This is a genomic window from Pseudomonas turukhanskensis, assembly GCF_027922365.1.
Classification (GTDB): Bacteria; Pseudomonadota; Gammaproteobacteria; order Pseudomonadales; family Pseudomonadaceae; genus Aquipseudomonas; species Aquipseudomonas turukhanskensis.
Map to the genome: position 1 here is coordinate 1 of NZ_BSFN01000013.1, position 57,671 is coordinate 57,671.

General features: G+C 59.8%; 48 protein-coding genes, 3 tRNA genes and 1 pseudogene (1 of these 52 running past the window's edge). 26 read left to right on the forward strand and 26 right to left on the reverse strand.

The genetic code is table 11. The annotated features are described in order from the left end of the window. Window positions 1–344: 344 nt before the first annotated feature. The 3 genes from PKE98_RS18805 to PKE98_RS18815 all read right to left on the reverse strand — a co-directional run bounded on the left by PKE98_RS18805 (window position 345) and on the right by PKE98_RS18815 (window position 4,081). A complete protein-coding gene (locus PKE98_RS18805) occupies window positions 345–2,063 on the reverse strand; it encodes an ABC transporter ATP-binding protein/permease (RefSeq protein WP_271196861.1) in 1,719 nt (572 codons plus the stop codon). Between the two features lie 184 nt (window positions 2,064–2,247). Further along, the gene (locus tag PKE98_RS18810) at window positions 2,248–2,808 is read right to left on the reverse strand and encodes a response regulator transcription factor (protein WP_271196862.1); all 561 of its coding nucleotides are present in this window, start codon (window positions 2,806–2,808) and stop codon (window positions 2,248–2,250) included. Between the two features lie 13 nt (window positions 2,809–2,821). Continuing rightward, window positions 2,822–4,081: an ATP-binding protein gene (locus tag PKE98_RS18815; RefSeq protein WP_271196863.1), complete on the reverse strand. Its 1,260-nt coding sequence runs from the start codon at window positions 4,079–4,081 to the stop codon at window positions 2,822–2,824. Window positions 4,082–4,262: 181 nt separating this feature from the next. Between PKE98_RS18815 and PKE98_RS18820 the strand changes: the two genes are divergently transcribed. The 7 genes from PKE98_RS18820 to PKE98_RS18850 all read left to right on the forward strand — a co-directional run bounded on the left by PKE98_RS18820 (window position 4,263) and on the right by PKE98_RS18850 (window position 13,030). Then, the gene (locus tag PKE98_RS18820) at window positions 4,263–4,970 is read left to right on the forward strand and encodes an SIMPL domain-containing protein (RefSeq protein WP_271196864.1); all 708 of its coding nucleotides are present in this window, start codon (window positions 4,263–4,265) and stop codon (window positions 4,968–4,970) included. A 391-nt stretch (window positions 4,971–5,361) separates the two neighbouring features. Beyond that, window positions 5,362–6,963 carry an ABC transporter substrate-binding protein gene (locus PKE98_RS18825; protein WP_271196865.1) on the forward strand — a complete coding sequence of 534 codons (1,602 nt, stop codon included), beginning with the start codon at window positions 5,362–5,364 and terminating at the stop codon, window positions 6,961–6,963. A gap of 65 nt (window positions 6,964–7,028) precedes the next feature. Continuing rightward, window positions 7,029–8,645, forward strand: a complete 1,617-nt coding sequence (locus tag PKE98_RS18830; RefSeq protein WP_271196866.1) for an ABC transporter substrate-binding protein — start codon at window positions 7,029–7,031, stop codon at window positions 8,643–8,645. A gap of 472 nt (window positions 8,646–9,117) precedes the next feature. Further along, window positions 9,118–10,128 carry an ABC transporter permease subunit gene (locus PKE98_RS18835; RefSeq protein WP_271196867.1) on the forward strand — a complete coding sequence of 337 codons (1,011 nt, stop codon included), beginning with the start codon at window positions 9,118–9,120 and terminating at the stop codon, window positions 10,126–10,128. A gap of 13 nt (window positions 10,129–10,141) precedes the next feature. Further along, the gene (locus PKE98_RS18840) at window positions 10,142–11,059 is read left to right on the forward strand and encodes an ABC transporter permease subunit (protein ID WP_271196868.1); all 918 of its coding nucleotides are present in this window, start codon (window positions 10,142–10,144) and stop codon (window positions 11,057–11,059) included. 10 nt (window positions 11,060–11,069) lie between these two features. After that, a complete protein-coding gene (locus PKE98_RS18845; protein ID WP_271196869.1) occupies window positions 11,070–12,059 on the forward strand; it encodes an ABC transporter ATP-binding protein in 990 nt (329 codons plus the stop codon). Then, on the forward strand, window positions 12,056–13,030 hold the full coding sequence (locus PKE98_RS18850) for a peptide ABC transporter ATP-binding protein (RefSeq protein WP_271196870.1): 975 nt from the start codon (window positions 12,056–12,058) through the stop codon (window positions 13,028–13,030). Before PKE98_RS18845 ends, PKE98_RS18850 begins: the two co-directional genes overlap by 4 nt. Here the strand turns inward: PKE98_RS18850 and PKE98_RS18855 are convergent. The 3 genes from PKE98_RS18855 to PKE98_RS18865 all read right to left on the reverse strand — a co-directional run bounded on the left by PKE98_RS18855 (window position 13,017) and on the right by PKE98_RS18865 (window position 18,855). Next, window positions 13,017–13,352 (reverse strand): hypothetical protein, encoded by a 336-nt coding sequence (locus PKE98_RS18855; RefSeq protein WP_271196871.1) that lies wholly within the window; start codon window positions 13,350–13,352, stop codon window positions 13,017–13,019. The genes PKE98_RS18850 and PKE98_RS18855 overlap by 14 nt on opposite strands. Window positions 13,353–13,736: 384 nt before the next feature. After that, window positions 13,737–16,307, reverse strand: a complete 2,571-nt coding sequence (locus PKE98_RS18860; RefSeq protein WP_271196872.1) for a PepSY domain-containing protein — start codon at window positions 16,305–16,307, stop codon at window positions 13,737–13,739. 298 nt (window positions 16,308–16,605) lie between these two features. Then, window positions 16,606–18,855 (reverse strand): TonB-dependent receptor, encoded by a 2,250-nt coding sequence (locus PKE98_RS18865; protein WP_271196873.1) that lies wholly within the window; start codon window positions 18,853–18,855, stop codon window positions 16,606–16,608. Between the two features lie 218 nt (window positions 18,856–19,073). Here PKE98_RS18865 and PKE98_RS18870 point away from each other — a divergent pair, with 218 nt between their 5' ends. Together PKE98_RS18870 and PKE98_RS18875 are read left to right on the forward strand one after the other, a co-directional pair. Beyond that, complete coding sequence (locus PKE98_RS18870) at window positions 19,074–19,754, forward strand: Fe2+-dependent dioxygenase (RefSeq protein WP_271196874.1); 681 nt, start codon at window positions 19,074–19,076, stop codon at window positions 19,752–19,754. 1 nt (window position 19,755) lies between these two features. After that, window positions 19,756–20,544 carry a tetratricopeptide repeat protein gene (locus PKE98_RS18875; RefSeq protein ID WP_271196875.1) on the forward strand — a complete coding sequence of 263 codons (789 nt, stop codon included), beginning with the start codon at window positions 19,756–19,758 and terminating at the stop codon, window positions 20,542–20,544. Between the two features lie 278 nt (window positions 20,545–20,822). On the opposite strand, the gene PKE98_RS18880 is transcribed toward PKE98_RS18875, so the two are convergent. Continuing rightward, the gene (locus PKE98_RS18880) at window positions 20,823–21,986 is read right to left on the reverse strand and encodes a type III PLP-dependent enzyme (RefSeq protein ID WP_271196876.1); all 1,164 of its coding nucleotides are present in this window, start codon (window positions 21,984–21,986) and stop codon (window positions 20,823–20,825) included. 619 nt (window positions 21,987–22,605) lie between these two features. On the opposite strand from PKE98_RS18880, the gene PKE98_RS18885 reads away from it, so the two are divergent. Beyond that, window positions 22,606–24,189 (forward strand): peptide chain release factor 3, encoded by a 1,584-nt coding sequence (locus PKE98_RS18885; RefSeq protein ID WP_271196877.1) that lies wholly within the window; start codon window positions 22,606–22,608, stop codon window positions 24,187–24,189. 78 nt (window positions 24,190–24,267) lie between these two features. On the opposite strand, the gene PKE98_RS18890 is transcribed toward PKE98_RS18885, so the two are convergent. Further along, the gene (locus tag PKE98_RS18890) at window positions 24,268–24,657 is read right to left on the reverse strand and encodes an endonuclease domain-containing protein (protein ID WP_271196878.1); all 390 of its coding nucleotides are present in this window, start codon (window positions 24,655–24,657) and stop codon (window positions 24,268–24,270) included. Window positions 24,658–24,671: 14 nt separating this feature from the next. Between PKE98_RS18890 and PKE98_RS18895 the strand changes: the two genes are divergently transcribed. Beyond that, complete coding sequence (locus PKE98_RS18895; RefSeq protein WP_271196879.1) at window positions 24,672–25,448, forward strand: TatD family hydrolase; 777 nt, start codon at window positions 24,672–24,674, stop codon at window positions 25,446–25,448. 178 nt (window positions 25,449–25,626) lie between these two features. Here the strand turns inward: PKE98_RS18895 and PKE98_RS27205 are convergent, their stop codons facing one another. The 5 genes and pseudogenes from PKE98_RS27205 to PKE98_RS18915 form a co-directional block, all read right to left on the reverse strand. Next, window positions 25,627–26,340, reverse strand: coding sequence for a methyl-accepting chemotaxis protein (locus PKE98_RS27205; protein ID WP_373877885.1), 714 nt, complete (start codon window positions 26,338–26,340; stop codon window positions 25,627–25,629). 144 nt (window positions 26,341–26,484) lie between these two features. Continuing rightward, window positions 26,485–27,624, reverse strand: a pseudogene (locus PKE98_RS27210) (HAMP domain-containing protein); the annotation flags it as partial. A 356-nt stretch (window positions 27,625–27,980) separates the two neighbouring features. Then, the gene (gene ampE, locus PKE98_RS18905) at window positions 27,981–28,817 is read right to left on the reverse strand and encodes a regulatory signaling modulator protein AmpE (protein WP_271196881.1); all 837 of its coding nucleotides are present in this window, start codon (window positions 28,815–28,817) and stop codon (window positions 27,981–27,983) included. Further along, window positions 28,814–29,407: a 1,6-anhydro-N-acetylmuramyl-L-alanine amidase AmpD gene (ampD, locus tag PKE98_RS18910; RefSeq protein WP_271196882.1), complete on the reverse strand. Its 594-nt coding sequence runs from the start codon at window positions 29,405–29,407 to the stop codon at window positions 28,814–28,816. Before ampD ends, ampE begins: the two co-directional genes overlap by 4 nt. A 97-nt stretch (window positions 29,408–29,504) precedes the next feature. After that, window positions 29,505–31,817: a DUF1631 domain-containing protein gene (locus PKE98_RS18915; protein WP_271196883.1), complete on the reverse strand. Its 2,313-nt coding sequence runs from the start codon at window positions 31,815–31,817 to the stop codon at window positions 29,505–29,507. Window positions 31,818–32,124: 307 nt separating this feature from the next. On the opposite strand from PKE98_RS18915, the gene nadC reads away from it, so the two are divergent. Next, the gene (nadC, locus tag PKE98_RS18920; protein ID WP_271196884.1) at window positions 32,125–32,973 is read left to right on the forward strand and encodes a carboxylating nicotinate-nucleotide diphosphorylase; all 849 of its coding nucleotides are present in this window, start codon (window positions 32,125–32,127) and stop codon (window positions 32,971–32,973) included. Between the two features lie 18 nt (window positions 32,974–32,991). Here the strand turns inward: nadC and PKE98_RS18925 are convergent, their stop codons facing one another. The 3 genes from PKE98_RS18925 to PKE98_RS18935 all read right to left on the reverse strand — a co-directional run bounded on the left by PKE98_RS18925 (window position 32,992) and on the right by PKE98_RS18935 (window position 35,506). Beyond that, window positions 32,992–33,429, reverse strand: coding sequence for a pilin (locus PKE98_RS18925; RefSeq protein ID WP_271196885.1), 438 nt, complete (start codon window positions 33,427–33,429; stop codon window positions 32,992–32,994). A gap of 65 nt (window positions 33,430–33,494) precedes the next feature. Further along, the gene (locus PKE98_RS18930; protein ID WP_271196886.1) at window positions 33,495–34,895 is read right to left on the reverse strand and encodes a sulfatase-like hydrolase/transferase; all 1,401 of its coding nucleotides are present in this window, start codon (window positions 34,893–34,895) and stop codon (window positions 33,495–33,497) included. A gap of 116 nt (window positions 34,896–35,011) precedes the next feature. Next, window positions 35,012–35,506, reverse strand: coding sequence for a pilin (locus PKE98_RS18935; RefSeq protein WP_271196887.1), 495 nt, complete (start codon window positions 35,504–35,506; stop codon window positions 35,012–35,014). Window positions 35,507–35,736: 230 nt separating this feature from the next. On the opposite strand from PKE98_RS18935, the gene pilB reads away from it, so the two are divergent. The 5 genes from pilB to yacG are packed head-to-tail and all read left to right on the forward strand — an operon-like array spanning window position 35,737 to window position 40,341. After that, a complete protein-coding gene (pilB, locus tag PKE98_RS18940) occupies window positions 35,737–37,431 on the forward strand; it encodes a type IV-A pilus assembly ATPase PilB (RefSeq protein WP_271196888.1) in 1,695 nt (564 codons plus the stop codon). A 3-nt stretch (window positions 37,432–37,434) separates the two neighbouring features. Further along, entirely contained in the window at window positions 37,435–38,655 is a 1,221-nt protein-coding gene (locus tag PKE98_RS18945) for a type II secretion system F family protein (RefSeq protein ID WP_271196889.1), read from the forward strand. Between the two features lie 2 nt (window positions 38,656–38,657). Then, window positions 38,658–39,530: a prepilin peptidase gene (locus PKE98_RS18950; RefSeq protein WP_271196890.1), complete on the forward strand. Its 873-nt coding sequence runs from the start codon at window positions 38,658–38,660 to the stop codon at window positions 39,528–39,530. After that, a complete protein-coding gene (coaE, locus tag PKE98_RS18955) occupies window positions 39,527–40,138 on the forward strand; it encodes a dephospho-CoA kinase (RefSeq protein WP_271196891.1) in 612 nt (203 codons plus the stop codon). The genes PKE98_RS18950 and coaE overlap by 4 nt, the downstream gene beginning before the upstream one ends. Next, a complete protein-coding gene (gene yacG, locus PKE98_RS18960; protein WP_110617448.1) occupies window positions 40,135–40,341 on the forward strand; it encodes a DNA gyrase inhibitor YacG in 207 nt (68 codons plus the stop codon). Before coaE ends, yacG begins: the two co-directional genes overlap by 4 nt. A gap of 3 nt (window positions 40,342–40,344) precedes the next feature. Here yacG and PKE98_RS18965 read toward each other — a convergent pair whose 3' ends face one another. From PKE98_RS18965 to PKE98_RS18975, 3 genes are all read right to left on the reverse strand, one after another. Continuing rightward, a complete protein-coding gene (locus PKE98_RS18965) occupies window positions 40,345–40,560 on the reverse strand; it encodes a hypothetical protein (RefSeq protein ID WP_271196892.1) in 216 nt (71 codons plus the stop codon). 109 nt (window positions 40,561–40,669) lie between these two features. Beyond that, complete coding sequence (locus PKE98_RS18970; protein WP_271196962.1) at window positions 40,670–41,350, reverse strand: energy-coupling factor ABC transporter permease; 681 nt, start codon at window positions 41,348–41,350, stop codon at window positions 40,670–40,672. Then, a complete protein-coding gene (locus tag PKE98_RS18975) occupies window positions 41,347–41,781 on the reverse strand; it encodes a GNAT family N-acetyltransferase (RefSeq protein ID WP_271196893.1) in 435 nt (144 codons plus the stop codon). Before PKE98_RS18975 ends, PKE98_RS18970 begins: the two co-directional genes overlap by 4 nt. 66 nt (window positions 41,782–41,847) lie before the next feature. Between PKE98_RS18975 and PKE98_RS18980 the strand changes: the two genes are divergently transcribed. From PKE98_RS18980 to PKE98_RS18990, 3 genes are all read left to right on the forward strand, one after another. Further along, on the forward strand, window positions 41,848–42,477 hold the full coding sequence (locus PKE98_RS18980; RefSeq protein WP_271196894.1) for a DUF1780 domain-containing protein: 630 nt from the start codon (window positions 41,848–41,850) through the stop codon (window positions 42,475–42,477). An 85-nt stretch (window positions 42,478–42,562) separates the two neighbouring features. Beyond that, complete coding sequence (locus PKE98_RS18985; protein ID WP_271196895.1) at window positions 42,563–42,736, forward strand: DUF3094 family protein; 174 nt, start codon at window positions 42,563–42,565, stop codon at window positions 42,734–42,736. A 63-nt stretch (window positions 42,737–42,799) separates the two neighbouring features. Further along, the gene (locus PKE98_RS18990; RefSeq protein ID WP_271196896.1) at window positions 42,800–44,101 is read left to right on the forward strand and encodes an NAD(P)/FAD-dependent oxidoreductase; all 1,302 of its coding nucleotides are present in this window, start codon (window positions 42,800–42,802) and stop codon (window positions 44,099–44,101) included. Between the two features lie 300 nt (window positions 44,102–44,401). On the opposite strand, the gene PKE98_RS18995 is transcribed toward PKE98_RS18990, so the two are convergent. From PKE98_RS18995 to PKE98_RS19005, 3 genes are all read right to left on the reverse strand, one after another. Further along, window positions 44,402–44,477, reverse strand: a tRNA-Lys gene (locus PKE98_RS18995). A 5-nt stretch (window positions 44,478–44,482) separates the two neighbouring features. Next, window positions 44,483–44,559, reverse strand: a tRNA-Pro gene (locus tag PKE98_RS19000). Window positions 44,560–44,569: 10 nt separating this feature from the next. Further along, window positions 44,570–44,645 (reverse strand) — tRNA-Asn (locus tag PKE98_RS19005). Window positions 44,646–44,850: 205 nt separating this feature from the next. On the opposite strand from PKE98_RS19005, the gene PKE98_RS19010 reads away from it, so the two are divergent. Both PKE98_RS19010 and PKE98_RS19015 read left to right on the forward strand, forming a co-directional pair. Continuing rightward, window positions 44,851–47,211 (forward strand): DUF1631 domain-containing protein, encoded by a 2,361-nt coding sequence (locus tag PKE98_RS19010; RefSeq protein WP_271196897.1) that lies wholly within the window; start codon window positions 44,851–44,853, stop codon window positions 47,209–47,211. 15 nt (window positions 47,212–47,226) lie between these two features. Continuing rightward, window positions 47,227–47,559 carry a PilZ domain-containing protein gene (locus tag PKE98_RS19015; RefSeq protein WP_271196898.1) on the forward strand — a complete coding sequence of 111 codons (333 nt, stop codon included), beginning with the start codon at window positions 47,227–47,229 and terminating at the stop codon, window positions 47,557–47,559. 122 nt (window positions 47,560–47,681) lie between these two features. Here PKE98_RS19015 and clpB read toward each other — a convergent pair whose 3' ends face one another. From clpB to rluD, 3 genes are all read right to left on the reverse strand, one after another. Then, the gene (gene clpB / locus PKE98_RS19020; RefSeq protein WP_271196899.1) at window positions 47,682–50,246 is read right to left on the reverse strand and encodes an ATP-dependent chaperone ClpB; all 2,565 of its coding nucleotides are present in this window, start codon (window positions 50,244–50,246) and stop codon (window positions 47,682–47,684) included. 255 nt (window positions 50,247–50,501) lie between these two features. Then, a complete protein-coding gene (gene pgeF, locus PKE98_RS19025) occupies window positions 50,502–51,227 on the reverse strand; it encodes a peptidoglycan editing factor PgeF (protein ID WP_271196963.1) in 726 nt (241 codons plus the stop codon). A gap of 4 nt (window positions 51,228–51,231) precedes the next feature. After that, on the reverse strand, window positions 51,232–52,176 hold the full coding sequence (gene rluD / locus PKE98_RS19030; RefSeq protein WP_271196900.1) for a 23S rRNA pseudouridine(1911/1915/1917) synthase RluD: 945 nt from the start codon (window positions 52,174–52,176) through the stop codon (window positions 51,232–51,234). Between the two features lie 176 nt (window positions 52,177–52,352). Between rluD and PKE98_RS19035 the strand changes: the two genes are divergently transcribed. The 4 genes from PKE98_RS19035 (at window position 52,353) to PKE98_RS19050 (ending at window position 56,860) form a co-directional block, all read left to right on the forward strand. Next, window positions 52,353–53,369, forward strand: coding sequence for an outer membrane protein assembly factor BamD (locus tag PKE98_RS19035; protein WP_271196901.1), 1,017 nt, complete (start codon window positions 52,353–52,355; stop codon window positions 53,367–53,369). A 338-nt stretch (window positions 53,370–53,707) separates the two neighbouring features. Continuing rightward, a complete protein-coding gene (locus PKE98_RS19040) occupies window positions 53,708–53,935 on the forward strand; it encodes a PP0621 family protein (RefSeq protein ID WP_271196902.1) in 228 nt (75 codons plus the stop codon). Next, window positions 53,925–55,517 (forward strand): sensor histidine kinase, encoded by a 1,593-nt coding sequence (locus PKE98_RS19045; protein WP_271196903.1) that lies wholly within the window; start codon window positions 53,925–53,927, stop codon window positions 55,515–55,517. Before PKE98_RS19040 ends, PKE98_RS19045 begins: the two co-directional genes overlap by 11 nt. Window positions 55,518–55,519: 2 nt before the next feature. Beyond that, a complete protein-coding gene (locus PKE98_RS19050) occupies window positions 55,520–56,860 on the forward strand; it encodes a sigma-54-dependent transcriptional regulator (protein WP_271196904.1) in 1,341 nt (446 codons plus the stop codon). Here the strand turns inward: PKE98_RS19050 and PKE98_RS19055 are convergent, their stop codons facing one another. Further along, a protein-coding gene (locus tag PKE98_RS19055) for an NAD(P)/FAD-dependent oxidoreductase (RefSeq protein WP_271196905.1) crosses the window boundary here: on the reverse strand, window positions 56,861–57,671 show its 3' portion. Its footprint extends 290 nt past the window's final position; the window shows 811 of its 1,101 coding nt (coding positions 291–1,101); its start codon lies off the right edge, out of view; its stop codon occupies window positions 56,861–56,863. It abuts the gene before it with no gap.

The following is a 57,671-nucleotide window of genomic DNA, read 5'->3' on the forward strand; positions in this document are numbered from 1 at the left end:
GGAGGGGGTTGAGCGGCATGGATGCCGCGAGAGGCACGATGGGCCAGGGACGGCCCGTCGTGGCGTGCCCCCGGAGCGGCGATGTAACGAGGGAAGTTTTCACGCAGTGAAAACCCAAGGTGGGGGCTAGACCTTTTGCTTACTTTTGGGTGGTCCGGCAATCCGGCGATGCTAAAAGTAAGTCGCGCGTAAGGCGCGAAACAGACCGTTCAGCACACGCGGTAAAACAGAAAAAACAGTCGTCTGATAAACCGAAAAGGTGCGCAAAGCACACCCTACAAAAGCATCACCCGCACACGCGGTGATGAAGACCATCACCGCTCCCGAGAAACAAGCTAAAGCTATCAGGCTTCTACCAACCCCTGATCCACCAACCGCAATTGCCGCGAATGAAACTGCTGCAAACTCGACCGATGCCCAATACTGACGAGACTGCTCCCCGGCAACTTCTCCGTCAGCAACCGATAAACCGCCGTCTCATTCACCTCATCCATCGCGGAGGTGGCCTCATCCAGGAACAACCACCGCGGCTCCACCAACAACGCGCGAGCAATCGCCACCCGCTGCTGCTCACCCGGCGACAACACCCGCTCCCAGTGATCCTCTTCATCCAGCCGCGCCGACAGGTGCGCCAAGTTGCACGCCTGCAACACCTCCTCCAAACGCTCCGAGGAGTACGCATTCTCCGGCTGTGGATAACTCAACGCCGCCCGCAAACTGCCAATCGGCAAATACGGCTTCTGCGGCAAAAACAGACTGCTGTCCGGCAAATTCAACGCCCCGCAGCCAAACGGCCACAACCCACTCAACGCCCGCAACAACGTGCTCTTGCCACTGCCCGAGGCACCGCTGAGCAATACATGCTCACCAGGCGCGATAGTCAGGTCGGAAGGGTTCAACAGCACACGCCCATCGGCCAGGCTCAACTGCACCTGGCTCAGGTTCACCTGCCCGGCCTCACGGGTACGGTGGATGGCGGGGTTGGCGTCCAGACTGTCACCTTCGGCCAAGGCCTGACGGAAACTCAGAATCCGGTCGCAGGTAGCACGCCATGCCGCCAGGCTGGCGTACGCATCGATAAACCAGCTCATGCTCTCCTGCACATTGCCGAAGGCCGAGTTGATTTGCATAAGGTCGCCCAACTGGATCTTGCCGGCGAAGTAACGTGGGGCGGCCACGATCATGGGGAAAATAATGGCGATCTGACCGTAACCGGAGCTGAAGAAGGTCAGGCGCTTTTGCACCTTCATCAGTTCCCAGAAGTTGCCCCACACCTTGTTGAAGCGCCCCATCAGGCGTTGCTGTTCGTTGTTCTCACCGTTGTACAGCGCGATGCTCTCGGCGTTTTCACGAATGCGCACCAGACCAAAACGCAGGTCGGCTTCGTAACGCTGTTGGTTGTTGTTGAGCACGATCAAACGCCGCGCCACCAGATGCACCAGCCAGCTGCCGACCAGCGCGTAGAGCAGCGCGGCCCAGAACATATAGCCCGGCACGTCGATGCCGAAAATTTCCATGCTGCCGGACACGCCCCAGAGAATCACAGAGAACGACACCAGGCTGACCACGTTGCGAATCAGCCCCAGCCCAAGGCTCAGGGTGCTGTCGGTAAAGCTGTTGAGGTCTTCGGCCAGACGTTGGTCAGGGTTATCGGTGTAGCCGGCTTGCTCGAGGCGGTAGTAGTTTTTGTGCGCGAGCCAGGCGGCAAAGTGCTGCTCGGTGAGCCAGCGCCGCCAGCGGATGGTGAGCATCTGCGTGAGGTAGAGCTTGTACACGGCAATGGCAATTGCCACCGCCGCAATCCCGCAGAAGTACAGAATCAGCTGGGTAAACGCTGCGAGGTCTTTGTTTTGCAGCGCGTTGTAAAAGTCGCGATACCAGCTGTTGAACCACACCGAAATCGCCACCCCCACCAGCGACATGGCAATCACCACAATCAGCAGCAACCAGGCCATGCCCTTCTCTTCGCTGCGCCAATAGGCGCTGGCGAGCTGCCACACGCGGGAAAAGAAGTGACTGGGCAGCGCATCATTGACCGCTGAATATTCGGCGTTCTTGCTCATGAGGGGCACTCGCAATGGTTATAAAAAAACGCCTCTGAGGGCGCTCTTGTAGGGGGTGCGAAGTTCGGTGTAACGGCGGATATCGACGGCGTCGATATTCGCCCTACGGTATTCGTCCACGTAGGGCGGATACACCGATTAAGACAGCTTCCAGCGCTCTTGGATAGCCCGCCGAACGGGGAGTTCAGCGCCGTACCGGGCGTTTTTGCAGTTTGCGCTGCAAGGTGCGCCGGTGCATGCCCAAGGCCCGTGCGGTGGCGGAAATATTGCCGTCGTGCTCACCGAGCACGCGCTGGATGTGTTCCCACTGCAGGCGGTCCACCGACATCGGGTTTTCCGGCACCAGGGTGGACAAGTCGGCGTGCTCGGATACCAGCGCCGTCAGCACGTCGTCAGCGTCCGCCGGTTTGCACAGGTAGTTGCAGGCACCCCGTTTGATCGCTTCAACGGCGGTAGCAATGCTGGAGTAGCCGGTAAGAATCACCACACGCATTTCGGCATCGAGTGCCAGCAACTTGGGCAGCAGCACCAGGCCCGAGTCGCCTTCCATTTTCAGGTCGAGCACGGCGTAGTCGGGGATGTCCTGCTCGGCCAGGGTCAGGCCTTCTTCGGCCGAACCGGCGATGGACACACGCAGGCCACGGCGGCTCATGGCGCGCGCCATTACGCGGGTGAAGGTTTCGTCGTCATCCACCAGCAACAGGTGCGGTTGCTCTTCGCCTTCGATGGGGGTTTCTTCGCTCATTGGCTTCTCCGGTTCAGCTTGGCTGACGAGGCAGGCGCAGCTCGGTAAGCGTGCCGCCCTCTTCATGATTGTAGAGTTTCACCGAACCGCCAGCGCGGGTAACGCTGGCCTGGCTCAGAAACAGGCCCAGGCCGAAGCCTTTGCCTTTGGTGGTGATAAAGGGTTTGCCCAGTTGCTCGGCAATGGCCAGCGGCACACCGGCGCCGTGGTCGCGGATGCTGATGCACATTTCCAGCACGTTCCAGTCCACGCGAATATCGAGCTTATCGGCGCAGGCGTCGGCGGCGTTGTTCAGCAGGTTGAGCAGCGCCTGGGTGAGGTCCGGCGGCGGGGCCAGACGCGGAATCGAGCCGATGCCGAGGATCTGATAGCGGTAGGTGGCTTCCGGACGCATCAGGTGCCAGCGGTTGAGGGTGGTTTCCAGCCAGCCGGCCACCGATTGTTCTTCCACCGTCAGGCGCCGGTCGGCTTCGGCGGCGCGCACCAGTTGCTGCAGGGTGTCTTTGCACAGGCGCACCTGTTCTTGCAGCACGGCCAGGTCTTCTTGCAGCAGCGGGTCGGGGTGCTCGCGGCGCAGTTCCTTGATCAGTACGCTCATGGTGGCCAGCGGCGTGCCCAGTTCGTGGGCCGCACCGGCGGCCTGGGTGGCGACGGCGAGCAGTTGCTGGTCACGCATGCTTTCTTCGCGACGCTCGGCCTGCAGTTGCACCTGGCGGCGCACGGCACCGGCCATTTTCACCACGAAGAAGGTAATGAAGGCGGCTGACAGGGCGAAGTTCAGCCACATGCCGAACAGGTGCAGGCTGATCAGCATGGCTTCGTGCTGCACGCCATGCAGGTGCAGCGGGTGGTACCAGATGAGCAGCGCGGTGTAGCCGGTCAGTGCCAGGCCGCTGAGCACCATGGAGTACAGCCAGGGCAAGGTGGCGGCGGCGATGGTCAACGGCACCAGGTAGTAAGACACAAACGGGTTGGTGGAGCCGCCAGAGTAATAGAGCAGCACGCTGTGGATAAGCAGATCGCAGGCCAGCTGCGCGGCGTATTCCAGCTCGGTGACCGGCCAGGGCCCGCGCAGGCGCAAGGCGGTAAGGGCGCAGAGCACGGCGGAGCAGACAAGGGTCAGGCACAGCGGCAGCCAGGGCAGCGGCAGCAGGTCGAGCAGGTAGGCCACGCCCACGGAACTGGCCTGGGCGGCCAGCACCAGCACGCGAATCAGGCTCAGGCGCCACAGGTTTTGGCGACTGGCGGACAGCAGTAACACGGGGGCAAGCATGAGCGCTCCTGATGAGAGCTTCGAAGACGGGCGAGTATAACCACCGGTGCGACAAACAGTGCCAAGTGCGGCAACCAGCCGCAGCGTTTGGCCCGGCAGACGTGTTTGCCCGTGACGGAACCCACCCCCGCCGCTACAGTCTGATGCGCGTAATCCTGCCTCGCGCCAACAAGGAGTTTGCATGTCTTCGCTCAGCCGTCTTACCGCTGCCATCGCCCTCAGTGCTGCCACCCTGGCCGCCCTGCCCAGCCATGCCGATGAGGCTCGCTACAACCAGGTGGCGCTGCGCGCCGAAGTCAGCCAGGACGTGGCCCACGACCTGATGAATGTCACCCTCTATACCGAGGCGCAAAACGACGACCCGGCCAAGCTCGCCGCCGACACCACCGAAACCCTGAACATCGCGGTGGAGCGCGCCCGCCAGGCCAAGGGCGTTACCGTAAAACTCGGCAGCCGTAACAGCTACCCGATCTACGACAACGACGGCCAGCAGATCACTGGCTGGCGCGAGCGCGGGGAAATCCGCCTGGAAAGCGCCGACTTCGCCACCCTGTCCAAGCTCACCGCCGACCTGTTGAAAAACTTGAAGATGGGCGGCATGGACTTCGCCATCGCCAACCCCACGCGCAAAAAAGCGGAAGACGAGCTGCTCAAGGACGCCGTTGCCGCGTTCAAGGCGCGCGCCGATATCGCCACTGCGGCCGTGGGTGGCAAGAGCTACAAGCTGGTGAGCCTGAACCTGAACAGCGCCGGCTTCCAGCCGATTCGCCCAATGCGCATGGACGCCATGGCGTCGATGAGCAAGTCCGCGGCGCCGCAAGAGATTGAAGCCGGCACCAGCGAGGTGACGGTGGCCGCTGATGGTGTGATTGAAGTGCAGATGCCGTAACCCACCTGCTAACGCGGATACCGTAGGGCGAATACCCGAAGGGTATCCGCCGCGGCCTCCACGATCGCAACGGCGGATATCGCCAAGGCGATATTCGCCCTACGCCTGCACCAGGGTTACCGCGCAACGCCCTTCGCGAGCAAGCTCGCTCCTACAGTGCTCCGATCCGAAGCACTTTCCCCGCACACATCTCCCCGTCTTTTCCCCGACTCAGCAGTCAGCCCACCAACAGTTACAAAAACGCGACATCCTCGGACGATCCCGCCACAGCTTCTACACTCTTTGACTTATGTACCTTGTAGTGGGCACACGCCCTGCATAGTTTCTCGCTATTCGGCCGCTCATGACCTGAGGGCCGAACTCGAAAAAATGACAACAACTTGAGGCCACCATGCATAAGAAAGTTGCCCTTCCCTTTGTATTAGCAAGCGGATTGCTCGTCAGCGCTCCATTCGCCCAGGCCGCCAGCACCCTGGTGTTTTGTTCTGAAGGCAGCCCCGCCGGCTTCGATGCCGCGCAATACACCACCGGCACCGAGTTCGATGCCGCCGCCGAAACCATGTTCAACCGCCTCTCGCAGTTCGAGCGTGGCGGCACCGCCGTGGTACCGGGCCTGGCCACCAGCTGGGATGTATCGCCAGACGGCCTCACCTACACCTTCCACTTGCGCGAAGGGGTGAAGTTCCACACCACCGAGTACTTCAAGCCCACGCGTAATTTCAACGCCGACGACGTGCTGTTCACCTTCGAGCGCATGCTCAACAAGGACCACCCGTTCCGTAAGGCCTACCCCACCGAGTTCCCGTATTTCACCGATATGGGCATGGACACCAACATCACCAAGGTGGAAAAGGTCGACGACAAGACCGTCAAGTTCACCCTGGCCGCCGTCGATGCCGCGTTTATCCAGAACCTGGCCATGAGCTTTGCCGACATTCACTCCGCCGAGTACGCCGACAAGCTGTTGAAGGAAGGCAAGGCCTCCGACATCAACCAGAAGCCCATCGGTACCGGCCCGTTCGTGTTCAAGCGTTATCAGAAAGACGCGCAGATCCGCTACATCGGCAACAAGGATTACTGGAAGCCTGAGGACGTGAAGATCGACAACCTGATCTTCTCCATCGTGACCGACGCCTCGGTACGCATGCAGAAGCTCAAGGCCAACGAATGCCAGATCACCCTCAACCCACGCCCGGCCGACCTCGAGTCGCTGAAAAAAGACCCCAACCTGCTGCTGCCTGAGCAGGCCGGTTTCAACGATGGCTACATCGCCTACAACGTGACGCACAAACCGCTGGAACAGCTGAAAGTGCGTCAGGCGCTGGACATGGCGGTGAACAAGAAAGCCATTATCGACGCCGTGTACCAGAGCGCTGGTCAGTTGGCCGTAAACGGCATGCCGCCAACCCAGTGGTCTTATGACGACACCATCAAAGACCCGGCCTTCGACCCGGAGAAAGCCAAGGCGCTGCTCAAGGAAGCCGGTGTAGCCGAAGGCACCGAGTTCACCCTGTGGGCCATGCCCGTGCAGCGTCCGTACAATCCCAATGCCAAGCTGATGGCCGAGATGCTGCAAGCGGACTGGGCCAAGATCGGTATCAAAGCCAAGATCGTCAGCTACGAATGGGGCGAGTACATGAAGCGCGCCAAGGGTGGCGAGCACGACATCATGCTGATTGGCTGGAGCGGTGATAACGGTGACCCGGACAACTGGCTGGGCACCCTGTACGGCTGCGACGCGGTAGACGGAAACAACTTCTCCAAGTGGTGCGACAAGGACTACGACAAGTTGATTCAGGCTGCCAAGCGCACCACCGACCAGGCCAAGCGCACCGAGCTGTACAAGCAGGCACAGCAGATTCTCAAGGCCCAGGTGCCGATCACCCCGATTGCTCACTCGACTGTTTATCAGCCGATGCGCAAATCGGTTAAAGACTTCAAGATCAGCCCGTTTGCCCTGAACTCCTTCTACGGCGTAAGCGTAGAGAAGTAAGCCACCGACAACCGCCTGGTTCGCGCCAGGCGGTTTTTCTTTTTTGTTGAGCGCCGAGGGCATCCATGACAATTCGGGCACTGCGTTTATTGCCTTGCACCTTGTTGCTCGCCCTCAATTTTTCTTACGCCGCTGCCCCCGAACAATCCCTGGTGGTGTGCACCGAAGCCAGCCCCGAGGGCTTCGATATTGTGCAGTACACCGCTGCAACCACCGCCGACGCGTCATCGGAAACGGTGTTTGATCGCCTGGTAAATTTCGCTCCCGGCAGCACCGAGTTGATTCCGGGGTTGGCTGAACGCTGGGACATTTCCGAAGACGGGCTTACCTACACCTTTCACCTGCGCAAAGGGGTGAAGTTTCACCACAGCAAGGCGTTTACGCCGAGCCGCGAATTCAATGCCGAGGATGTGCTCTGGAGTTTCCAGCGCCAGCTCGACCCCAAACACCCCTGGCACGCCCTGGCCAAAAGCGGTTTTCCCTATGCCGAGTCGATGGGCATGGCCGCGTTGATCGCCCGTATCGAAGCGCCGGATGCCCACACCGTGGTGTTTACCCTGACGCATCCGGAGGCACCGTTTCTGGCCGACCTGGCCATGGGCTTTACCTCGATCTACAGCGCCGAATACGCCAGCCACTTGCTAGCCAGCGGCAAACCCGAACAGCTCAATCAACAACCCATTGGCACCGGGCCTTTTGTATTCGAGCGCTACAGCAAGGACGCGCAGGTGCGCTTTCGCGGCAACCCGGATTACTGGGACGGCGCGCCGCCACTCAAGCAACTGATTTTTGCCATCACCCCCGACCCCAACGTGCGCCTACAACGCCTGAAGGCCAACGACTGCCAGGTGGCGGTGTACCCGCGCCCCACCGATGTTCCGGCCCTGCGTAAGGAGCCGAACCTTAAGGTGCTGGAACTCGACTCGCTGCTGATCGCCTACCTAGGCATCAATACCCGCCACCCGCCGCTGGACGATGTGCGCGTGCGGCAGGCCATCAATATGGCGTTCGACAAGGCCGTGTATGTGCGCGCGCAGTTTGGTGAGGGCGGCGCCAGCCCGGCCGTGGCGCCCTACCCGCCGACGTTGTGGGGCAGCGACTCAAGCATTGCCGACTGGCCCCATGACCTGGACCGCGCCCGGCAATTACTCAAGGAGGCCGGCCAGGACAAGGGCTTTGAGCTGACCATCTGGACCCGCCCCGGCGGCGGCCCGACCAACCCCAACCCCGGCATCGGCGCGCAGCTCTTGCAGGACGACCTGGGCAAGCTGGGCATCAAGGCCACCATTCGCGTGTACGAATGGGGCGAGCTGCTCAAGCGCGCCAAGAATGGCGAGCACGATCTGATTTTCATGGGCTGGGCCGGCGACAACGGCGACCCGGATAACTTTCTGACGCCCAACCTTTCCTGCGCCGCCGCGCGCTCCGGCGAGAACCAGGCCGGCTGGTGCAACAGCGAATTCGATGGGTTGATCACCCAGGCGCGCGGCATCAGCGACCAGCGCCAGCGGGCCGAGCTGTACCGCCGCGCCTTGGCGATATTTCATCAACAGGCGCCGTGGATTCCGCTGGCGCACCCCAAGCAATTCAGCGTTATCCGCCGCGATGTGCAGGGCTTTGAGCTGAGCCCCATGGGTTCGAACAATTTCGCCAAGGTGCGGCGCATTGCGCCGTCAGAATGAAGCTACAAAGCCCGCAGGTGCCGTTGGGCCGGCCGTCAGGCAACGCCTATGCTGTGTTGCAGGACCCGGCGAATGGGCGAAAAATACGCGCCCTTTTGGCCAGGCCAACCGGCCAGAGCAACGGGGTGAACCGTTGCGGTTGGCGGGCTTCAAACGTGAGTACCGGGCAGGGGTCGAAATTCCCCCCTCACCCTAGCCCTCTCCCCTGGGAGAGGGGATTGATCGAGTAAGGCGCAACACCACTGCTTTGCCCCTCGCCCCAGCGGGGAGAGGGCTGGAGTGAAGGGGCTGGATTCAGGCCCCTGCACTGAACACGAAAAAACAGCACCACCGTCACGGGCACCACCATTGTCCCGCTGACCCATAACAAGGCGCGCGAACACCCACGCGCAGCCATAAAAAACGCCCGGCGCCGCTGACTCAGTGCAGCGCCAGGTATGCCTAACCGGCTGATGAGGAGCTATACCCCGCGATGTTCACTTTTATTGCCCGACGATTGGGACTACTGATCCCAACGTTCTTTGGCATCACCTTGTTGACCTTTTCGCTCATTCGCCTGATCCCCGGTGACCCGGTGGAAGTGATGATGGGCGAGCGCCGCGTCGACCCGCAGATGCACGCCGAAGCCCTGGAGCGCCTGGGCCTGAACAAGCCGCTCTATGAGCAATACCTGAACTACATCGGCGACCTGGCTCAGGGCAACCTCGGCGAATCGCTGCGCACCCGTGAAAGCGTGTGGCATGAGTTCCTCACCCTGTTCCCGGCCACGCTGGAACTCTCGCTGGCGGCCCTGCTGTTCGCCGGCACCCTGGGCCTGTTGGCCGGGGTGATTGCGGCGCTCAAGCGCGGCTCGCTATTCGACCATGGGGTGATGGGCATTTCGCTGGCCGGTTATTCCATGCCGATTTTCTGGTGGGGCCTGCTGCTGATCATGTTCTTCTCCGTGGGCCTGGGCTGGACGCCGGTGTCCGGGCGCATCGACCTGCTCTACGACATTGAGCCCAAGACCGGTTTCATGTTGATCGACACCCTGCTGAGCGACGAGGAAGGCGCGTTTGTCGACGCCCTGCGCCACCTCATTCTGCCGGCCATTGTGCTGGGCACCATTCCGCTGGCGGTGATTGCCCGCATGACCCGCTCGGCCATGCTCGAAGTGCTGCGCGAAGACTATGTGCGCACGGCGCGGGCCAAGGGCTTGTCGCCGGCACGGGTGATTTTTGTGCATGGCCTGCGCAACGCCATGATTCCCGTGCTCACCGTATTCGGCCTGCAAATCGGCGCGCTGCTGGCCGGTGCTGTGCTGACCGAAACCATTTTTTCCTGGCCGGGTATCGGCAAGTGGCTGATCGAGTCGATTGGTGCGCGTGACTACCCGGTGGTGCAGAACGGCATTCTGTTGATTGCCTGCCTGGTGATTCTGGTCAACTTCGTGGTGGATATCCTCTACGGCCTGGCCAACCCACGCATTCGCCATCAACGTTAAGGGAGGCCTGACCATGACAACTTCTACTTCCAGTCCGGCGCCCGTAGCCGACCCGAGTACGCTCTACCCCTCGCCACTCAAAGAATTCTGGCAGCACTTCGCCCGCAACAAAGGCGCCGTCGCCGGCCTGCTATTCATGCTGGTCATCGTGTTCTGCGCGCTGTTCGCCCCCTGGGTGGCGCCGCATCACCCGAGCGAGCAGTTCCGCGATTTCCTCCTCACCCCGCCGGCCTGGCTGGAGGGTGGCCAGAGCCAGTTTCTGCTGGGCACCGACGAACTGGGCCGTGACTTGCTGTCACGCCTGATCCACGGCGCGCGCCTGTCACTGCTGATTGGCTTGGCTTCGGTGGTGATGTCGCTGATTCCTGGCATCTTCCTCGGCCTGTTGGGCGGTTTTTTCCCGCGTTTGCTCGGCCCGACCATCATGCGTGTGATGGACGTGATGCTGGCCCTGCCCTCGTTGCTGCTGGCGGTGGCGATTGTCGCCATCCTCGGCCCTGGCCTGATCAATACCGTAATCGCCATTGCCGTGGTGTCGTTGCCATCCTATGTGCGCCTGACCCGCGCGGCGGTGATGGGCGAGCTTAACCGTGACTACGTAACAGCCGCCCGCCTGGCCGGCGCCGGGCTGTTCCGCCTGATGTTCGTCACCGTGCTGCCCAACTGCATGGCGCCACTGATTGTGCAGGCGACCTTGAGTTTTTCCTCGGCCATTCTCGATGCGGCGGCCCTGGGTTTCCTGGGCCTGGGCGTACAACCGCCGACGCCGGAGTGGGGCACCATGCTGGCCTCGGCGCGCGATTACATCGAGCGCGCCTGGTGGGTGGTGAGCTTGCCTGGCTTGACCATTCTGCTCAGCGTGCTGGCAATCAACCTGATGGGCGATGGGTTGCGCGATGCGCTCGACCCGAAACTCAAGAATGCCGTCTGAGGAGCCCGCCATGAGCCTGTTGAATATCAAGAACCTGAGCGTGCGCTTCGGCGACGCCAATGCAGTACCCGTGGTCGATGGCCTCGACCTGAACGTGAACAAGGGCGAAGTGCTGGCGATTGTCGGCGAATCCGGTTCCGGCAAGTCGGTGACCATGATGGCGCTGATGGGCCTGATCGACGCCCCCGGCATCATCAAGGCCGACGCCCTCACGTTCGATGGCAGCGACATGCTGACCCTCAAAGGCCGGGCGCGGCGCAAGATCATCGGCAAAGACCTGGCCATGGTTTTCCAGGACCCGATGACTGCGCTGAACCCCAGCTACACCGTGGGTTTTCAGATTGAAGAAGTGATTCGCCAGCACCTTGGCCTGTCCGGCAAAGCCGCCCGCCAACGCGCGCTGGAACTGCTGGAACGGGTGGAAATTCCCGGTGCTGCCAGCCGCTTGAATGCCTACCCGCACCAGTTGTCCGGCGGCATGAGCCAACGGGTGGCGATTGCCATGGCTATTGCGGGCGAGCCAAAGCTGCTGATTGCCGACGAGCCGACCACCGCGCTGGATGTGACCATTCAGGCACAGATCATGGACCTGCTGCTGGACCTGCAACGCGACCGCGACATGGCCCTGGTGCTGATTACCCACGACCTGGCCGTGGTGGCCGAAACCGCCAACCGCGTGTGCGTGATGTATGCCGGCCAAGCGGTGGAAGTGGGCCAGGTGCCGGCGTTGTTCGACGCCCCGGCGCACCCCTACACCGAAGCGCTGCTGGCGGCGATTCCCGAGCACAGCCAGGGCGCCAGACGCCTGGCCACCTTGCCCGGCATCGTGCCCGGTCGTTACGACCGCCCACAGGGTTGCCTGCTGTCGCCGCGTTGCCCGTACGTGCAACAGAAATGCCGCGATGTGCGCCCCACGCTAGACCCCAGCGCCCTGGGTGAAGTGCGCTGCTTCTTCCCGCTTAACCAGCCTAGCCACGCCAACCAGGAGCCCGCACGATGAGCGTAGTACTGACGGCTCGCGACCTTACGCGCCACTACGAGGTCTCCCGTGGCCTGTTCAAACCCCACGCCACCGTGCGGGCGTTGAACGGCGTTTCGTTTGATCTGGAAGCGGGAAAAACCCTGGCGGTGGTGGGTGAATCGGGTTGCGGTAAATCGACCCTGGCCCGCGCCCTGACCTTGATTGAAGAACCCTCCTCCGGCTCGCTGCAAATTGGCGGCCAGGAAGTGAACGGCGCCAGCAAGGCCGAGCGCAAGCAACTGCGCCGCGACGTGCAGATGGTGTTCCAGAGCCCGTATGCCTCGTTGAACCCGCGGCAGAAAATCGGCGATCAACTCGCCGAGCCACTGTTGATCAACACCCATCTGTCACGCAGCGAACGCCGCGAAAAAGTGCAGGCGATGATGCAGCAAGTGGGCCTGCGCCCTGAGCATTACCAGCGCTACCCGCACATGTTTTCCGGCGGCCAACGCCAGCGTATTGCCCTGGCCCGCGCCATGATGCTCAACCCCAAAGTGCTGGTGGCGGACGAACCGACCTCGGCGCTGGACGTGTCGATTCAGGCGCAGGTGCTTAACCTGTTTATGGACCTGCAGGCCGAGTTCAATACCGCCTACGTGTTTATCAGCCACAACCTGGCGGTGGTGCAGCATGTGGCCGATGACGTGCTGGTAATGTACCTGGGACGGCCGGCGGAGATGGGGCCCAAGGAGAAGATCTACGCCAAGCCGCTGCACCCCTACACCCAGGCGCTGCTGTCGGCGACCCCGACCATTCACCCAGACCCGGCCAAGCCGAAAATCAAGATTGTCGGTGAACTGCCCAACCCGCTGAACCCGCCAAGCGGCTGCGCCTTCCACAAGCGCTGCCCCCATGCGACCGAGCGGTGCGCAAGCGAAGAGCCGCAGCTGCGCTTGCTCGATGCGCGGCAGGTGGCGTGTCACCACGCCGAGGTGATTAACGGGTTGTGATACCTGATAGATTCTGGATCCCCGCCTGCGCGGGGATGACGGTGTGGTGTGGAATATCCCCGTCATTCCCGCGCAGGCGGGAATCCAGAATCGCAGCCGAGCGCATCACCCACTCAATACACATCCCGCCGATACCGCCGCTGCTCGGACAACTGCACCAACACTGCTTTTTGGGTGTGCTCCGCGCACCATCGCGCTCGCCGATGTAACCCGGGATACCCGCCTGCGCGGGGATGACGGTGTAGTGTGGAATATCTCCGTCATTCCCACGCAGGCGGGAATCCAGAATCGCAGCCGAACGGATCAGCCACTCAATATACATCCCGCCGATACCGCCCCTGCTTGATCAACTGCACCACCACTGCTTTTTGGGTGTGCTCCGCGCACCATCGCGCTCCCCGATGTAACCTGGGATACCCGCCTGCGCGGGGATGACGGTGTAGTGTGGAATATCTCCGTCATTCCCGCGCAGGCGGGAATCCAGATCGCAGCCGAACGCATCACCCACTCAATACACATCCCGCCGATACCGCCCTGCTCGGTCAACTGCACCACCACTACTTTTCGGGTGTGCTCCGCGCACCATCGCGCTCGCCGATGTAACACGGGATCCCCGCCTGCGCGGGGATGACGGTGTAATGTGGAGTATCTCCGTCATTCCCGCGCAGGCGGGAATCCAGAATCGCAGCCCGAGCGCATCACCCACTCAATACACATCCCGCCGATACCGCCCCTGCTCGGTCATCTGCACCACTACCTCATCTCCCAACACCTGGCGCAACGCCTGGTCCACCCCTTCGGCCATGCCCTTCAAGCTGCCGCAGACGTAAATCGCCGCGCCATCATCCACCCACGCCTTGAGCTCATTTGCCGCCGCCAAAAAGCGATGCTGCACGTAGACTTTCTCCGCTTGATCGCGGGAGAACGCCAAGTCCAACCGCGCCAACTGCCCGCTATCCAACCAGCCCAACAGCTCATTGCGGCAGAAGAAGTCGTGGGCCGCATTACGTTCGCCGAACACCAGCCAATTGCGGTTCAAGCCCTGGTTGACGCGTGCTTTGAGCAAGCTGCGCAGCCCCGCCAAGCCAGTGCCGTTACCCAGCAAAATCAGCGGCCGCGGTTCGCTCGGCAGATGGAAACCACTGTTGCGCCGCAGACGCAGACTGATGCCCTCGCCCACCGAGGCATGCACACACAGCCAACCAGAACCCAGGCCCACGCTGCCGTCCGCATGGGTTTCAACCCGCACCAGCAGTTGTAGCACGCCGTCTTCCATTACCGACGCGATGGAGTATTCACGGGCGTTGATTGGCACCAGCGCATCCACCAGGGCTTGCGCATGCAGGCCGACCAGATGCTCGCGGCTGCCCGGCAGCTGACGGTAGGCCAGGGCCTGAGCAAGCGTCTCCTGCAAACCGGCGATCTGCACCTGGGTGCTCGCAGCGATACCCAGCCCGGCAAGAAAGTTATCCACAGCAGCACTGCTGTTGCGCGGCATCACCTCCACCAGGTCACCGGCTTGCCAGCTGTGGTCGCCTTCGGGCGGCGTCAGGTTGAGCAGGTAAGTCGGCGAGCCGGCGCTGCCGGGGTTGAGCAGCTCGCGGGCGCTGAGCGTCCAGTTGCCGTAGGTGGGCGCCTGCCAGGTGGCCGGTACCGCGCTGCCGGAAATCTGCGCAAGTTGCTGTTGCCAGTGCTGCAGGGCGGCGCTGTCGCCGTTGTCGACTTCCACGGTAGCGAACAGCGGGTTACCGCCCTCCTGGCTGAGCCAGCCTTGCAGGCGATGAGCAAAGCCGCAGAAGTGCTGATACTGCCGGTCGCCCAGGGCCAGCACGGCGTATTTCAGTTCGCTGAGGCCCAGGTTCTGACCCAATAGCTTGCGCTCGAAACCACGGGCGCTGTCCGGTGCTTCGCCGTCGCCAAAGGTGCTGACTACAAACAGCGCATTACGCGCTTCACGCAGTTGCTGCGGGCTAAGGCTGGCCAGCTGCTGCACCTTTACGGCGAAGCCCTCGGCCTGCAATTGGCCGGCGCTTTGCCAAGCTAATTGCTCGGCAAACCCGCTTTGGCTGGCGAAGCCGATCAACCAGCTTTCGCCATCGGCCGACACGGCGTTAACGCCACCACGGGCTGCCCGCACCTGGCGCTTTTTACGGCGACGGTCGAGGTACAGCAGCCAGCCAGTAATAAAAAACAGCGGCATGGTCAGGCTGGCGGCGGTGACCAGAATGCGTCCGGGCAGGCCGAAGTAGCTGCCTACGTGCAGGGCGTAGATGCTGGTCAGCAATTGCTGGCCAAAGGGCTGTTCGGTGTACAGCGTGTGTCGCCGCACCTTGCCGGTTAAAGCATCAAGTTGAATTTCGTTCATCGCCCGTTCGTGGGCAGCGTCTTGCAGCAGATAAACCACTTGTACCGGCTGTTTGGCGTCCTGCGGAAGGCGGATGTTGTACATCGCCAACTGCGGGCCGGCCGTCTGGGTAACGCTGGCCCACAGTGCGTCGTAGTTGATTGGCACCGGCTCCGCAGCCTGTGGCGGCGGGCCTTTGCGTTCACCACGGCCGCCTTCACCGCGACCACCACCGGGCTTGCCACCTCGTTCACCTGCCGGGGCACTACCCAGCAGCGCATAGGCGCCCTGGTTAAACCATTGGTAAGACCAGGTCAGGCCGGTGACCGAGGCCAACAGGTAAAAGACCAGGCACCAGGTACCGGCCACGGCGTGCAAATCCCAATTGAAGGCGCGGCCCTTCTTGGCCCAGTCGAAGGTTAGCCAGGTGCGCCAGCTCAGCGCGTTGCGCGGCCACCGCAGGTACAGGCCGGAGAGGCAGAAAAACAGCAGCATCAAGGTACAGGCACCGGTGATGTTTTTGCCGAACTCGCCCATGGCCAGAAAACGATGCAGCTGGAACATCAGGTCAAAAAAGGCTTTGCCGGTCGGCTCGCCCAGCAGTTCGCCGGTGTAAGGGTCCAGGTAACGCATCGGCCCACGGCGCTCGCCCGGCTTGGGCATAAAGAACACCTGCGAAGCTTTGTTCTCCAGGGTGAACACCCGTAAGCCGGCGACCCCCATGCCGGCGGCGGCCTGCGCTTTTTCAACCAATCGTGCTGGCGGCAATACGCCGGTTTCAAGCACCTGCACTTGCAGGACGTCGGGGTTCAGGGCGGTGGAAATTTCATCCTGAAATGAATACAACGCCCCCGTGATGCCCATAAGGGACAGCACCAGCCCGCCCGTGATACCGAAGAACCAATGCAGTTGAAATACCACGTTCTTGAACACAACAACCTCACCTGAACCGGCGCCCTAGAGCGCTGCAAACCGTTAGTAGCGGCGAATTCTATTTGAGAATACCTAGCAACCACGCAACCTTTACGAATCGTTTACTAACACGAGCTTCCCGCCCATCTGCCTCGCCAATAAAAAGCCCCGAGCGACACATCGCTCAGGGCTTGCGCAGCGGCGGATGCAACACCGCTGGTTCTGCTCAGGTGGTTACATCCTTGGCTGTTGCTGTTCTGACACAGAGTTTCTGGGCCGGTGCTTCTGGAAAAAGCGCCAGAAGACCAGCTGTCAAACCCTAGAAGTGGAAGTTGGTGCTGAGCAATGCCGTACGGCCCGCTGCCACGTGGGCCATGTGGGTCGAGTAAACCTGATCGTAGTAACGCTCATCAGTCAGGTTCTGCACGTTCAATTGCAGGTCCAGGTTTTTGCTCACCACGTACTTGGCCATGGCGTCGTAGCGCCAGTAGTCCGGCACCTGCACGGTGTTGGCGGTGTTGCCGAAACGCGAGTCAACATAGTAGGCACCTGCACCCAGGGTCAGCTTCGGCAGCAATTGGTAGGTGGTCCAGAAACTGGCGCTGTTCTGCGGCACGCTGGGGATCTCGTTACCGTCATAAACGCCCTCGACATACCGCGGTGCAGCGGTGGTGCCCAGGTTTACCGCACCGCTCTTGGTCAGCTCGCCATTGAGGTAGGTGTAGTTGGCAAACACTTGCCATTTGTTGGTGATCTTGCCGCTGGCACCCAACTCGAAACCGTCTACGCGGGTTTCGCCGATGTTTTGCGTCAGGCCGTCTTCATCGGTAACCCGTGCGTTGGTTTTTTCGGTACGGAATACAGCGGCGTTAAGGCCCAGGCGCTCGTCGAAGAAGTCCCACTTGGTGCCCACTTCGTAGTTGCGGTTGCGCTCTGGTTCCAGCTCCTCGTTAGCCACGCCAAGGCCATCGGCACCTTCACCGCTGGTTTCACCGACCGGGTTGCTGGAGGTGGACCAGGCCACGTAGATGCTGCCGTTGGGCAGTGGGTTGAACACCAGGCCCAACTGGTAGTTCCAGAAGTGCGAGTTGTTTTCGTAGTCGAAGTCACCGTTGACGTTGTTGGTACCGCGCGCCACGGTCACGCCCTGGGAGCGCGTTTGATAGTCGTCATAACGGACACCGGCGTTCAGCGACCATTGCTCATTGAACTTCAGGGTGTCGAACACATAAGCCGACAGGGTTTTGCTGTCGGTATCGGTGTAGGCGTTGCTGTCGGTGATGGTGCCGGTGAACGAGTCGTTGTAGTTCGGGTTTTCCAGGGTGGTGCAATCGTGCGAGTTGATGTTCGCGGCGTTGCAGGTGTTGCCACCGGCCCCCGGGGTCACGAAGTAGTTGCGGTTGTGCACGCCTTCCTTGCTGAACTCGACGCCGGAGTTGAGCGAGTGCTCGATGAAAGCCGTGTTGAAACGTGCGCTGACGTCGGTCTGGTTGATCAGCCCTTCGGAGGTCGAGTTACGGCTTTTGGCCGAGCGCGAAACGAAGCCATTGGCCACGTTGCCACGCGAGTCATCGGGGTTGGTCGCAATGTAATCCAGCGTGGTACGCACAATGCGCGAGGAGTTGGAGATTGTGACGTTATCGTTCAGGTCGTGTTCGAGCTTGATGGTGCCGGTATCGGTGGTGCTGTCGCGGTAATCACGCGAGCTGAAACCGTAAAACTTGTCTTTGTCGCCGGTTGGGGTGCGCACGCCGTCGCTACCTACGGCGCTTTGCAGCGGATTGCCGAGGTCCGGGGTGTCTTCGCCCTCTACGTGGTAGTACGAGACGGTGGCGCGGGTCGGCGTGTTGAAACCGAAGGTCACGGTCGGTGCCACGCCCCATCGGCTTACATCCACACCGGCACGGCCGGCGACATTGGCGTCGTGCTGCATCAGGTTGATACGCGCGGCAATGGTGTCAGTCAGCACGCGGTTGACGTCGAGGGTGTAACGGCGGGTCTGGTCGGAGCCATAGGTGAAACCGGCATCGGCGAAGTCACGTTGCTTGGCCGATTTACTGATCAGGTTGAGGCTGCCACCGGTTGAGCCTGCGCCGGTGAAGGCCGAGCCTGGGCCTTTGCTCAGTTCCACTTGCTCGAGGTTGAACACTTCGCGGGTTTGCGATGCCACGTCGCGCAGGCCGTCAACAAACACGTCGCTCTCGGCGTTGAAGCCGCGAATGATCGGACGATCGCCTGCCGGGTTGCCGCCCTCCCCCGCTCCGAAAGTAATACCGGAGGTGGTGCGCAGTGCGTCGGCCAGAGAAAGAGAACCGGTGTCCTTGATCACTTGGTCGCTGATCACGGTGACGCTTTTGGGTGTTTCGCGCAGCGGTGCGGTGTACTTGCTCGACGCGGAGGTGTCGACCTTGTAGGTGTCGGCCTGATCCTGCTCACCGACCACGCTGGTAGCGTCCAGCGCTACGGGTTCGGCGGCATGCGCCAAAGGCGAAGCAGACATGGCAACACCCACTGCTGTGGCGAGCAAGCGTGGCGAAAAAACAGTCGATTCTGACGGCGTGGCGGTCATGCGGTTTCCCTCCCCAGGAATGGCAAAGGCCGCGAAATCTAGAGCAATGGATTGTCGTTAGCAATTGCAAATAGTTCGCATGTAACAATATTTACATAAAACTTACAGTTCTCACACCTCTCTGAAACCCTCGTACCACAAGGCTTTAAAGCGGTTGCACGCAGTCAGCGCAGCGCATTATCATTTGCGACTTGTTTTCAATAACAGTAGATACCGGCATGTTGCTGCATATTCCTGGGGTGTTCACGCGCGATGAAATTCAACAGATTCGCAGCGCCCTCGAGCAAGCCGACTGGGCCGACGGCAAAGTGACCGCCGGCCATCAGTCAGCCAAAGCCAAGCACAATCTGCAGCTGCCTGAAGACAACCCGCTGGTACGCGAAATAAGCACGCAAATGCTCACGCGCTTGTGGCAAAACCCGTTGTTTATGTCGGCAGCATTGCCACACAAAGTCTTTCCGCCGCTGTTCAATTGCTACACCGGCGGCGGCGCGTTCGGGTTCCATATCGATAACGCCATTCGCCAGGTGAGGAACAGCGTGGAGCGCGTGCGCACCGACCTGTCGGCCACGGTGTTTTTCAGCGACCCGCACGAGTACGACGGCGGCGAACTGGTGATTCAGGACACCTACGGCAACCAGCGGGTAAAACTGCCGGCCGGCGACATGGTGCTGTACCCCGGCACCAGCTTGCACAAGGTGGAAGCGGTAACCCGGGGCGCACGCTTTGCCTCGTTTTTCTGGACCCAGAGCCTGGTGCGCGAGGACAGCCAGCGTACGCTGCTGTTTGAGATGGACCAGGCCATCCAGCACCTGACCCGTGACGTGCCCGACCACCCGGCCCTGCTGCAACTGACCGGCAACTACCACAACCTGCTGCGCCGCTGGGCGGACGTGTAACGTGCCCGAGGCCCGCCTGCGCCGCGAAGAACACGTGAACGCCGAAGACTTGGTGGCGCTGCTGGCGGTCGACCCCGGCCGCGCTGCGAAGGCCATTCTGGCCGCCGCCAAACAAGGCCTGTTGGATGCGCAAACCCTGCTCGGCCAGTTGCTGCTGGACGGTCGCGGTATTCAGCGTGACCCGGCGCTGGCCGTCACCTGGTTTGGTATCGCCGCCCGCCAGGGCCACGCCATGGCGCACAACATGCTGGGCCGCTGCCTGGAACATGGCTGGGGCATTGCGCCTAACGTGCCGGCTGCCGCCGAGCACTTCCAACGCGCCGCCGACGCGGGGTTGGACTGGGGCCAATACAACCTGGCCAATCTGCTGGCCACCGGCCGCGGCGTGCCGCGCGACCCGCCGCAAGCGTTTGCCTTGTATCTGCGTGCAGCCGTACAGGGGCATGCCAAGTCGATGAACCTGGTGGGGCGCTTTTACGAGGAAGGTCAGGCCGTACTGCGCGACACGGCGCTGGCCCATGAATGGTATCGCCGCTCTGCAGAGGCTGGCGATTTTCGCGGGCAGTTCAGCTATGCGGCGGTGCTGGCGGAACAGGGAAATATCGAGCCTGCAATCCATTGGCTGCGCACGGCCCTGCAACACGGCAACCTGAATTTTTTGCGCGTGGCGCGGCATTCGTTGCAGCGGGCCGAGCAGCCGGAAATTCGTGCGTTGGCCGCCGACTATTTCCGCCGCGCCGCTGAGCTGGGCGATGACACCGACCGCCAGGCGTATGCCGCTTTTCTATAAGTCGCACTCACCCTTTTCTCCGTCATTCCCGCGTAGGCGGGAATCCAGAATGGTTCAGGAATACGCCTTACAGAGAACGATTCTGGGTCCCCGCCTGCGCGGGGACGACGGTGCTTTCTGATCAATCACGTGCAATAAAAAAATCGCACATGGTGGGCTTTTTGTTTCACACGTCTTGCAGCGGTCTGCCCATAAACCGCTTGGTGCGCGTAGCACACCCTACAAAAGCAGGCATAAAAAAGCCCCGCATCTGCGGGGCTTTTTAGTTCAGCAACGGCTTACAGGTAGAAGGCCTTCAGCGGCGGGAAGCCGTTGAATTCCACCGCGCTGTAGCTGGTGGTGTAGGCACCGGTGGACAGCCAGTACAGGCGATCACCAATGGCCAGGTTCAATGGCAGGCCGTACTTGTAGTTCTCGTACATGATGTCGGCGCTATCGCAGGTCGGGCCGGCGATGACCACTTCTTCCACTTCGCCTTTCTTCTCGGTCCAGATCGGAAACTTGATGGACTCGTCCATGGTTTCGATCAGGCCGGAGAACTTGCCCACGTCCACATACACCCAGCGCTCAACGGCGGTACGCGACTTACGCGCCACCAGCACCACTTCGCTGACGAGAATGCCGGCGTTGGCAATCAGCGAGCGGCCCGGCTCCAAGATGATTTCCGGCAGGTCGTCACCGAAGTCTTCCTTGAGAAAACGAATGATCTCTTCGGCGTAGGTTTCCAGGCTATTGGTGCGGGTGATGTAGTTGGCCGGGAAGCCGCCACCCATGTTGATCAATTTAAGCTCGATGCCGTCTTCTTCTTTAAGGCGCTCGAAAATCACTTTGACCTTGGCAATCGCCGCGTCCCATACCGAGATATCGCGCTGCTGCGAACCGACGTGGAACGACAGGCCGTACGGCACCAGGCCCAGGTCACGGGCCAGAATCAGCAGGTCCATGGCCATGTCGGTCTGGCAGCCGAATTTGCGCGACAGCGGCCAGTCGGCCGTGGTGGAACCTTCGGTGAGAATACGTACGTAGACCTTCGAGCCCGGCGCGGCCTTGGCGATGTTGCGCAGGTCGGCTTCGGAGTCGGTGGCGTACAGGCGCACGCCTTTGTCGTAGAAGTAACGGATGTCTTTGGATTTCTTGATGGTGTTGCCGTAGCTGATGCGCTCCGGGCCGACACCGGCGGACATGACCTTGTCCAGTTCGTAGATCGAGGCGATATCGAAGTTGGAGCCCTTGTCACGCAGCAGCTCGATGATCTCGATGGCTGGGTTGGCCTTGACTGCGTAATAAACCTTGGCGAACTCGAAACCGGCGCGCAGGTCGTCGTAGGCCTGGCTGATGATGCTGGTATCGATCACCACAAACGGGGTTTCTTGCTGGTCGGCAAACGCCTTCATTTTCTGAAAGGTTGCGCGCGGGTAGTAGTCTTCGACCTGAATCGACATGCGAGGGACTCCATGGGCAAAACAAACAAAGGTAGTTAGGGGTGGCTTTGTGACAAAGCCGCGAACGTCTAATCCGTTTCCCCACTTTGGTTCGCCTACTTCCCAAGGCTTGTCGCCGAGTATCGAAATCGATCTCTCGTCGTCAGTACTTGAGCCGCATGGATCGTTTCCAGCATGGACGTTCGGGCGCGAACTTTAGGAGCATGTGGGGGCAAGATCAATCAAAAAATGCCGCTGTTTTGCACCTATTTGTCGCCTCGTTTTGGATAACAAACAAAACGTCCGAAATGCTGCACAAACCGTTGCCAATCAAGGGTTGCAGCGTAGGTGCCCCAGTTACTGTTTGAGCAGTGTGCGGGTCTTTTTTGACAGACCGGCTATCAAGGTGAGGGTTCAGTTGGACTGACCGTTGGGCCCAGCCACCGCACCTGGTTATTTTGTGGGAGCCAGCTTGCTGGCGAAGCGGTTGATCGCCTCACTACCGCTTCGCGAGCACGCTCGCGCCTACACCGAACGCCGTGCACAAGCGGGCTAAACCATTGGGCCCGCCGCCTGCAAACGGGGCGGCCATCTGTGTATACTTCGCGGCCAATTTCCAGCTCCACGACCAGGTTCCCGCATGACCACTCAGGCCGCCGAAGTCGCGAAACGCCGCACGTTCGCCATCATCTCCCACCCCGACGCCGGTAAAACCACCATTACCGAAAAGCTGTTGCTGATGGGTAAAGCCATTGCCGTGGCCGGTACGGTGAAGTCGCGTAAATCCGACCGGCATGCGACGTCCGACTGGATGGAAATGGAGAAGCAGCGCGGTATTTCCATCACCACCTCGGTGATGCAGTTCCCCTACCGCGAGCACATGATCAACCTGCTCGACACCCCCGGCCACGAAGACTTCTCCGAAGACACCTACCGCACCCTGACGGCGGTGGACTCGGCGCTGATGGTGCTCGACGGCGGTAAGGGCGTGGAGCCGCGCACCATCGCCCTGATGGACGTGTGCCGCCTGCGCGACACGCCTATCGTGAGCTTTATCAACAAGCTCGACCGCGACATCCGCGACCCGATCGAACTGCTCGACGAGATCGAAGCCGTTCTGAAAATCAAGGCCGCGCCGATCACCTGGCCGATTGGCTGCTACCGCGACTTCAAAGGTGTGTACCACCTGGCCGATGACTACATCATCGTGTACACCGCCGGCCACGGGCACGAACGCACTGAAGTGAAGATCATTGAAAAACTCGATTCCGACGAAGCCCGCGCGCACCTGGGTGACGAATACCAGCGTTTTGTCGATCAGCTGGAACTGGTGCAGGGCGCCTGCCACACGTTCGACCAGCAGGAATTTCTCGACGGCAAACTGACCCCGGTGTTCTTCGGTACCGCATTGGGTAACTTCGGCGTCGACCATGTGCTGGACGCCGTCGTCGACTGGGCACCCCGGCCGCTGGCCCGCGAGGCCAACGAGCGCACGGTTGAGCCGGTGGAAGAGAAATTCAGCGGCTTCGTGTTCAAGATCCAAGCGAACATGGACCCCAAGCACCGCGACCGTATCGCCTTTATGCGCATCTGCTCGGGCAAATACGAGAAAGGCATGAAAATGCGCCACGTGCGCCTGGGCAAGGAAGTACGAATTGGCGATGCGCTGACCTTCTTCTCCTCCGAGCGTGAGCAGCTGGAAGAAGCGTTTGCCGGCGACATCATCGGTTTGCACAACCACGGCACCATCCAGATCGGCGACACCTTCACCGAAGGCGAGAACCTGGGCTTTACCGGTATCCCGCACTTCGCCCCGGAACTGTTTCGCCGCGTGCGCCTGAAAGACCCGCTGAAATCCAAGCAACTGCGCCAAGGCCTGCAAGAGCTGGCCGAAGAAGGCGCCACCCAGGTGTTCTTCCCCGAGCGCAGCAACGACATCATTCTCGGCGCCGTGGGTGTGCTGCAGTTCGACGTGGTGGCCAGCCGCCTGAAGGGCGAATACAAGGTGGAATGCCAGTACGAGCCGATTACCGTGTGGTCGGCGCGCTGGATCGAAAGCAACGACAAGAAGAAGCTCGAGGAATTCAAGGTCAAGGCGGTGGAGAACTTGGCCATTGATGGCGGCGGGCATTTGACCTACCTGGCGCCGACGCGGGTGAATTTGAGTTTGATGGAAGAGCGTTGGCCTGAGATTAAATTCCGGGCTACGCGTGAGCATCACTGATTTTAAAAGCCCCTCACCCCTGCCCCTCTCCCGCACGCGGGAGAGGGGTTCTGAATCGAGCTCTATCAGACGACGCCGTCAGGCTTGTCTCCCCTCGCCCGCTTGCGGGAGAGGGGCCGGGGGTGAGGGCCGCTTTTGCTCTTCTACCCATAAACGCATAGCCTCCAATACCACCTCCATTTCCTGCAGCACCTGATTGTTCCAATACCGCAGCACGGTATATCCCTGCTCAGCCAGCCACTGACTACGGCGCTGATCATAGGCAGCGCGTTCGATATGCTGCCCTCCATCCAGCTCAACAATCAGCTTCAACTCCCAACAAACGAAATCCGCGATATACCGCTCCAGTGGCACCTGCCGCCTGAACTTCAGCCCCATAAAACGCCGATCACGCAACCGATACCACATCGCCCGCTCCGCCTCTGTCGCCTCACTACGCAACCCTTTGGCACAGTCACGCAAATCCATTTACCCTGTCCTCCATGCGCCTGATAGACACCCACACCCACCTCGACTTCCCCGACTTCGACGCCGATCGCAGCCAGCTTCTGGCCAGTGCCCAGCAAAAAGGAGTGGAGCGCCTGGTGGTGCTTGGCGTCTATCAGAGCAACTGGCAGCGCGTATGGGACCTGGCCCAACAGGAAGACAGCCTCTACGCCGCCCTCGGCCTGCACCCGCTCTACCTGGAGCAGCACCAGCCCGAACATCTGCTCGAATTACGCACCTGGCTGGAACGCCTGGCCGGCCACGACAAGCTCTGCGCGCTCGGTGAGTTCGGCCTGGATTACTACCTGCCGGAACTGGACCGCGACCGTCAGCAAACCCTGTTCGAAGCCCAACTGCAGCTCGCCGCCGAATTCGAGCTGCCGCCGCTTTTGCACGTGCGCCGCAGCCACGCGCAGGTGATCGCCACGCTCAAGCGCTTCAAACTCAAACGCGCCGGCATCATTCATGCGTTTGCCGGCAGCTATGAGGAGGCCAGGGAGTACATCAAGCTGGGTTTCAAACTCGGCCTTGGCGGCGCGGCGACCTGGCCGCAGGCGCTGCGGTTGCGCAAGGTGGTGGCGCAGTTGCCGCTGGAGGCGGTGGTGTTGGAGACCGACTCGCCGGATATGGCGCCGGCCATGTTTCCCGAGCAGCGAAATAGTCCGGAGCATTTGCCGGAGATTTGTGCGGCGTTGGCGGGGATATGCGGGGTGGATGGGGAGGCGTTGGCGCGGGTTAGTTCCGAGAATGCACGTGGAGTGTTTGGCTGGTAAATATGCTTGCTGCGACCCTCACCCCCGGCCCCTCTCCCGCGCGCGGGCGAGGGGAGACAAGCCGGACAGCGATTGGAACCCCTCTCCCGCTTGCGCGAGAGGGGCAGGGGTGAGGGCAGTCCCAGCGCAGAAACAACAAGGCCGCCCAAAGGCGGCCCTATCATTTACCCACTAACCGTTAAACCCGGAACGCACTGATCAACTGCTTCAGATGCGCCACCTCGCCCGACAGCTCACGGCTGGCCTGCTCAGTCTGACTGGCACCCTCAGCCGTGCGCTCCCCGGCCAGGTTGATCTCGACAATGTTCTGATCGATATCGTGCGCCACGGCGGTCTGCTGTTCCGCTGCTGCGGCAATCTGTTGGTTCTGGTCGACAATCATGCCCACCGCGCCAAGGATATTCTCCAGGGCGATCTGCACCTTGCCGGACTCATTAACGGTGTTATCGGCCATGGTGTGGCTGCTGTGCATGGTTTTCACCGCTGCGCCCACACCGCCTTGCAGCTTGGCGATCATTTTTTCGATTTCTTCGGTGGACTGCTGGGTGCGCTTGGCGAGGTTTCGCACCTCGTCCGCCACCACGGCAAACCCACGACCTTGCTCACCGGCTCGGGCCGCTTCAATGGCAGCGTTCAGGGCCAACAGGTTGGTCTGCTCGGCAATGCCTTTGATCACATCGAGCACCTGGCTGATGGAGGCGCTGTCGTTGGCCAACTGGTTGATGACGCTCACCGATTGATCAATCTCATCGGCCAGACGCTGAATGCTGCCCACCTGCAATTCCACCAGGGCACGGCCGCTGACGGTCTCGTGGTTGACGCTCTGCGCGCTGTCTACCGCCGCAGCAGCACTGCGGGCCACTTCCTGAGCGGTGGCGGACATCTGGTTCATGGCCGTGGCCACTTGCTCGATCTGGCTACGCTGCCCGGCGACCGCCAGGTTGCTTTGTGCGGACACATCTTCTACACGGTCCGCCTGCACGCCCACGGCGCTGACGGTGTGGCCGACGCGCTCGATGAGGTGGTGAATCTTTTGCACGGTGCCGTTGAACACTTCACCCAGCTCGCCCAGCTCGTCGCGGCTTTGCGCGTGGAAGCTGACGGTCATATCGCCGGCCGCCACTTGATCCATTACCTTGCCGAGGCTTTTCAGCGTGGTGCGGGTGGACACGTAGAAGCCGCCGTACAGGTAGCCGATCAGAATGAACACCACCAACAGCGCCGCCACCAGCAGCACCATCTGGGTTTGCTTGCGCTCAAGGCGTTTCTGCAATTGCTGCTTGAGGAAGACCAGCGCGGCGTCGTTCAGTTGGTAGGTCTTGTCCATCGACACCGAGACCTTGTCGTAGAACTCCTGCCAGGGCGCATCGAGGGAGTCGGCCATTACCACTTGGTCTTCGAACAGCGTGCTGCTTTCTTTCAACGTGGCGCGGCTGGCGTCGGCCAGGCCTTTGAGCGCTTGCTGAGCAGCTGGGCTGCCGTCGAGGGCGTCGTTGATGGTCAGGCCGTACTCGGCGTGCAGTTTTTCCAGCAGCAGCAACAGCTCATCAAACTTGCCGCTGGCTGAAGAGTTCAGGAAACCCTGGGCCAGAGACGCCGAACCCAGCGAACGACCTGTGCTCAGCGCAGCCGTAACCGAGGTCGTGCCGTTGGTGACCAGCTCGATCATCTGCCGCACGGTGGTTTGGTTGTCTTGGCTGAGGCCGGCCTGGTTGGCGATGATCTTGATCAGCACCTGCATATTGCCCTGCAGCTTCTCGATCATCGGCGCCTTGCTTTGCAGCGAGGTCTCGGCGTCGGCGGCTTTCAGGGCTTTTTCCAGCTCGTCGCGCTTGCTGGTGAACAGCTCGACCTGATCGGCATCGGTCACCACCGGCTGCAGCTTGAGCAAGTCGGCTTCGATACGTTTGGTCAGCTCGCCAATGCGCGCTTCGAGGTCACCCGCCTTGCCGGACTGGCCGACGGCGGCGTTGATCTCGACCATGTCATTGAGGTTTTCCAGATCGCCACGCAGCTTGAGGCTGGCGCTCATCAGGTCGAGGCTTTGCAGCTCGGCCCGGGTGCCGACGAACTCGTTGTACGAGTCTTGCACCAGATAGAAGTTGGTCACCAGCATCGGCAGAAAGAACAAGACGCTGATAAGGCTGAATTTCATACCAAAACTAAGGCGATTCATCAGCGCGATGGCCGGATACAGCACGGTCTTCACAAGACGTCTCCTGTTCACATTATTGTTATGGATCGTCACAGGGTAGAGCGGTGGAGACAGCGGGGGTCGGCCGCTTTATCCCTGCCGGCCCTTGTGCGTCGGTATCGACGTCAACGGGCAGATCGAGCGTGACGCGAGTCACAAACTGCCGGGCGCGGCATTCTGTATACCCGATATCGGCAGGCACCTTTGTAACTTAAGGTTAAGCAAGCGTCTACACGCTGACAGACTCATTCACCGAAGTGATGGCATTTCACACCCATAGCTGCCGCCACCCCAGCTAAATCGGGGCTTGCGGCCCGACAGACGGCTATCCAAACACCTCAGAACAAGAGCGTCCAAACCGCAAAACCGGCGTACCAGAACACCCCGGCGCGCACCAGCAATTGCCACAGGCCATCCAGGCTGGAAACGCCACTTTCACCCAGGCTGGTAGTACCGAATTCTTCAGCGGCGCGACCGCTATTGGCGATCAACTGTGCGGCCGGCATATTCCAGTTGAGCAGCTCCTGAAGCAGCACGCGGCTGACGGCCACAAAACTGCCCACCAGTGCAAAGCTACCGGCCAACAGGCGTACGGGTAGCCAGTCGAACGCATGGCGCCACTGCGCAGCCCGTGCGCGCAACGCGGGGTCTTCACTGTGTTCAACGGTCAGCGCCAGCAGGCGATAGGCCAACGCAGCCAAGGGCCCTAGCAGGGCGTACCAAAAGATCACAGCGAAAAAGCTCTGGTAGCCCTGCCACAGCAGATAACCCTGGGCCTGTTGCAGCAGGCTGTCGGCATCGGCGGCCTCGACGCCCAGGTCACGCTGGGCCACCAGATACGCCGCCTCTACATCTTCACGGCGCCAGGCATCACGGAACGGCCCCAGCGCCACCAGCGGGTCGCCTCGCCCCAGGGCATACACCAACACCCACAGGTGCACCGGCAAGGTCAGCCAGCCGTGCAGCGGTACTCCTAATACCGCCAGCAACAAGGCCAGAGCCGCCAACGGCAGCAACACCAGCACTGCCAGCTGCAACCAGGGATTGTGCTGAAAAGCGCTGTGCCGTTGCGCCCAGGCCAGTAGCCGCAGCCAGGCGCCGTCTTGCTGGATTCTGGCGCGCCAGGACGAGAACTTCTCAACCCACAGCACCAGGAGCAGCACTAGAAAACTCATTGCGTATCTCCCTTGAGTGACCGGCTCTGGCCGGTCAGTCCTTGTTCAGCCAGGCCCGCCAAAAAGCGTGGCCATTGAAAAAACTCACCGGGGTCGGTCTTGCGCCCTGGCGCGATATCGCTGTGGCCGCAGATGCGCTGCGCCGTGATCGCCGGGTAAGCGCGGCAAAGCTGGCCACTCAATTGCGCCAGCGCGGCGTATTGCGCGTCGGTGAACGGCTGATCGTCCGTCCCCTCCAGCTCGATGCCCAGAGAGAAATCATTGCAGTTGTCGCGCCCCTCGAACAACGACACACCGGCGTGCCAGGCGCGCTCCAGACAGGACACAAACTGCGTCACCGCGCCATCGCGCTCGATCAAAAAATGCGCCGACACGCGCAGATGGCAAATACCGGCGAAATACGGATGCTCCTCGGCCTGCAGCTCGTTCTGAAACAGCTCCAGCACTTTGCCCGTACCAAACTGCCCCGGCGGCAGGCTGATATTGTGGATCACCAACAAGGAAATCTCGCCGTTCGGGCGAGCGTTGAAGTTAGGTGATGGGCAGTGGCGGATGCCGTCGCACCAGCCAGTGAGGGGGTCCAGCTGCATAAGTGCTCCTGAGAAGTGCCGACCACTGTACCGGGCCGAACCCGAAAACGACAACGCCCGGCTTAAGGCCGGGCGTAGTGGATAACACAAGAGACGATCAGGCGTTTTTCAAACGACGCAGGTTGCCGATCACCGACTCCAGTGCGCGGTCGAACAACAGCGCATCGTCCAGCAAGCGAATGGCGTTGCGACGGAACTCCACCGCCAGGCCCATGCGGGTTTTTTCCAGCACCTTCATGCCGGTGCGGTTAACGAAGATGTACTTGCCAGTGGGCTTGATGACCGCCGCCAGCTTGCAGCGCAACTTGTGCTCTTCGTCTTCCTGGAATTCGACCCAGCTGCCCACTACCAGGCTATCCACGCGAGCCAACGACTCGTCATCATCTGGCAGGGACACTTCCGGCTCCTGCACACGGCTTGCGCCGGGCGCCAGCAGCACAATTTCCTCGACCACCTCCACCATCGCCGGCACGGCAACAGCTTCGATTTCCTCGTCCGCCGGCAGCTCCAGCAACGGGGCCTCACCATCCAGGCTCGGCAGCGCTTCAGCACTGGTTTCTTCTACAGTTTCCGGCAGCGGGCGCTTGAAGCGCTGGAAGGCCTGCACATGCAGGTTTTCCAGCTGGCTGAAAAACTCGCTGGTGGAGAATGGATCAAACGCCGCGCTGGCCATGCCTTCGCGCAGCGCCTTGAGCAGGCCTGGCACCAGCTCCAGCAAACGCAGACGGGCTTCGGGGTCCTCGTGCGGGGCCACGCTCCACACCAAGTCGTCCATGGTGTTCAGGGTCGCTTGCCACTCGGGAGATTCAACGCCGTGCTTGAGGCAGGTGAGCATCATCACCTTGCTCCAGGCCTCCTGCAGCAAACGCACCACCACTTCTGGCAGGGTTTTGCCCAGCAGGCGCTCGTTCAGGGCGTGTTCCACTTCGCGGCGAGCCAGCTCGGCCTTGGCGCTGCCTTCTTCGGCATCGCGGGTGCGCTGTTCGAGCAGCTCGCTGCGGCGGCGCTCATCACCGGTAAAGGCGAGGAAATCGGCCAGCAGCTCGGAGAAAATCGCCGGGTCATCGACGAAGTCATTCAGCAGGCGCTGCACGATGCTTTCGATTTTCTGGTACAGGCTGTCGCGCTGGGCGTCGTCCTGTTCCGCCCAGCCCAAGGCTGCGGCGGCAATTTCGTTGAGCAGCCGGCGTGCCGGGTGGCTGCCACGGCTAAAGAAGGTTTTATCCAGCACGGCCACTTTCAGCATCGGAATCTGCAGGCGGCCAATCAGGGCCTTGAGCGAATCCGACAGGGTGCGGTCGTCGAGAATAAATTCGAACAGCATGGACACTAGGTTGATGACATCTTCATCAACCTCGCCCACCACACGCGACTTGCCGCTTTTCGCGCTGGCACGAACCAGCAACTGCTCAAGCTGGTTGCGCAGGTCGAAGTCGTCTTGCGCGGCGTTGGTGTACACCGGACGCTGTTGCATGTGCGACAGCAGGCGCATCAGGTCATTGCTGGAAATCGGCATTGCATCGGCCGGCATTTCGCGGCGCGGCATCCCACTGCCACGAACCTGCGACAGCAGCTCCTGCAGCACGCCAAACACTTCCTGCACATCTTCATTGGCGTAACCACCGCCCTGCCCGCCTTCGGCCTGCACGCCGGGCGCGCCGCCGGTGCTCGCACTGCGTGCACCGCTGGTACCAGGGCCGGCCTTGCGGCGCAGGGGCGCTGTTTTCAGCTCCGGCAGCACGCCTTCCTGAATCAGTTGCTGGTTGGTGTCGGCATAGAGCTGGTCGAGGTCGCTGAGTACGTACTTCTCGAACAGCTTGAGAATGATCAGCTTGACCTTGATTTCAACGCCCAGACGGCTGCACGCCTCTAGGAAAAACTCGCAGAGCACAGTCGGGCCCAGCGGGTTGGTCTTGTCGTCGATTTTCTTGCTGACCATCGCGTTGATGCGGGTGGTCAAGTGGCCGAGGGCAACCGCGTCGCGGCTCATCACCTTGGCGACCATGGAGTCTAGGGCTACGGTTTCTTCCAGCTCATCGTTCTGAATCAGCGCCAGGGTGTCGAACGACACGGCGTCCAACTGCGGCGCGCGGCCGATTTCGTACTGGTTGAGGTTGGCGAAGGTTTCGAACACTTTCTGCAAAAAGCCGCGCTCGATGCCCTTGCGCTTTAAGCGCAGGTCACGCATGGCCTCGAAAAAGGCATTCTGCTCAGCATTGCTGGTGGCGCGGTCGGCCATCTCGAAAAGAGTGTCGTCCGCGTTGTCAAACAACGCCTGCAAGGCTTGTTTCAGCTGCTGGGCAGCTTTGTCGCGCACGTGAATGAGTGCCACGGGCAGCCTCCCCGCCGGTGATGTTGGCGAGTGCTCGGGAGCAACCTTGTTGAGGTGCACCACTTTCGCATCAGTCATTGCAACTCTCCCGCAGACCGGCCATCTGGCTCTCACATCTGCATAACGATCAACTGAGCGTCATCCGTTACGTCAATGGCATGGCGTCAATAATAGGCAGTAGAAGCGATTATAGAGAGCCGTCGCAAGATAAAACCTTACTTCTTGCTCAGATATGACCTACTTCACACATGTACCGCATCTGATTCCAAACGGCTACTAACGGACGACCAACGCGCGATAAGACGCACGTTCAACCCACATAAATGGTACTAGCCAGAGGCTACCGCCTGCTTATAATCGCCCCCATACGAAATGGGAGCCCCCAATGCCGAATCTACTGCTCGCCGACCTTGGCGCCGAAATTCAAGCCAACGTACGCCGTGCCCTGCGAGAAGATGTCGGCAGCGGCGATATCACCGCCCAACTGATCCCCGCCGAACGCCTCGCCCACGCCACCATTATCAGCCGCGATGCAGCGGTCATTGCCGGCAGCGCATGGGTTGACAACGTATTCGCCCAAATAGATCCCCGCGTCGCTGTGCATTGGCACGTTCAAGACGGCGACCGCGTGCAGCCTAACCAAGCTTTGTTTCATCTAGAAGGCCCGGCCCGCGCGCTGTTGACCGGCGAACGCAGCGCCCTGAACTTCCTGCAAACCCTTTCCGCTGTGGCCACCCGCTGCCGCCACTACGCCGACATTGTCGACGGCACCGGGGTAAAACTGCTCGACACCCGCAAAACGCTGCCGGGGTTACGTCTGGCACAGAAGTACGCCGTTACCCAAGGTGGCTGCCATAACCATCGCATCGGCCTGTACGACGCTTTCTTGATAAAAGAAAACCATATTGCTGCCTGTGGCGGCATAGTCCAGGCCATTCAGGCCGCACACGGCATTGCGCCCGGCAAGCCGGTGGAGGTTGAAGTAGAAAGTCTGGCCGAACTGCAGCAGGCGCTGGATGCCGGCGCCGACATCATCATGCTCGACGAACTGAGCCTGGATGAAATGCGTACGGCGGTGAAGATGACGGCCGGGAAGGCCAAGCTGGAAGCGTCGGGGGGGATCAATGACACGACGCTAAGAACGGTTGCTGAGACCGGGGTGGATTACATCTCTATTGGTACGCTGACCAAGGATGTGAAGGCGGTGGATTTGTCGATGCGGTTGAGTTTGTGAAGGGCCGCTGAGGAGCGGCTATTCGCAGCCTTGGGGCATATATGTCGACTGCCAGTTGCCGGCACCTGTCTCATCTACATCGCAACTCCAGTCGCCCGCAACTGTGCGACTTAATGTTATGACTGTACCCGCGACAGATTGACTAGAGCTACCGCCTAATGTCCCCGTAAGGGTGCCGGAACCATCCGCATTAAAAGCAGCAACCCCCGCAGCATCAATCTCTAAAACATTAGAGCTAACGTAATCCAAATCTACATTACCAATAGGATATACGCCGCGCGACAGCAACTCATCTACCTTAAGCCGATAGGCTGAAAGTTCTGCATGCGCCCTTTTTATTTGAGCAGAACTCACATATCCCTGATAAATAGGAATTGCGACTGCGGCCAAAACACCCACAATCGCTACCACAATCATCAATTCGATCAAAGTAAAAGCAGCACTGAACTTTCTCATAGCAAACCTCCGAATTTCAAGAACAACAAGGCAAGCCCATATTCAAATCAGCTACGTTCAACAAATCACTTTATCTTGAACCGAACCCATGAGACTTTTTTCTCCTCAAAATAACGAGACCGCTCGTCCAGATCAGCAATAATTGGCTGATGGTCCCCCACAACAACAACCTCCACACCCTGCATACTTGGCCGCTGCAACAACTTAGCAAGTCCTGAAAAAAACTGAGCTTGCAGTTTTAGATTACGGCAGCTCTCAGAGCCCACCGAAATACTAAAACGATCACAGTCGAACACATCAACTCGGATATCACGTCTGTCATAAGCAAAATGGCTATTTAATGTTAACCAATAAAGGAACCGTGGACCTGATGGATCGAAAAATCCAGCTATATCGTCGGCCATATCCAGATCGCACGCCCCTGGAAAAGAGTGACATCGCCGAGGCCACTTATGACTCTCGAAGAATATGGATTTTTCAAATCCTGCTCTCGGGTACCAGTAAGCGCGATCGTACATCCGACTTACAGCCCCGTGTAAAGACGCTGTGGAGTAACCTTTCTGCCTTAACATCTCAGGCAAGCAATCAGAAAACCCATCTACCGTATTAGACAGGTTGAAGTTTGCCGGTTGACGCTTGCAAAGTTCACGCAACTCGCCCTCAATGGTCACACCGACGAACGGTAAAGTTCCTTGCTCGATAAATTCAAGCGGAAGCCCCATTACAGGCGCGAGGATTGAATCGCGAACACTAGGATCAAGCGGCGCCCCCCAGGATTCGTTAACAACTAGTAGCATACGCTGAGGAAGCGAATTATTCGCCTTCATCGCAAACCATGGATCAGTAGCACTCTGCCTCCCATAAGGAATCAGAGCATCAGATTCTAACTCCACATTTCTAAGAAACGATGCGGAGCGAGCCTCAAAAAAAGACACTGCCTGACTGGAAACCAACTCCCCTTCAGATGCGCGATAAAACCTAACTCTTTCGTCAGTCGATGTGTTTACATCGACCGCATATAAAATCAAAAAAACATTCAAGATAAACAAGACGGCGTGGCGATTTACATCCCGCCCGAATTTCGCCACCACCCAAAGGCTTACAGCAACGAAAACCAGCCCACTAGCAAGCAACGCCGGCATCTCCGGAGAAGCTGAAAAAACAAAACGCAACAAATAGAAGAAATCACCAATTCTGACTATTGGCAGAACCTGACCGAATAGGGACAGCATATCTACAACTAAAAATACGACACCTACTATTACACCCAGAAAACGAAAGCCAAACGCAAAAAAAACCAGCATAAATATATAATCAATATTCACATATGGCCTTCCGATTCCCAACCAGCTAGAAATACACAAAAAAGCCACGTTCGGCAAAAACACCGAGAACACCAAAGCGGATATCAACGACTTTAATGATAATCTAAAATTGGCAAGTCCGGCTGGCAAGCTTGCTTCCATAAAGCGACCACCCCAAAAAAAACCAGCAGGATAAAAAACGCCCCGCATAGCGGGGCGCTTTATACAACCGCTTCAACTCAAGACGGAGATGCTATTACGCACACCCGTCAAAGTTATCAGCTGCCTGCAGGGCAACCAGGAGCGTTGTATTTTGCTTCAGCGGTGCTGGTGCATTTCCAGGTACCCGACGGATCACGAGTCCAAGTGATTTCAGCATCTTTAATGGCCTGAGATGCACTGTTACCGAACTTAGCTACAATGAGGGTATTAGAATCGGCAGTTGCTGGCAGAGTGATACTCGGAACACTAGTGCCGGCAGGCAGAGAAGTTGCAGTCCAGGCATCACCATCCGCCATCAGCGACGAACCAGTAACCTGAGGATCGCAGTTGCCGGTAGTTGCCGGATCACCAATGTCAGCAGTTTTGCCATCCAGAATGCAAGTCTCAATTGCAGTCTTAACTGCACCAGTTTCCGCTACAACACGGGAAACCTGCGATTTAGCAACGTAGGTTTGGTATTGCGGAATAGCGATTGCAGCCAAAATACCGATAATGGCTACAACGATCATCAGTTCGATAAGGGTAAAACCCTTTTGCATTTGAGCTTTCATTAAGACATCTCCAGAAAGTGTGATTAGGCAACAGCCTGATTGGGCTATTGCAGGCGGCGTGCCAACTTTTGAAATGCCTGATTACAGCGCTTTTGCGTAAGCTTTCTCGCACAAGCGACAACACTAATTCGCACCTTGTGACGTTTTTTGCCACCTCAGCTCGCCGCGTTTGGCACGCTGCGTCATCTACGCTATAAGGCAGCATATTTGCGCCGCAGAGCCCCGCCGCCATGAATGACATCGTTACCCTCACCGGCCTTGCCAAACAGCTGGTTATTGCCGAAGTGCTGGATGAGAAAAGCGCCAAGCAGGCCCACGCGCAGGCGCAGCGCAACAAGATTTCGCTGGTGACCTACCTGGTGCAGAACCGCCTGGTTAAAAGTCGCGTGCTGGCGGAAATGGCCGCTGAACAGTTTGGCGTGTCGTTCTTCGACATGACCAGCCTGGACAAAGACTCGCAGCCCAAAGAGCTAGTGGCCGAAAAACTGGTACGTCAGCATCGCGCCCTGCCTTTATGGAAGCGCGGCAACAAGCTATTCGTGGCCATCTCGGATCCGACCAACCACCAGGCCATCACCGATATCCAGTTCAGCACGGGGCTGAATACCGAAGCGATCCTTGTGGAGGACGATAAGCTCGGCGAAGCCATCGAGAAGTTTTTTGAGTCTGCCACTGGCGGCCTGGACGATCTTGGTGATCTGGATCTCGACATTGAAGCGGTCGACGACGAGGGCGGCGGTAAAGAAGAGAGCCAGGAGGCGGACGACGCACCGGTGGTGCGCTTCGTTAATAAGATGTTGCTGGACGCCATCAAGATGGGCTCGTCCGACCTGCACTTTGAACCGTACGAAAAAACCTACCGGGTGCGTTTTCGTACTGACGGCATCCTGCATGAAATCGCCCGCCCACCGATTCAACTGGCGCCACGTATTTCCGCCCGCTTGAAGGTAATGGCCAGTTTGGATATTTCCGAGCGCCGTAAGCCGCAGGATGGCCGGATCAAGATGCGTATCTCGAAAAGCAAGTCCATCGACTTTCGCGTCAGCACCTGCCCGACGCTGTGGGGCGAGAAGATCGTAATGCGGATTCTCGACTCTTCCAGCGCGCAGATGGGTATCGATGCGCTGGGCTATGAAGAGTCGCAAAAAGAGCTTTATCTCTCGGCGCTTAAACAGCCCCAAGGCATGATTCTGGTTACCGGCCCTACCGGTTCGGGCAAAACCGTTTCGCTGTATACCGGCCTGAATATTCTCAATACCGCCGACGTGAATATTTCTACCGCAGAAGACCCGGTGGAAATCAACCTGGAAGGGATTAACCAGGTCAACGTTAACCCCAAACAGGGCATGGACTTTACGGCGGCACTGAAGTCTTTCCTGCGTCAGGACCCGGATATCATCATGGTGGGCGAGATCCGTGACCTGGACACCGCTTCCATTGCAGTAAAGGCCGCGCAAACCGGGCACATGGTGATGTCGACGCTGCACACCAACAGCGCTGCGGAAACCCTGACGCGCTTGCGCAATATGGGTGTGCCGTCGTTTAACATCGCCACCTCGGTAAACCTGATCATTGCCCAGCGCTTGGCGCGCAAACTCTGCAACCAGTGCAAGAAGGAAGTACAAATTCCTGCCGAAGCGCTGTTGGAAGAAGGCTTTCCTGCCGATGCCATCGGCAAATTCAAGATTTACGGCCCGGTAGGCTGTGATGCATGCAATGGTGGCTATAAAGGCCGTGTCGGGATTTATGAAGTAGTTAAAAACACGCCGGCGCTACAACGCATTATCATGGAGGAAGGCAACTCCATCGATATCTCGGTGCAGATGCGCAAAGACGGCTTCAATGACCTGCGTACATCGGCGCTGATGAAGGCCATGCAAGGTGTCACCAGCCTCGAAGAAGTAAACCGCGTGACTAAGGATTAAGCCATGGCCGTTAAAGCACTTAAAACCAGCACCTTCAGCTGGGAAGGCACCGATAGGAAAGGCGCCAAGATCAAAGGCGAAACCAGCGGCCAGAACCCCGCCTTGGTCAAAGCACAACTGCGCAAGCAAGGCATCAACCCTACTAAAGTGCGCAAAAAGTCCGCATCGCTGTTTGGTGGTGCCGGCAAAAAAATCAAACCCATGGACATTGCCCTGTTTGCACGGCAAATGGCGACCATGATGAAAGCGGGCGTACCGTTGTTGCAGTCCTTCGACATTATTGCCGAAGGCCTGGATAACCAGAATATGCGCAAGCTGGTTGAGGACCTGAAACAGTACGTCGCCGCTGGTAATAGCTTTGCTTCGGCCCTGCGCTCCAAGCCTCTTTATTTCGACGACCTGTTCTGCAACCTGGTGGAGGCCGGCGAACAAGCGGGCGCACTGGAAGATTTGCTGGACCGCGTTGCAACCTATAAAGAAAAAACCGAAGCGCTGAAATCCAAGATTAAAAAAGCCATGAACTACCCAATCGCGGTGGTTCTGGTTGCGTGCATCGTTACGGCTATTTTGCTGATTAAAGTGGTTCCGCAGTTTGAATCGGTGTTCGCCAACTTCGGCGCCGAACTGCCCGCATTTACCCAGTTCGTAATTGGCCTATCCAAAGGGCTGCAAGAGTGGTGGTGGGTGTTTCTCGGTGCCATTTTTGGTATTGGCTTTGCCTTTAGCGAAACAAAAAAACGCTCGGAAAAATTCCGCAACGGCTTGGACCGCTTTATCCTGAAAGCCCCCGTTGTCGGCGATATCGTCTACAAATCTTCGGTTGCCCGTTACGCTCGTACGCTGGCTACTACTTTTGCTGCCGGTGTACCGCTGGTTGAAGCGTTGGACTCCGTTGCCGGCGCTACCGGGAATATCATCTTTAAAAACGCAGTGAACCAGGTGAAGCAAGACGTCACCTCCGGCATGCAACTGAACTTCTCCATGCGTGGAACCGGCGTTTTCCCCTCAATGGCAATTCAGATGACTGCCATCGGTGAAGAGTCCGGCGCCCTCGATATGATGCTGGATAAAGTCGCGAGCTATTACGAAGCCGAAGTCGACAACGCCGTAGATGGCCTGACCTCGCTGATGGAGCCCATCATCATGTCCGTTCTCGGCGTTCTGGTCGGCGGCCTGATCGTGGCGATGTACCTGCCAATCTTTGCCCTGGGTGCCGTGGTTTAAACATGCCCGTTATCGAATTTCTGGCCAGCTCAACGCTGGCCTTTGTTTTTTGCGCTCTTGTGCTCGGCTTGCTGATTGGCAGCTTTCTCAATGTGGTGATCTATCGCCTGCCGGTGATGATGAAACGCGACTGGCAGCAGCAAGCGCGTGAGATCCTTGAGCTACCGCCTGAGCCCAAGGGCAAAACCTTCAACCTGATACTGCCCAACTCCAGTTGCCCGCACTGCAATCACGAAATCAAAGCCTGGGAAAATATCCCCGTCGTCAGCTACCTGGCCCTGCGCGGCAAGTGCTCTTCGTGCAAAGCGCCTATCAGCAAACGTTATCCACTGGTTGAGCTGGCGTGCGGCGTGTTGTCGGCCTACGTTGCCTGGCATTTTGGCTTCACCTGGCAAGCCGGCGCCATGCTGCTGCTCACCTGGGGCCTGTTGGCGATGAGCCTGATCGATGCCGACCACCAACTGCTGCCGGATGCCTTGGTGCTGCCGTTGCTGTGGATCGGCCTGATCATCAACCAATACGGCTTGTTCGCCAGCCCGCAAGACGCGCTGATCGGCGCTATCGCTGGCTACCTGAGCCTATGGTCGGTGTATTGGCTGTTCAAGTTGGTGACCGGCAAGGAAGGCATGGGCTACGGCGACTTCAAGTTGCTGGCCATGCTCGGCGCCTGGGGTGGCTGGCAGGTGTTGCCGCTGACTATTTTGCTGTCGTCGCTGGTGGGCGCGGTGTTGGGCGTGATCATGCTGCGTTTGCGCAATGCCGAGACCAGCACGCCGATCCCGTTCGGCCCTTACCTGGCGATTGCCGGCTGGATTGCTTTGCTTTGGGGTGATCAAATAACCGGCACCTACCTTCAGATCGCCGGATTTAAATGACTACACCCTGGATTCTTGGGCTCACGGGCGGTATCGGCAGTGGCAAGAGCGCTGTCGCGCAGCACTTTATCGACCTGGGCGTGCATTGCGTGGACGCCGACCACGCGGCCCGCTGGGTGGTGGAACCCGGCAAACCGGCCCTGGCGGCCATCGTTGAGCATTTTGGCCCGGACGTGTTGCAGGCCAATGGTGAGCTGGACCGCACCGCACTGCGTCATCGCATCTTTCAAGCGCCGGAAGAACGTCGTTGGCTGGAGGCATTGCTGCACCCGCTGATCGGGGAAGAAATTGTGGCTAGCCTGGCCAGTGCAAAATCGCCGTATGCGATTCTGGTGTCGCCGCTGTTGGTGGAGTCTGGCCAGCATAAGTTGACCCAGCGCGTGCTGGTGGTGGACGCCCCCGAGCAGTTGCAATTGCAGCGCACCATGCTGCGCGATCAGGCGTCTGAGGAGCAGGTTCACGCCATTCTCAAGGCTCAGGCACTGCGCGAAGATCGCCTGAAGCATGCCGATGATGTGTTGCTCAATGACCGCGATTTACCCTGGCTGCAGAGCGAAGTCGAACGCCTGCACCGTTTTTATCTCACCCTTCATGGAGGCCAGCCATGAGCCAAGCTCCGATCGTTAAATGTCCAACTTGCGGCGCGCCCGTGGAATGGGGCCCGCAAAGTGTCAGCCGGCCGTTTTGCAGCGAGCGCTGCAAGTTGATTGATCTGGGTGCCTGGGCGGCGGAAGAACACGCCATTCCGGTCGACCCGCTGGAAGACGAGCTGTTTTCCAGCGACCTGGATATTCCGCCGCAGCGCCATTAAGGTTTATGGCCGCATAAAGCTGTAATCGCGGTCGTCGTCCAGGTTATCCGCTAAAAATTGCAGCTCTTGCGCCAAGTCCGCAGGGCTGCGATAGCCCTTGCTCGCCTCCACCACCGCACTGAGCAACGCGCGTAGCGCCAATGCAGGCTCGTAACCTTCAGTGCCCGCTGCCTCCATGCCGCGCTGCAGGTATTCCTTGGCCCAGGTGTGCACACTCATTTCACTAACTCCTCGGTGATTTGCCGACGTGGCAGTGGTGCAGCGTGGCGATTGTGCCCGCCACCTGAGTGATACAGATCAATTGGCGGCGCGCTATAAAACCGGCGAATCAGTCGTCATCTTTCCACGGCGCTTGTAGGTAACGGTCGCGGTTGAAGGTTTCCAGCCACTCCGGCTTGAACACCACCAGGGCCGTGATCAACGTGCCGTTGATAAACGCTTCGGGGAACATCACCAGCCACAGGTAGCCGATAAAGTCTTCTAGCCAGAACGGCATGGGAAAGCGTCCGTCCAGCCACAGCACCCACAGGCCCAGCAGCACACACAGCAATGCGGCCAGGGCAGCGGGGAAGAAGCCTGAGCAGAAGATATACACAAACAGGTTTTGCGATTGCTTGCGCTCGACCCATAGCGCGCAGAGCTCGGTGACCAGTACCGGCACCAGCACCAGCAGTACGCCGTTAACGCCGATGGCCGCGAGGTCTTGCCGGCCAATAGCGAGCAACCCCAATTGGGCAGCAAAGCCACCGAGCACCGCTAGCGGCCAGTCGAGCAACAGGGTCACGGCGGTCATGCCGATAAAGTGGAAGGAAACCCCCACCTCAAAATCGCGGCGCACCAGCCAGAGTACAAACAGCGTCAGCACCGTACCGAACAGCAAATGCTGGCGGCGGATATCGCTGAACAACTCCAACCACGGCGAGCGACAGGCCGCCCAAACAAGCGCCGGCAGGTAAATCAGCCAGCCGATGGTCAGCGTGGTGGTGGATAGCAGCTCGGCGGCGATCACAGCGTTGCCCCGCATGGTGCCCGGGTCGAGAACACCTGGATATCCTGGCGCGCCTCCCAGCCGTGTTGCGCGGCCCAAAAGGCCAATGCCGGTTCAGCATCGCTCAATACAAACACGTGGGATTTGTGGATACCCAATTCACGCAGTCGCGCCAGCGCCCCATCAAGCATGGCCTTGGCCAGCCCCTGCCCACGAAACGCTGGCGCCACCAGCAGGTGCTGCAAATAACCGCGACGCCCGTCATGGCCTACCATCAGGCTGCCCACCAGTTGCCCCTCGCGCTCAGCCACCACGCTCAGGCCCGGGTTACGTGCGAGGTAGGCGCAGAAGGGCTCGAAGGCATCGTCCGGGCGCAGGCGGATGCTGGGCTCGGCTTGCCACAGGGCGATCAGGGCGCTGTGGTCGGCGGGCAGCACGGGGCGAATCGACATAGAGGACTCCTGCCTGGATGAAAACGCAGTCTACACCGCCAGCAACAGCGGGCTAAGCTTGCAGACATGGATGACTCCGAGTACCTGCGCTTACTGACAGACCAGGCCGAACAGGCCAACGCCCTGCTCTCCAATGCACGCAAATGGGAGCGGGAGCGGTGGGTATGCCAACGCTTTTTGCAGGCATTGAACGTACCGCACCGGCTGGAAGAGTTCAGCGCGGCCGAGCAGGACCCGCCCGACGTGCTGTTTCACAACGCGCATTTCGAGGTGTTTTTCGTGCTCGATGAAGGCCGGCGCCTTAACGATGAGTGGCGCCAGGAACTGGAGCGCCGGCGCAATGCCTACTCCCTTAGCCAGCTGGTGGAGCACGAAGCGAGGCCGCGCAAGATTCGTGCTGCAGAACTGCAAAACCGTCTGGCCCCCACGCTGCGCAAAAAAGCGGCGAGTTACCGCGAGCGCGGGATCGATATCGCCAACCTCGACATGCTTGCCTACGTAAATCTCAAGCGCGAGATCACCGATTTCAACAGCGCTTTTGCGCCACCCACCGAGTTTCTGCACCAGGGCTGGCGCTCGCTATCGCTGCTGGGTCCGAACTTCGCTAGGGTGCTGTTTGCCCATCCCACGGCACCGAATTTTCTGCGGATAAACCTGGGGCGCACGGTGCTTCTGGATATCGGTATCAGCCTGTAAGCGTTATTTTTGTGTAATACGCGTATTACATTGAGCCAGATCAAATCCCACGACTAGAATGACTGCATCCCACACGAGGCCTGCCATGTCCAGCCGACTCAGTCCTGATGACCAACAACGTGTCGACCAGTACCTCAGTGCGCCCCAGCACCAGGTCGAGCGCAGGCCGTTTCGTCCGTGGTTTCTGCTTTTTATCGTGCTGGCCTCGGTCATTGGCCTGGGTCTACTCAGCCGCTTACTCAGCCGGTTAGTGCTATGAGCTGCTTCGCGCTCGCCTCGCCGGCTTTGCCCCGAATCCCTGAAAGCCTTATGAGATATCACCATGTCCCATCGCATCATTATTGTCGGCGGCGGCGCCGGCGGCTTGGAGCTTGCTACCCGCCTGGGTAAGACCCTGGGTAAACGCGACCTGGCGCGCGTTACTCTGGTCGACGCCAACCTCACCCATATCTGGAAACCGCTGCTGCATGAAGTGGCGGCCGGCTCGTTGAACTCATCCGAAGATGAACTCAACTATGTCGCCCAGGCCAAGTGGAACCACTTCGAGTTTCAGTTGGGGCGTATGGAGGGGCTGGATCGCAGCGCGAAAAAAATCCAACTCTCGGCCACCTTGGATGAACAGGGCGAAGAACTGGTGCCTGCACGCTCGCTGGACTACGACACCCTGGTGATCGCCGTCGGCAGTACTACCAATGATTTCGGCACCCCGGGCGCGGCGCAAAACTGCCTGTTTCTCGATACGCGCGTGCAGGCCGAGCGTTTTCACCGCCAGTTGCTCAACCACTATATGCGCGCCCATGCCAACCAGGCCGGAAGCGCCGAACAGATCAGCGTGGCGATAGTGGGCGCCGGCGCGACCGGCGTTGAACTGGCAGCCGAACTGCACCACGCGGCGCATGAGCTGGCCGCTTATGGGCTGGACAGCATCAAGCCGGAAAACATGCGCATCACGCTGATTGAAGCGGGCCCACGGGTGTTGCCGGCGCTGCCCGAGCGGATCGGCCAGCCCGTGCATAAAACTCTGGAGAAACTCGGGGTTACGGTGCTGACCAATGCAGCGGTCAGCGAGGTGACGCGCGACAGCTTGAAAACAGCGCAGGGGCAGGATATTCCCGCCAGCCTCAAGGTGTGGGCAGCGGGCATTCGTGCGCCGGACTTCCTCAAGGACCTGGACGGGCTGGAGAGCAACCGCATCAATCAATTGCAAGTGCGGCCGACGTTGCAGACCACCCGCGACGACAACATTTTTGCCTTCGGCGATTGCGCGGCGTGCCCGCAGCCGGGTGAGGACGGTCGCAATGTACCGCCACGGGCGCAAGCGGCTCACCAACAGGCGTCGCTGCTGGCCAAATCGCTGAAGCTGCGGATTGAAGGCAAAGCGTTGCCCACTTATCGCTACCACGATTACGGCTCGTTGATTTCGTTGGCGAGCTTTTCGGCGGTCGGCAACCTGATGGGTAATCTGACCGGCAGCGTGATGCTGGAAGGCTGGTTGGCGCGAATGTTTTACGTGTCGCTATACCGCATGCACCAGATGGCGCTTTACGGCGTGTTCCGCACCATGATGCTGATGCTCAGCGACCGTATCGGCCGCGGCACCGAGCCACGCTTGAAGCTGCATTAAAAACATACAAAAGGCGCACCTCGGTGCGCCTTTTGTATTTGATTTTTGCTTCTGCGCATTTCACCGATCGAGATTGAGCGAGCTAGAGCAGTGCAAGGCAAAAATCTTTTTTGAAGCGCAGTTGGCTGTAGCCAATGAGCATTCAAAAAAGATTTTTAACGCAGCAATGCCGACGCGCAGCCAATCGACTCCTGACAACACAAACAAAAAAGGCGCCCCGAAGGGCGCCTCTTTTGTTGGATACTCCGTCTTTCAACGTTTCTCCTAAGATTTAACTCTTTAAACATCAAGAGCCAAAAATGGTGGGTCGTGTGGGACTCGAACCTACGACCAATTGGTTAAAAGCCAACTGCTCTACCAACTGAGCTAACGACCCAAAAATGGTCGGGGTAAGGGGATTCGAACTCCTGACATCCTGCTCCCAAAGCAGGCGCGCTACCGGACTGCGCTATACCCCGGTTGAAAGATTGGCTCCGCGACCAGGACTCGAACCTGGGACCCAATGATTAACAGTCATTTGCTCTACCGACTGAGCTATCGCGGAACTACTTGCTTCCATCTCTTTACGTCATTTGCTGTTAGGCATTTGCCGTATCGAGGCGCTGCATTTTAAGGATATTCGAAACCCTGTCAACCCCCTAAATAGCTTTTAAGACAATGATTTGCAGCAACCCAATCGCCGCTCTATGTTTGCCTGAGATATGATCGCTGCAGGATGCATAAGCCGGCCGGCTTGAACAGGACAGTCCATGAGCACGCAGGACCTACCACCACTACCACGAACCAACCAGACGCTCGCCAGCCGCGGTATCCAACCGCGCTTTGGTGAACTGGTGCAGGGTTGCCGCAAGCTTGCGATGAACCGGTTGGCCGAACACCTCACCGGGGTTTTTGGCCAGGTAGATGACACGCTGTTTGAATGCGCAGAGAAAGCCGAGAACAATAAAGTGCAGTCGTTGTTCTTCGACAACATGCGCGAAATTCGTCGCCAGCGCCCGCAGATCGAACGCAGCTACCACCAACGCGTAGCGCAAAACTTTTCCAATTTTCTTGAAGGCACCCTCGAACCTGAGGCGGGCACGGCGTCACTGCGTGCCGAAGACCTGTCGCTGATCCAGAACGAGGATTACGAAGAAAGCCTGCAAGTCACCAATATGGTCAGCCGGGTTAAGGCCCGCTGTGCCGAACCGCTGTTTGCCCTCGAGCAGCGACTGGCAGTGCTGAACAACGGCCAAAAGCTGGGTGAAGACAGCAACCCGTTCGGCCCGCGCGCCATTGCCCAGGCTTTTCGCGAAGCGTTGGCGCCTACGCCGTTTCCGCCGCAGATCAAAACCATTCTTTATATGCTGTTCGATCGCCACGTCATGCAGAGCCTCGACCGCCTGTATGAAGCGATGAACCAACGCCTGATCGATGCCGGCGTATTGCCGAATCTGAAATACGCTCCACAACGCACACCCGATGCCCGTCGCGCCCCCACCTCGCCACGGGAGCCAGCACCTGCCGCAGCGGCAGCAGAAGCACCGCGCACCGCTGCGCCGCAACCGCCTAGCGCACCTGCAACTGGCAACGCCCATGCCGCACCAGGTGCCGACGCGCCGCGCGTACCGTTTGATGCATCCGGCCCCGAGCCAACCGACCCGGCGGTGCTGTTCAGCAGCCTGGCGGCGCTGCTCGGCGAGCGCCGTCACTACAACGTCGACGCGCCGCTGCTGGGCGGCACCCGCAGCATCGCCAGCTTTGCGCCGCAAGGCGCCACGCGCACCTACGCCGCCAGCGATCTGCTCGAGGCGCTCAACCGCCTGCAACAACAGTCGGCACTGGATTTCTCCCAGCGCTTGCAACGTCCGCAGCAGGTCGAAGACTTCAAGGTCGACCTGCAACAGCAACTGGAAACCCACAGCAGCCTGCCAGGCCAGCAAAAGCTGTCGGACCAGGAGGCGGACGTAATCGATCTGGTCGGCATGCTGTTCGACTTTATCCTCGACGACGAGAACCTGCCGGACAATTGCAAGACCGCCCTCTCCCACCTGCATACGCCGTATTTGAAGGTGGCATTGCTGGACAAGGCGCTATTTACCCAGCACCACCACCCAGCCCGGCGCCTGCTCAACGCCATGGCTCAGGCCGGCGTGTTGTATGGCGGCGAGGAAGACGACCGCGGCCTGCTGGCGAAAATCCACTGGGTAGTAGAGCGGGTTATTCAAGGTTTCGATGGCGACCTCAAGCTGTTCGACAGCCTGCTGGTAGAATTCAACGAGTTCACCACCAACCTGCAACACAAGGTGGCACTGCGTGAGCGTCGTGCGGTCGAGGCCGCCAAAGGTCGCGACAAACTGCTCGGCGCCCGCCAGCAAGCCGTGGACATCATTGCCCGCGCGCTGGCCAATCGTCAGCCGCCGCCACTAATCCGCAACTTCCTCGAACTCACCTGGACCGATGCCCTGGTATTCGTTCTCCTGCGCCACGGCGAACGCAGTGCCGAATGGCAGCGTTATAGCGAAGTCGCCGAGCATTTGGCCTGGAGCAGCACGCCACTGAATGCAGCGGGCCAGGAACGCTTGCAAAGCATTCGCGTGCAATTGCTGGAAGATTTGCGCAAGGGCCTGGAAATTCTCGGCGGTTACCACGAAGACGGTATTCGCCGCCTGCTGCAAGATATCGTGGCCTGCCAGCACGCCGTACAAGCCAAGCAACCGCAGGTGGCCGCCAAGCTCAATCCGATACTGCCGGAAAGCCCGCTGGGCGCCATGCTCGGCGAAGACGCCCAACTGGCGAGTTCGGCGCCCCAGGCGTCCGGCCTGTCACACCAAGCCCAATTGATTGCCAAGGAGCTGGGACGTATCGAGTTTGGTACCTGGTTTGAATTTATCGATGGCGCGCAGGTGCGTAACCTGAAGCTGTCATGGTTCAGCCCCACCACCCACAACTATATGTTCGTTGACCACAGCGGACAGCGCGTGGCGATCAAACCGCTCACAATTTTAGCCAACGAGATGGAACAAGGTTTGGTTCGCATCCTCCAAACGGAACGCGGGGCCCCTCTGGTGGACCGCGCCCTGACCGCCATCTACCGGGTGTTGCAGCGCTTCACCGGTCGCGCCGAATAAAGTTAAGGAGCCGTAATGGACGATCGACGCCAGCACAGTCGCCACACCGCTGAGCTGCACCTGGAAGTGTATGACCTGCACACCGAACGCCACCTGGGCCGCGTGGTGGACCTGTCTATTGAAGGCTTTATGATCTTCGGTGACTGTCCCCAGGAAGCCGATGCACTTTTGGAATGCCGCCTGGTGTCTTACCCACCAGTAGAAGGTTTGACCGAAGTTCGTTTGGGTGCCGATTGCCTGTGGAGCCGGCCGGGTGCCGATGGCCAGCATTGCTGGTCAGGCTTTCACATCATCGATCTGGCCGAAGACCAGGCGGTACTGCTCGAAGGCCTGCTCAAACGCCTCTAGGCTTTCGTAGGGTGTGCTCTGCGCACCAGGCGATAGCCGCGCGAACGCCATGGTGCGCAGAGCACACCCTACAAAAGCAAAAAGCCCCGCACTCGGCGGGGCTTTTTGTTGTTCCACGGGCGTTACTCGAAGACGATCTCGTCGCCATCGACCACACCGGTGACCGTTGAACCGGGCATAAACCTGCCACCCAGAATCAACTGCGCCAACGGGTTTTCGATCCAGCGTTGCACGGCACGCTTCAAAGGCCGCGCACCGTATACAGGGTCATAACCCACGGCGATCAGCTTATCCAGCGCCTCATCGCTCAACTCCAGCTTCAGCTCACGCTCGGCCAGACGTTTATCAAGCCGAGCCAACTGAATCCGTGCGATACCGGCAATCTGATCACGGGCCAACGGCTCGAAGATCACCACTTCGTCGATGCGGTTGATGAACTCCGGCCGGAAGTGGTTGCTCACCGCATCCATCACCGCCGCGCGCTGTGCTTCCTGATCGCCCACCAACTCCTGAATGGCCGCCGAACCGAGGTTCGAGGTCATCACGATTACGGTGTTGCGAAAATCCACAGTACGGCCGTGGCTGTCAGTCAGGCGACCATCTTCCAGCACCTGCAATAGCACGTTGAACACATCCGGGTGAGCCTTCTCGACTTCATCCAGCAGCACCACCGAGTAAGGCTTACGGCGTACCGCTTCGGTGAGGTAACCGCCCTCCTCGTACCCTACATAGCCTGGCGGCGCACCGATCAAGCGAGCCACCGAGTGCTTCTCCATAAACTCCGACATGTCGATGCGTACCAGCGCCTCTTCGGTATCGAACAGAAACTCGGCCAGGGCCTTGCACAGCTCGGTTTTACCCACACCGGTCGGGCCGAGGAACAGGAACGAACCGCTTGGGCGATCCGGGTCCGACAGGCCCGCGCGGGAGCGGCGTACGGCACTGGCCACGGCCGTCACCGCTTCGTTCTGGCCAATCACCCGCTGATGCAGCAGGCCTTCCATATTCAGCAGTTTTTCCCGCTCGCCTTCGAGCATTTTCGAGACCGGAATACCGGTCCACTTGGATACCACTTCGGCAATTTCTTCCTCGGTCACGCGGCTACGCAGCAACTGATTTTCCGTTTTGCCGTGCTGGTCGACCATCTGCAGACTGCGTTCCAGATCGGGGATGATGCTGTATTGCAGCTTGGCCATCTGTTCCAGATCGCTACGGCGGCGCGCCGCTTCCAGCTCCTGACGGGCCTGCTCGATTTTTTGCTGAATCTGTGCAGAGCCTTGTACTTCGGCTTTCTCCGATTTCCAGATCTCTTCGAGGTCGGCGTACTCGCGCTCGTACTTGGCAATGTCTTCCTGCAGCTTGTCCAAACGCTTCAGGGCGGCATCGTCGCTTTCTTTTTTCAGCGCCTCGCGTTCAACCTTCAGTTGAATCAGGCGGCGCTCAAGACGATCCAGCACTTCTGGCTTGGAGTCGATTTCCATGCGGATGCGGCTGGCGGCTTCGTCCATCAGGTCGATGGCTTTGTCCGGCAATTGACGGTCGGTGATATAGCGATGGCTGAGTTTCACCGCCGCGATAATCGCGCCGTCGGTGATTGCCACTTTATGGTGAACCTCATAACGCTCTTTGAGGCCACGCAGAATGGCGATGGTGTCCTCTTCAGTCGGCTCCTCCACCAACACTTTCTGGAAGCGTCGTTCCAGCGCCGCATCTTTTTCGATGAACTGGCGGTATTCGTTGAGCGTGGTGGCGCCGACGCAGTGCAGCTCGCCACGGGCCAGGGACGGCTTGAGCATATTGCCGGCATCCATTGCGCCTTCGGCCTTACCGGCGCCGACCATGGTGTGCAGTTCGTCGATAAACAGAATCACGCGGCCTTCCTGTTTCGACAGCTCATTGAGCACCGCTTTCAGGCGCTCCTCGAACTCGCCGCGGAATTTGGCGCCGGCAATCAATGCGCCCATGTCCAGAGATAGCAGGCGTTTGTCTTTAAGGCCGTCAGGCACTTCGCCGTTGACGATGCGCTGGGCCAGGCCTTCGGCAATGGCGGTTTTACCCACGCCAGGCTCACCAATCAGCACCGGGTTGTTTTTGGTCCGGCGCTGTAGAACCTGGATGGTGCGGCGAATTTCGTCGTCACGACCGATCACCGGGTCGAGCTTGCCTTCCTCGGCGCGCTTGGTGAGGTCGACGGTGTACTTGTCCAACGCCTGACGCGATTCCTCGACGTTCGGGTCGTTGACCGCATCGCCGCCGCGCAGGTTATTCACCGCGTTTTCCAGCGCTTTTTTGCTGACACCCTGGCCAAGCAACAGCTTGCCCAGCTTGGTGGTGTCGTCGAGCGCGGCCAGCAGCACCAGCTCGCTGGAGATAAATTGGTCGCCTTTCTGTTGCGACAGGCGATCGGCCTGGTTGAGCAGGCGTGCCAGGTCCTGGGACAGGTTCACATCCCCGGTGGGGTTCTGAATTTTGCCCAGGTGGTCGAGTTCCTTTGTCAGTGCCTGACGCAGACTGTTTACGTCGAAACCGGTCTGCATAAGCAGCGACTTGATCGAGCCACCCTGCTGCTCAAGCAAGGCTTGCATCAGGTGCAGGGGCTCGATGGCGGCGTGGTCCATGCCCACGGCCAGGGATTGGGCGTCGGATAACGCTAATTGCAACTTGCTGGTTAAACGATCGATACGCATAGGTTTACCTTCCTGTAGAGGGCAGCCGGCGCAGTGAACGCACCTGATGAAAAAAGTCTGCCGAGATGCTCAAGTAAGTGAGGCCGATTGTTTGGGATTCAAGGTGTGCGGGTGATGATCAATGTCAAACGGACCGACACGGTGCTTCATATGACTGTAGTCGGATGTAGGAAGGGGCGAAGCCCATGAGGCGGGGCAATACTGCCGTGTGCGATGGGATTAGCCAGCGGCTCTACCCGTCCTACGGATAAGGGCTTACGGCTGGAGCCAGACCAGGGAGGCGAAACGCCCCGTGCGAGCGGCACGGCGATAGGAGAAAAAGCGTGGATCGCTGACGGTGCAGAAACCGCCACCGTAGACAGCGTTAACGCCGCGCGCAGCCAGCCGCAAGCGGGCCAACTGGTAGATGTCCGCGAGAAACTTGCCGTCGTTACTGCTCGGCACAAAGGCCTGATCAGCTTCGGCCTGCACGGCCATAAACGCTTCGCGCACCTCGGGGCCGACTTCGAACGCTTGCGGACCGATTGCCGGACCAAGCCACACCATTACGTCTTCGGCAGGAACAGCCAACGCATCCAGGGTGGCTTCCAATACGCCATTGACCAAGCCACGCCAGCCCGCATGCGCAGCTGCCACGCGAGTACCGGCGCGGTCGCAGAACAACGCAGGCAGGCAATCGGCGGTCATTACCGTGCAGGCGATGCCGGGCGTGGCGGTCCAGCTGGCATCCGCTTCAGCGACGACGCTCGGGTCAGCTGCAGCCACGGCAACGCCATGCACCTGTCGCAGCCAGGCGGGCTGGCAGTTCAGGCGAGCAATGAGAGCGTGGCGATTGGCGGCAACGGCACCAGGCTCGTCGCCGACATGGGCGCCGAGGTTGAAGCCATCGAACGGAGCGTGGCTGACACCACCGGCCCGAGTGGTCACACAGGCCTTGACCCGCGCCGGGGCGGGCCAGTCTGGCGTCAGCCAGTTTTGCAGGTCATCAGCCGACAAAGGCTTCACGGTCCTGACGCAGCAGGGACAGCAGCCAGACAAAGTCGTCTGGCAGTGGCGACTCCCACTTCATGCGCTGGCCCGTCACCGGGTGCGTCAGCTCAAGAAAACGGGCGTGCAGGGCCTGGCGCGGAAACTCTTTGAGCGCCTGCACCATGGTGGGGTTGGCAGCCGGCGGAATACGGAAGCGACCACCGTAGGCCGGATCACCCACCAACGGGAAGTTGATATGCGCCATATGCACGCGAATCTGGTGAGTACGGCCGGTTTCCAGTTTGACCCGGGTATGGGTGTGCGAGCGGAAGCGCTCCAGCACTCGGTAGTGGCTGATGGCCTGTTTGCCGCCTTCCATCACCGCCATACGTTGACGCTGCTGGCCGTGGCGGCCAATCGGAGCGTCGATTTTGCCACCGGCGGTGATCACGCCAATGACAATGCATTCATAGATGCGGCTGACCGAACGCTTTTGCAGCTGGTCGACCAGCTGGGTCTGCGCCTGAATATTTTTCGCCACCACCATCAAACCGGTGGTGTCTTTGTCCAGCCGGTGCACGATGCCGGCGCGCGGCACGTTGATGATGTCGGGAATATGATGCAGCAGCGCATTGAGCAACGTACCGCTCTGGTGGCCAACCGCCGGGTGCACCACCAGACCGGCGGGTTTGTTGATCACCAGGATGTCGTCATCTTCATAGACGATATCGAGCTCGATGTCTTCGGCCACCCATTCGCCCTGGGCTTCCTGCTCGGCATCAAGCTCCAGCAGGCTGCCGCCATGCACGATGTCGCGGGGGCGCACCACCTCGCCGTCCACCGTCAAAAGACCTTCTTTGATCCAGGCGGTAAGGCGCGAACGCGAGTGTTCACTGAAGAGTTGGGCGGCGACTTGGTCGAGGCGCTGGCCGCCCAATTCGGACGGAACCTCGGCGCGCATCTGGATGGCTAACTTATTAATTGGAGGAATGCTCGGAAACGGCGCGGCGTAGGCTTTGGTTTCGGCTACGTGCTTGTGGTTAAATACGGCGTCTTTGTCCCGGGGTAACCGGGGCGCTCATCATAACAGGACGGCTCTGCTCAAGACAGCCAGCCGTCACAGGGACGCAAGCCGCCATGCAAGTGAAACACCTGCTGCTGATCGCCATCCTCGCTCTCAACGTTGCTTGTTCATCTAATGAAGTTGTAGACGAAAATCTGAGTGAGTCCGAGCTGTACCAGCAGGCACAGACCGATCTGGACAATAAGAGCTACACCAGCGCCGTTACCAAGTTGAAGGCACTGGAGTCCCGTTATCCGTTTGGCCGCTATGCCGAACAGGCGCAGTTGGAGCTGATTTACGCCAACTACAAGAACGCCGAGCCAGAGGCTGCCAAGTCTGCTGCCGAACGTTTCATCCGCCTGCACCCTCAACACGCGAACGTCGACTACGCCTACTACCTCAAGGGCCTGGCTTCGTTCGACCAGGACGTCGGCCTGCTGGCGCGCTTCCTGCCGCTGGACATGACCAAGCGTGACCCGGGCGCCGCCCGTGACTCGTTCAACGAGTTCGCGCAGCTCACCAGCCGCTTCCCCAACAGCCGTTACTCGCCGGATGCCAAGCAGCGCATGATCTACCTGCGCAACCTGCTGGCTGCCTACGAAGTCCACGTCGGCCACTACTACCTGAAACGTCAGGCCTATGTAGCCGCCGCCAACCGCGGCCGTTATGTGGTGGAAAACTTCCAGGAAACCCCCGCCGTCGGCGATGGCCTGGCAATCATGACCGAGGCCTATCAACGCCTGGCCTTGAACGACCTGGCCGACAGCAGCCTGCAAACCCTGAAGCTCAACTACCCGGACAACCCGAGCCTCGTGGACGGCAAGTTCGTGCCGCAAGAAGACGAAGCCGACAACCGCAGCTGGCTGAGCAAGGCCACCCTGGGCCTTATCGAAAGCGATGCTCCGCTGCCACCGGGCGAAACCCGCGCCAGCCAGGACGTGATCAAGCAGTACCAGGACGCCGAGCAAGATATTCCGGAAGACCTGCAGCCGGCCGATCAAAGCAGCGATGCCGAAGAGGAACACGAAGCAGAAGGCAACAGCGATGATCGCTCGTGGTTCAGCTACATGACCTTTGGCGTGTTTGATTGATGCGCTAGACAAAAAAAACGCCCTTCGGGGCGTTTTTTTTTGCATAAGCGATCGGCTGCGCGTCGGCGAGGCTGCCTTACCTCGCTCGAACTGGCTCGATCCAGATGTGTAGCGCGGCTGAAATCGCAGGATCAAACACCACTTGGTGTTCGGCTAATCCCTCAACCGCCACCCCGATGTGATCGGATACCGCCGATGCTGCCCAACGTTCGGCTCATCCCGACCTCCAACCCCACGCCGTCAAAACGTCGCAGCAATCACACTGCGTGGCAGTTCCCGGCTGTGCTGGCGCCGCGACCTTGGCTAAACTGCCTGCCTTACGAAAAGAAGAGTCACTTATGGGACGCCTGTTGATCTGGATCGGTTTGATCGTTGTCGTGTACTGGCTGTGGCGTCGCGCCCAGCGCCCAGCGCCGGCCAAGCCCAGTATCGGGGAAGCGCAGCCGATGGTCCGCTGCGCGCACTGCGGCGTGCACACACCGCGTGCCACTGCCTTGAGCCAAGATTCGCAATGGTTCTGCAGCCAAGCCCATCTTCAGCAAGGTGCCTCACCCAGTGACCGGTGAACCCCTGGCCCTGAGCAGCCAGCAAGGGCAGCGCATTCTCAAGATCTACCACCTGTACCGAATTGCAATCGGTGTGATGTTGGTGGTGCTGATTTCCAGCGACCTGGATAACCAGTTGCTCGAACTGGCCAACGACAAACTGTTCAAATACGGCAGTTGGCTGTACCTGATCCTCAATGGCTTTATCGCGCTGACGGTGCGACGCCCGCAACACCTGGCCCAGGTGTTCAGCCTCAGCATGGTAGACGTCATACTGCTATCCGGGCTGTTCTACGCCGCGGGTGGAACACCGAGCGGCATCGGCAACCTGGTAATCGTGGCGGTGGCCATTGCCAACATTCTGCTGCGCGGGCGGATCGGCCTGCTGATTGCGGCAGTAGCGGCGATCGGCTTGATCTACCTGACCTTCTATCTGAGCCTGAGCGACCCCGCCGCCGCCTCGCAATATGTACAAGTCGGTGCACTGGGTGCGTTGTGCTTTACGGCGGCGCTGTTCGTTCAGGGCATCACCCGTCGCCTGCAGGTGAGTGAAACCCTGGCGGAAAAACGCGCTGCCGATGTCGCCAACCTCGAAGCCCTCAACGCCCTGATTCTGCAACGCATGCGCACCGGCATTCTGGTGCTCGACGGTCAACATCGCGTACTGCTGGCCAACCAGGGCGCCCTGAGCCTGCTGGGGCGCGACGAGCTGGCGGGAAAAATTCTCGACCCGCACAGCCCGGACCTGATGAAGCGCCTGCAACACTGGCAGCGCAACCCTACCCTGCGCCCCTTGAGCATGCAGGCGGTTGCCGATGGCCCGGTGCTGCAACCCAGCTTTGTCACCCTGCAACGCGGTGAACAACAAGACACCCTGGTGTTTCTCGACGACATCTCGCAAATCGCCCAGCAAGCTCAGCAGCTCAAACTCGCCTCGCTGGGCCGCCTGACCGCCGGTATCGCCCATGAAATCCGCAACCCGCTGGGCGCCATCAGTCATGCCGCGCAGTTGCTGCAGGAGTCTGAAGACCTCGACGGTCCCGACCTGCGTCTGGCGCAGATTATTCAGGACCACTCGCGACGCATGAACCTGGTGATCGAGAACGTGCTGCAGCTGTCGCGCCGGCGCCAGGCCGAGCCGCAGTTGCTCGACCTCAAATACTGGCTGCACCGCTTTGCGGCGGAATTTCGCACCACCACCAGTGAAAACCAGTTGCTGCACCTGGACACCACCGGCGGCACTATCCAGACGCGCATGGACCCCAACCAGCTCACCCAGGTGCTGACCAACCTGGTGGAAAATGGCCTGCGCCACAGTGCCATGCAACACAAGCAAGGCCAGGTGTGGCTCAAGCTATTCCGCGACGCCGACAGCGACCTGCCGGTACTGGAGGTGCTGGACAACGGCGCCGGCGTGCCCGTCGAACACCTGCAGAATATTTTCGAGCCCTTCTACACTACGGAAAACAAAGGCACGGGCCTCGGCCTGTACATCTCCCGCGAACTCTGCGAAAGCAACCAGGCCCGTCTGGACTATAAAACCCGTGATGTCGGCGGTGGCTGCTTCCGCATTACCTTCGCCCACCCGCGCAAACTGAGCTGACCATGACCGCCCGGCAAAAAGCCCTGATCGTCGACGACGAGCCCGATATCCGCGAACTTCTGGAAATCACCCTCGGCCGCATGAAGCTGGACACCCGCAGTGCCCGCAACGTCAAAGAAGCCCGCGAGTGGCTGGCCCGCGAGCCTTTCGACCTGTGCCTGACCGACATGCGCCTGCCCGACGGCACTGGCCTGGAACTGGTGCAGCACATTCTGCAACGCCACCCACAGGTGCCGGTGGCCATGATCACCGCTTACGGCAGCCTCGACACCGCCATCAATGCCCTGAAAGCCGGCGCATTCGACTTCCTGACCAAACCGGTGGACCTTGGCCGCCTGCGCGAACTGGTGGCGACCGCTTTGCGCATTCGCAGCGGCGATGGCGAGGAAGTCACCGTTGACGATCGACTACTCGGCGACTCGCCGCCCATGCGCGCCTTGCGTAAACAGATCCTCAAATTGGCGCGCAGCCAGGCGCCGGTGTACATCAGCGGCGAATCAGGTAGCGGTAAGGAACTGGTGGCCCGCCTGATCCACGAACAAGGCCCGCGCACCGAGCTGCCGTTTGTGCCGGTGAACTGCGGCGCCATTCCGTCCGAGCTGATGGAAAGTGAATTCTTCGGCCATAAAAAAGGCAGCTTTACCGGCGCCATCGAAGACAAACAAGGTCTGTTCCAGGCCGCTAATGGCGGCACCCTGTTTCTCGACGAAGTGGCCGATCTGCCGCTGGCCATGCAGGTAAAACTGCTGCGCGCGATTCAGGAAAAAGCCGTGCGCACGGTGGGAGGCCAGCAGGAAGTGGTAGTGGACGTGCGCATACTTAGCGCCACCCACAAAGACCTGGCCGCTGAAGTGGCCGCCGGGCGCTTCCGCCAAGACCTGTACTACCGCCTGAACGTGATCGAACTGCGCGTGCCGGCGCTGCGTGAACGCCGCGAAGACATCGCCCAGCTCAGCGAGGTGATGCTCAAGCGCCTGGCCGAAGGCACGGGCCTGGCCGCCGCAAGCCTGGATGCCGATGCCCTGGAAAAGCTCAAGAACTACCGTTTTCCCGGCAACGTCCGCGAGCTGGAAAACATGCTGGAGCGCGCCTACACCCTGTGTGAAGACGACCGCATTCAAGCCAGCGACCTGCGCCTGGCCGACGCCGGCACGCCGGGCGAAAACGGCGAAGCCAGCCTGGCTCAGATCGACAACCTTGAAGACTACCTGGAAAACATCGAGCGCAACCTGATCATGCAAGCGCTCGAAGAAACCCGCTGGAACCGCACCGCAGCGGCCCAGCGCCTGGGCCTGACCTTCCGCTCGCTACGCTACCGCCTGAAAAAGCTCGGCATCGACTGATCAGCGCGCGCCCAATCGACCCTGCGGCGCATAAGGAGCAGGGTCGATAATGGGCGCATTGCCCAGCATCAGATCGGTCAGCAACTGGCAGGACGCCGGCGCCAACACCAGGCCATTGCGGTAATGGCCGCAGTTAAGCCATAAGCCGTCGAACCCCGGCACCGGCCCGATAAAGGGGATGCCCTCTGGCGAACCTGGCCGCAGCCCCGCCCAATGCCCAACCACCTGTGCATCCGCCAATTCAGGCAGCAATTCGATGGCTGATGCCTTGAGGCTGGCCAGCGCTTGCTCGGTCGGGGTTTTATCGAAGCCGCAATGCTCAAGGGTGCTGCCCACCAGAATATGGCCGTCCTTGCGCGGAATCGCATAACGGCCTTTGGCCAAGACCATGCTCGGCAGAAAGTCCGCTGCACATTTGAACAGGATCATCTGGCCTTTTACCGGCTCTACCGGCAGATCCAGACCCAGAGTCGCCAGCAACTCGCCGCTCCACGCACCTGCTGTCAGCACAACTCGTTCGCCGCGGATATCGCCCAGCGCCGTCTGCACACCGACAACCCGCGCACCCTCGCGAATAAAACCGCCGACGGCGGCCTGCTCATGAACCGTCACGTTCGGCATATTCAACAAGGCCGCGCGCAAGGCTTTGACCAGCCGCGGATTGCGCACATTGGCCACGCCACTCATATACACCGCGCGCTCATAGCCCGGGCCCAGCACCGGCACGGCGTCATATACCTTACTGACTGGCACCGAGGCGAGCGGCCGGCCGAGGTTGCTCGCCCAGGCCAAGGCTTCGGCCTCGTCATCC

Coding starts and splice junctions, on each gene's coding strand:
- PKE98_RS18855 (WP_271196871.1), bottom strand. CDS start 13,352: ATGTATATTGAGTGGCTGATCCGTTCGGCTGCGATTCTGGATTCCCGC.
- PKE98_RS18945 (WP_271196889.1), top strand. CDS start 37,435: ATGGCCGTTAAAGCACTTAAAACCAGCACCTTCAGCTGGGAAGGCACC.
- PKE98_RS18850 (WP_271196870.1), top strand. CDS start 12,056: ATGAGCGTAGTACTGACGGCTCGCGACCTTACGCGCCACTACGAGGTC.
- PKE98_RS18830 (WP_271196866.1), top strand. CDS start 7,029: ATGACAATTCGGGCACTGCGTTTATTGCCTTGCACCTTGTTGCTCGCC.
- PKE98_RS18925 (WP_271196885.1), bottom strand. CDS start 33,429: ATGAGAAAGTTCAGTGCTGCTTTTACTTTGATCGAATTGATGATTGTG.
- coaE (WP_271196891.1), top strand. CDS start 39,527: ATGACTACACCCTGGATTCTTGGGCTCACGGGCGGTATCGGCAGTGGC.
- PKE98_RS18990 (WP_271196896.1), top strand. CDS start 42,800: ATGTCCCATCGCATCATTATTGTCGGCGGCGGCGCCGGCGGCTTGGAG.
- rluD (WP_271196900.1), bottom strand. CDS start 52,176: ATGCGCGCCGAGGTTCCGTCCGAATTGGGCGGCCAGCGCCTCGACCAA.
- PKE98_RS18885 (WP_271196877.1), top strand. CDS start 22,606: ATGACCACTCAGGCCGCCGAAGTCGCGAAACGCCGCACGTTCGCCATC.
- PKE98_RS19010 (WP_271196897.1), top strand. CDS start 44,851: ATGAGCACGCAGGACCTACCACCACTACCACGAACCAACCAGACGCTC.
- PKE98_RS18825 (WP_271196865.1), top strand. CDS start 5,362: ATGCATAAGAAAGTTGCCCTTCCCTTTGTATTAGCAAGCGGATTGCTC.
- PKE98_RS18980 (WP_271196894.1), top strand. CDS start 41,848: ATGGATGACTCCGAGTACCTGCGCTTACTGACAGACCAGGCCGAACAG.
- PKE98_RS18815 (WP_271196863.1), bottom strand. CDS start 4,081: ATGCTTGCCCCCGTGTTACTGCTGTCCGCCAGTCGCCAAAACCTGTGG.
- PKE98_RS18865 (WP_271196873.1), bottom strand. CDS start 18,855: ATGACCGCCACGCCGTCAGAATCGACTGTTTTTTCGCCACGCTTGCTC.
- PKE98_RS18985 (WP_271196895.1), top strand. CDS start 42,563: ATGTCCAGCCGACTCAGTCCTGATGACCAACAACGTGTCGACCAGTAC.
- PKE98_RS19050 (WP_271196904.1), top strand. CDS start 55,520: ATGACCGCCCGGCAAAAAGCCCTGATCGTCGACGACGAGCCCGATATC.
- PKE98_RS19035 (WP_271196901.1), top strand. CDS start 52,353: ATGCAAGTGAAACACCTGCTGCTGATCGCCATCCTCGCTCTCAACGTT.
- PKE98_RS19015 (WP_271196898.1), top strand. CDS start 47,227: ATGGACGATCGACGCCAGCACAGTCGCCACACCGCTGAGCTGCACCTG.
- PKE98_RS18835 (WP_271196867.1), top strand. CDS start 9,118: ATGTTCACTTTTATTGCCCGACGATTGGGACTACTGATCCCAACGTTC.
- PKE98_RS18845 (WP_271196869.1), top strand. CDS start 11,070: ATGAGCCTGTTGAATATCAAGAACCTGAGCGTGCGCTTCGGCGACGCC.
- PKE98_RS18935 (WP_271196887.1), bottom strand. CDS start 35,506: ATGAAAGCTCAAATGCAAAAGGGTTTTACCCTTATCGAACTGATGATC.
- nadC (WP_271196884.1), top strand. CDS start 32,125: ATGCCGAATCTACTGCTCGCCGACCTTGGCGCCGAAATTCAAGCCAAC.
- PKE98_RS18880 (WP_271196876.1), bottom strand. CDS start 21,986: ATGTCGATTCAGGTCGAAGACTACTACCCGCGCGCAACCTTTCAGAAA.
- PKE98_RS18805 (WP_271196861.1), bottom strand. CDS start 2,063: ATGAGCAAGAACGCCGAATATTCAGCGGTCAATGATGCGCTGCCCAGT.
- ampD (WP_271196882.1), bottom strand. CDS start 29,407: ATGCAGCTGGACCCCCTCACTGGCTGGTGCGACGGCATCCGCCACTGC.
- PKE98_RS18895 (WP_271196879.1), top strand. CDS start 24,672: ATGCGCCTGATAGACACCCACACCCACCTCGACTTCCCCGACTTCGAC.
- pilB (WP_271196888.1), top strand. CDS start 35,737: ATGAATGACATCGTTACCCTCACCGGCCTTGCCAAACAGCTGGTTATT.
- PKE98_RS18950 (WP_271196890.1), top strand. CDS start 38,658: ATGCCCGTTATCGAATTTCTGGCCAGCTCAACGCTGGCCTTTGTTTTT.
- PKE98_RS18840 (WP_271196868.1), top strand. CDS start 10,142: ATGACAACTTCTACTTCCAGTCCGGCGCCCGTAGCCGACCCGAGTACG.
- PKE98_RS18930 (WP_271196886.1), bottom strand. CDS start 34,895: ATGGAAGCAAGCTTGCCAGCCGGACTTGCCAATTTTAGATTATCATTA.
- yacG (WP_110617448.1), top strand. CDS start 40,135: ATGAGCCAAGCTCCGATCGTTAAATGTCCAACTTGCGGCGCGCCCGTG.
- clpB (WP_271196899.1), bottom strand. CDS start 50,246: ATGCGTATCGATCGTTTAACCAGCAAGTTGCAATTAGCGTTATCCGAC.
- PKE98_RS18915 (WP_271196883.1), bottom strand. CDS start 31,817: ATGACTGATGCGAAAGTGGTGCACCTCAACAAGGTTGCTCCCGAGCAC.
- PKE98_RS18810 (WP_271196862.1), bottom strand. CDS start 2,808: ATGAGCGAAGAAACCCCCATCGAAGGCGAAGAGCAACCGCACCTGTTG.
- PKE98_RS18975 (WP_271196893.1), bottom strand. CDS start 41,781: ATGTCGATTCGCCCCGTGCTGCCCGCCGACCACAGCGCCCTGATCGCC.
- PKE98_RS18820 (WP_271196864.1), top strand. CDS start 4,263: ATGTCTTCGCTCAGCCGTCTTACCGCTGCCATCGCCCTCAGTGCTGCC.
- ampE (WP_271196881.1), bottom strand. CDS start 28,817: ATGAGTTTTCTAGTGCTGCTCCTGGTGCTGTGGGTTGAGAAGTTCTCG.
- PKE98_RS19040 (WP_271196902.1), top strand. CDS start 53,708: ATGGGACGCCTGTTGATCTGGATCGGTTTGATCGTTGTCGTGTACTGG.
- PKE98_RS18965 (WP_271196892.1), bottom strand. CDS start 40,560: ATGAGTGTGCACACCTGGGCCAAGGAATACCTGCAGCGCGGCATGGAG.
- PKE98_RS18870 (WP_271196874.1), top strand. CDS start 19,074: ATGTTGCTGCATATTCCTGGGGTGTTCACGCGCGATGAAATTCAACAG.
- PKE98_RS18890 (WP_271196878.1), bottom strand. CDS start 24,657: ATGGATTTGCGTGACTGTGCCAAAGGGTTGCGTAGTGAGGCGACAGAG.
- PKE98_RS27205 (WP_373877885.1), bottom strand. CDS start 26,340: ATGAACCAGATGTCCGCCACCGCTCAGGAAGTGGCCCGCAGTGCTGCT.